Source organism: Amorphus orientalis, assembly GCF_030814015.1.
GTDB classification, from domain to species: Bacteria; Pseudomonadota; Alphaproteobacteria; order Rhizobiales; family Amorphaceae; genus Amorphus; species Amorphus orientalis.
On record NZ_JAUSUL010000003.1, the window covers coordinates 398,307 to 455,977 of the forward strand.

Genomic DNA, 57,671 nt, shown 5'->3' on the forward strand with positions numbered 1-57,671 from the left:
GTGGCATCGGCCAGCGATCCCGCCGCCGCCCTGGAGGCGTTCAATCCGCCGCACCCGGAGTTCAAGGCGCTGAAGGCCGCGCTGGCGGCCGAACGCGCCTCGTCGGCCGAGCAGCCGCTCCCGGTCCCGCGGGGCCGCAACCTGCGCCTCGGCGACACGGACGACCGGGTGGGCCTCCTGCGCCACCGGCTGGGCGTGACGCTCCACCGCGGCAGCGACGTCGCCGTCTACGATGCCGATCTGGTCGAGGCGGTGAAGGCCTACCAGAAGGAGCATGGCCTGCGTCCGGACGGCATCGTCGGCCCGAACACGCTGGCGGTCCTGAACCGCGGGCTGGAGCGCGACCTGGAGACCGACATCCTGGTCAACATGGAGCGCTGGCGCTGGATGCCGCGCGAACTCGGCGCGTCCCACGTCTTCGTCAACATTCCCGAATATCAGGTCCGCATCCGCCGCGACGGGGTCACCGCCTATCAGGGCCGGGTGATCGTCGGAAAGCCGGGCAATTCCACGCCGATCTTCTCCGACGAGATCGAGCACATCGTGGTCAACCCGTACTGGAACGTGCCCTACTCGATCGCCAAGAACGAGATGCTCTCCAGCATCCAGAAGAACCCGTCGGGCTATTTCGCCAAGCGCGGCTACGAAGCGGTCTACAAGGGTCGGGTGGTGAACCCGAGTTCGGTCTCCTGGACGCCACAGATGCTGCGTCAGGTGCGCATCCGCCAGAAGCCCGGCCGCGGCAACGCGCTCGGCACGGTCAAGTTCATGTTCCCGAACCAGCACGCCGTCTACCTGCACGACACGTCCAGCCCGCGCCTGTTCGAGCGCGGCACCCGCGCCCTCAGCCACGGATGCGTGCGCGTCGACCAGCCGTTCGCGTTCGCCGACGCGCTTCTGGCCGAGGAGCCCCACTGGAACGGCAGCCAGCTGAAGCGCCTCGTCGGCGGCGGCGAACGCTACGTCAATCTGGAGCGGCACATCCCGGTCCATCTCGCCTATTTCACCCTCCAGGCCGACGCGGACGGGACCCTGGACCGCTTCGTGGACGTCTACGGCTATGACCGGCGGGTGGCGGCGCAGCTCAAGGACTGAGCCGGCTATCCGCGCAAGATCCGGGCAAGCTTTCGCAGCTAATCCCCAACGCTGACGCGGATCCGGACGCTCCCTGCCTTCAGGCGGGACGCGCGTTCGCAGGCGCGCGTCACAAAATGGCCCCGTTCGCGACGGAAGAGCGGCATACGGGAGGCGGCACGGTCGAGGCGACGTCGTGCCCGCTCGGCCAGCGCGGGATACCGACCGTCCGATCTTTTCACCGGACGAACAATACGGTAAATCCTCTTTTAACCCGTTCCGCCCTAATGCAAGGGTTCGGGATTGTAGCTGTCGCCTTCAAGCCAAGGACTGCATCTTGCAGCAGCGATCGAACGGGATCTTTCCGGCCTTGCTCAACCGCATTCGGCGCTTGCCCAGTTGGCGCGCGGCGGTGACGGCGGCCGTCCTTGCATCGGCGGTTCTCGCCGCTCCGGGTCCGGCCGCGGCGTTCGGCGAACGCTCGCTCGACCTTTATTTCACCCACACCGGCGAGAAGCTGAAGATCACCTACAAGCGCAACGGGCGGTACATCCCGTCGGCGCTGAAGGAGCTGAACCGCTTCCTGCGCGACTGGCGCCGCAACGAGTCCATCGACATGGACCCGGAGCTGTTCGATCTCCTGTGGGAGATCCAGAACGAGGTCGGCCGCGGCAAGACGATCCACGTCGTGTCCGCCTACCGCTCTCCGGCCACCAACAACATGCTCCGCTCGCGCTCGCGGGGCGTGGCCAAGTTCAGCCAGCATATGGCCGGCAAGGCGACCGACTTCTACATTCCCGGCGTCTCGACCGCCGACATCCGCAAGGCGGCCTTCAAGAAGCAGATCGGCGGCGTCGGCTACTATCCGACGTCCCGCACGCCGTTCGTCCACCTGGATACCGGCAGCGTCCGCTCCTGGCCCCGCATGACGCGCACCCAGCTTCTGGCCCTCTTCCCGGACGGAAAGACCGTGCACCTGCCCAGCGACGGCAAGCCGCTTCAGGGCTACGAAGTCGCCAAGGCCGAACTCGAAGCCCGCGACCGCCGTGGCCGCACCCAGGTCGCGTCGAGCTCCGGCGGCGGTCTCGGCGGCCTGTTCGGCGGCGGCGATCGCCGGCGCAGCGCGCCGGAGCGGCCGGAGGCCGGGTCGGGCAAGAACATCATCACCGCGCTTCTCAGCCGCGACGACGACGATGTCGAGGACAGCGTCGAGCGCCAGCTTTCGGCCGAGGAACGGGCCCGCCCGGTGCGGCAGACCTCCTCGAACCTTCCCGGCGTGAACCTGACGGCGCCGACCAACGACAAGCCGAAGCCCGCGGCCACGGCGGCACCGGCCACGGCGAAAGCCGAACCCGAAGCCGCGCCCAGCGCGCCGCCGCCGCTGCCCGCCACCCGGCCCGAAGTCGCAGCCCCCGCCGACGCGGCGACGCCGGACGCACCCGACGCGCCGATCGCCCCGGCTGTCCCGAAGGCGGCGCCCGAACCGGCTGCCGAGCCCACACCCGAGGCGGTTCTGGTTGCAGCCCTGCCCAAACCGCGCCCGGCCGACGTGATCACGCTGGCCTCGGCCACCCAGGCCGCTCCGGTCGAGGAAACCGCGCCTGCCACACCGGATGCCCCGGTCGTGGGCGGAACCGCGGCCGATGCGGAAGCCGCCGTCGCCTCGCTGCGCGCGAGCCTCAGTGCCGGCTCCAACGGATCCGACGACGTTCCTGTGTTCGGTTATGCGGATGGCTCAGTAGATCCGGAGACGGGCGACAACGTGCTGACCGCCACCGCGGCCCTCGTCGGGGAAAGCGGCGACGCGCCGAGCCTGTCGACCGACACGACCACCGTCGCGACCGAGACGATCGGAACCGATCTCTCGCCGACGGTCGATCCGACCGCCACCTTCTTCGGTCCGCCCGACCGCTCCGACTCCCGCTTCCTGGTGGGCGGCACGAGCATGCGGACCATGGAGTTCGCGTGGCTCTCCCATCCGCATCAGGGCAAGGTCGGGATGATCACCGCGGCGCGGGCCCCGATGGGCGGAAGCGGAGCGCTCGGCGATCGGGTCGACGGATGGCGCACCGACCGGTTCGAGGGCGTGCCGCACGTCTACATCACCCAGGCCTACGCCACGCAGTAGAGCCGTTCCTGCCCGGACGGGACCATCTCATCCGGACGGTCAGAAACGGCTCCAGGTTCGGTCCCGGTGGACTGACGTGAGCAAGCCCGCTCCGGTCACGAGGGATCGGCTTCAACGGGACATGCTGCTCGCGCACGTCCCGCCGAGGTGGAAACGGGTGGGCCGTCCGGACATGCGCCAAAACAAAGAGTGAAAGCCGACCGGCGTCTTGGAGCCTTTTCCGATCAGGTGGGGAAACACCTGATCGTTACGAAATGGCGCCAGAGGCTGCTCAGGCCGCCGACGAGGTCTCGGCCTGGTCGTCCTCGATGGCGGGCCGCGCCATACCGAGGGCGTGCATGTAGAGATCGAGCAGCGCTTCCTGCTCCTGGCGCTCGGCCGAATCCTGCTTCCTGAGCCGGACCACCTGACGCATGATCTTGGTGTCGTAGCCGTTGGCCTTCGCCTCGGCGTAGACGTCCTTGATGTCGTCGGCGATCGTCTGCTTCTCTTCCTCGAGTTTCTCGATGCGCTCGACGAAGGCGCGCAACTGATCGGCGGCAACTCCACCCGGCTGGCTCATGGTCCGGAATCCTTTCTGATCGGTCGCGTCCAAAAGGGGCGCGTTCCCTGCCCCAGACATAAGGCATGGTCAAGGCGCACGAAACTGCCGCGGCGCTTGTCCACAGCCCGCGTGGGCCCGGACGCAGCTCTATCCGTGCTTCGTCGTCGCCCCGAAGGCCTTTTGCTGGTCTTCGCTGGCCGGCGTCTGATAGCGCGCCTTCCAGTCGTCGTAGGGCATGCCATAGACGCGCTCGCGCGCGGCGTCCTTCTCGACGTCCAGCCCGCGCTCCTGGGCCGCGTCCTGATACCAGTTGGACAGACAGTTCCGGCAGAACCCGGCCAGGTTCATCAGGTCGATGTTCTGCACGTCCGTGCGCGTGCGCAGATGATCCACCAGCCGCCGGAAAACCGCAGCCTCGAGTTCGGTCCGGGTGGCCGCGTCGATCTGTTTCTCGTCCATCTCGGTTCTCCTGCTTGAGGGTGTCTGGCCTTGCCCAGCATTCACTGTTCCACATAGGTGACGCATCCCGCAAAAGGAACGGCCTCTTGCTCCGCGCCATGCAGCCTCCTACCAGTCGGGATGCATGAACACGCGCCTCAGCCCAGTTCCCGTCCCATGACCATCACGCCGCCCTCCAGCCCGGCGGACACCGCGCCGCGGATCGTCCTCGCCCTCGTGTGCCTGGTCGCCGGCGCCGTTGCGATGGGCGTGTCGCCGGTTTTCGTGCGTAACGCCGATGTGGGACCGTTCACCAGCGCCTTCTGGCGCGTGGCCCTGTCGCTCCCGGTGCTATGGCTCTGGGCTCGCCTCGAAGCCCGAAACCGCCCGGCCGACGCCGCGCCTCAGGGCTGGTCCTGGCCCGTGGTGCTGACTGGCCTCTTCTTCGCGGGCGACCTCCTGTTCTGGCATCTCGCCATCGTGCATACGACGGTCGCCAACGCCACGTTCCTGGCCACGATGGCGCCGGTCTGGGTCATCCTCGCGTCCGGTCTGGTGATCCGCGAACCGGTCGGGCGCGAATCCGTCATCGGACTGGGTCTTTGCCTGGTCGGCGCAGCCCTCCTGATCGGGATGAGCTACAGCCTCGCCCCGGGGCGGGTCGACGGCGACATCTACGGCGTCGTCACGTCGATGTTCTTCGGCGCCTATTTCCTGTCCGTGCGGGTCGCGCGCCGCACGGTCTCTCCGGGCTTCCTCATGTTCCGGAGCGGCATCGTCACGGCTGCGGTTCTCCTGATCGCCGCCGTCGGTCTGGAAGGTCAGTTCCTTCCGGGTTCCGCCACCGGCATCGCAGCGCTGCTGGCGCTGGCGCTCGTCTCCCATGCGGGCGGACAGGGCCTGCTCTCGTTCTCCCTCGGCCACCTGACGGCGGCGTTCTCCTCCCTGGTGATCTTTCTGGAGGCTCTCGCTGCGGCGCTGGCCGGCTGGGTCTTTCTCGGCGAGGCATTGTCCTTGCATCAGGCCGCTGGTGGAGCCGCCATTCTGGCCGGCATCTGGCTCGCGCGGCCGCGCACGGGAAGGCCTCGCGGCAGCGTCGCCCCAAAATAGCCGCACTCGGAAGAAAGGGATTGTTAACCGTCATGGGGGCACTGTTCGATGCGTCCGCATCGATCCTTTCGGCCGTTCCAACACACCGTTTGGATCACCCCTCCAATGCTGGGGGACAACGGGAGGCTGCGTTGACATTCGCGAGCGGAGCCCTCATGAAAACGAAGCGGCCAATGACCGGTCGAAGCGATGCGACTACAAAATCGGGGTTCGTCAATCGCGACATGCGGTGCACTGCACGATATATTTCCTCCGCCCTTCTGTTCGCTCTGGCGCTTCTGGTAGCGCCGCTCGCGCTTTCGGCGCCAGCTTCCGCGGACCTTCGCCTCTGCAACAAGACCGACGCTCAGGTGGGCGTCGCTGTCGGCTACAAGAGTGACGAGAACTGGGTCAGCGAAGGCTGGTGGAACCTGCCGGCACAGAGCTGCGAAGTTCTGCTGGAGGGCCGTCTCAGCGCCCGCTACTATTACCTTTATGCGCTCGATTACGCCCAGGGCGGCGAATGGAGCGGCCAGGCGTTCATGTGCACCCGCGAGAAAGAGTTCACGATCACCGGTATTGAGGACTGCCTCGCGCGCGGCTATGAACGAACCGGTTTCGTCGAGATAGACACCGGCGAGCAGGCCTCCTGGACCGTCCATCTGACCGAGCGCACCCGGTCCGGGATCGGTGGTCGATGAGGCGGTCACGCCGCACCAAGATCCTCGCCACTCTCGGCCCTTCCTCGTCCGACCCGTCCACGATCGAAGCCCTGTTCCGCGCAGGCGCCGACGTCTTCCGAATCAACATGAGCCACACCGACCACGCGGGCATGCGGGGTCTGGTGACGGCGATCCGCACCGTCGAAGACGCGGTCGGTCGGCCGATCGGCATTCTCGCCGATCTGCAGGGGCCGAAGCTGCGCCTCGGCGTGTTTTCGAACGGCAAGATCGAGCTTGAGGAAGGCGACCTTTTTCATCTCGATTCCGATTCAGCGCCCGGCGACGGCGGACGGGTGCAACTGCCCCATCCGGAAATCCTCGAGGCGCTCCAGCCCGGCCACCGGCTTCTCATCGATGACGGCCGCGTCAAGCTGACGGTCGAGGAGATGACCAGCAACGGGGTCAGCGCCCGGGTCGACGTGGGCGGCACGATCTCCGACCGCAAGGGCGTCAGCGTCCCCGACACCACGCTTGCGCTCAGCGCCATGACGGAGAAGGACCGGCGCGACCTGGACGCGGCGCTCGAGGCCAAGGTCGACTGGGTGGCGCTGTCCTTCATCCAGCGGCCCGACGATCTGGCGGAGGTCCGCAAGATCGCCCGCGGCCGCGTGGGCGTGATGGCCAAGATCGAGAAGCCCCAGGCGATCGAGCGGCTCGAGGACATTATCGAGCTGTCTGACGCGCTGATGGTGGCGCGCGGCGATCTCGGCGTGGAGATGCCGGTCGAGAAGGTGCCCGGCCTCCAGAAGAGGATCACCCGGGCCGCCCGCAAGGCCGGCAAGCCCGTGGTCGTCGCCACCCAGATGCTGGAAAGCATGATCACCGCGCCGACACCGACGCGGGCGGAAGTTTCCGACGTCGCGACGGCGGTCTTCGAGGGCGCTGACGCGGTCATGCTGTCGGCAGAATCGGCGGCCGGAAAATACCCGATCGAGGCCGTCACGACGATGGACCGCATCGCCTACGAGGTCGAGCGGGACGATCACTACATGTCGATCATCGCCGGCCAGCGCTCCGCCCCGGAGGCGACCGGCGCCGACGCCATCGCGGCGGCGGCCCGCCAGATCGCCGAAACCCTGAACCTGTCGGCCATCGTCTGCTACACCTCGTCCGGCGCGACCGCCCTGCGGGTGGCACGCGAGCGCCCCTCCGCCCCGCTGGTCGTGGTGAGCCCGGTGCGGACCACCGCCCGCCGGCTCGCTCTTGCCTGGGGCCTTCATTGCGTCGTCAGCCCGGATGCGCGGGACGTGGACGACATGGTCGACCGCGCCTGCAGCGTTGCCTTCGCCGAGAAGTTCGCGCGCCCTGGACAACGGCTCCTGACCATCGCGGGCAGCCCCTTCGGAACACCCGGCGCCACCAACCTTCTGCGCGTCGCCTACGTGAGCGACGACGGCCGCGGCGGAACCTGACCGCCGGGTGCGAGGCACCCACCCCGACGCAACGCATAGTTGATTATTCCTCCGACCTCGCGCACCATGACGGGAAGCATGGGCGGGGGCGAGCGGGACAATGCGGGATCGGGAGACGCCAGTCTTCGCGCGTGATGCTGCGCACCGTCCGCGACGCACCACGGCGCCGCCGAGCCGGCCCGGCCCGCCTCTGCGCCAGCGGACCGCACCTCCCTCCGCACCGGCATTTCCGAAGCCGCCGCCGACCGGGCCCGATCCCGTCGCGCTCGGACGTGCGCTTGGCATAGAGGTCCGGCTCGGCCGCGACCTGACGCTCAGCGACGATGCGGCCCTGGCGCTTGCTCCGCTGCTGGCGAAGGGGCCCCTCGGGCTCGCCCGGATCGGGCACACCCGCGGCGGCCCCGTCGTCGCCCTGTGTGCCGAAACCGCCGTCACCATCGACCGGCAGCGTCTGGAAACGATGGCACGGCGGGCGGCCGGCCGCCTCATCCTCACCACCCGGCGCGATCTGCGGATGGCGGTCGCCCGCCGGCTCGAGAAGATGCCGCCGGCGCGGCTGCTCAGGCTGGTCATGGACCAACCGGGTCGGTCGGACGCGGGCCGCCCGTCGCGTGCCCTCCCCCTCGGCACAGCGGAGGCGGAGGCTTTCGCCCGCTGGCTCTCGCTGCCCTACGCCGCCGCCCTCACCCCTGTCCCGCCCACCATGTTCGCCCCGGTCGTAGAAGCCCTCGGCGAGCGCACAACGGAAATCCGGGCGGGCGGCGGGCGCGCGCTTGCGTTTGCGCCCGGGCCGGACGATCTGCCGGCGATCGCTGCGCGCGTCTGCGCGCGCGGCGCGCGCGCCTCCCGGATCGTCATCACCGATGGCGCAACCCTGCGCCGCGCCCGGCAGGAATCGAGCCGGATACTGCGCCCCGAGAATGCCCGATGGGACCTCGGCATCCCGCGCGCGCTCACTGCGCGCGACACCCTTTCGCGCAAGCAGCGCCTCCTTGCGCACGCGCTCGTCGCCGGGGCGCTCGCCGTCGCCGCGACCGCCCCGGCAGCGGTGCCGACCCTCCTCCAGGCGTTCGTCGCCTGCGTGCTCTTCATCCTGACCTGCGCCCGCGCCGCCGCCAGTCTCGCAGCCGCGCCGATGACCTTCGCTCCGCCCCGAACGAAGCTGTCGTCCGCGGAGTTGCCCACCTACTCCGTGCTGATCCCCCTCTACATGGAGGCGAAGTCCGCCCGCAGCCTGGTCGGAAGCCTCCGCCGGCTCGACTATCCCGCCGACAAGCTCGATGTGATCGTCCTTCTGGAGCAGGACGACCCGGCAACCCTCGACGCCTTCCTGGCCCTCGACCTGCCGGACTGGATGCGTCTCGTCGTGGTCCCGCCGGAAGGGCCGCGGACCAAGCCGAAGGCCCTCAATGTCGGTCTCGCCTACGCCCGCGGCGAACTGGTCACCATCCTCGACGCCGAAGACCGGCCGGACCCGTCCCAGCTTCGGATCGCGGCGGAGACCTTTGCCGCCGGCTCGCCGGCGCTCGCCTGCCTTCAGGCCCGGCTTGCGGTCGACCATGCCCGGGACACCTTCGTCACCCGCATGTTCGCCATCGAGTACGCCAGCCTGTTCGACGTGCTTCTGCCCTGGCTCGCCGCGCGCAAGGTGCTGTTTCCCCTCGGCGGCACGTCCAATCACTTCCGCCGGGACATCCTGGTCCGGATCGGCGGATGGGATGCCTTCAACGTCACCGAGGACGCGGATCTGGGCGTCCGGCTCGCCCGGTTCGACTACGAGATGAGCGTGATCGCCTCGACCACCTGGGAGGAGGCTCCCCTGCACATGGGCGCCTGGATGCGCCAGCGCACGCGCTGGCTCAAAGGATGGATGCAGACCTGGCTGGTGCACATGCGCGAGCCGGGCCGGTTCGCCCGCAAGCGGGTGCTGGCCAAGATGCTCGCCTTCCAGGCCCTGATCCTGGGCAGCCTGATGGCCATTCTCGCCTTCCCCATCTGCCTGGTCCTCCTGGGCGCCCACGCCGTCGGTCTGATCCCGCTCTTGCCGGAGCCGGCCTATGCGAGCCGGGCCGTGTTCGCGCTCAACGCCGCGGTCTTCGTGGGCGGCTTCACCGCGACCGCCGCCCTCTCGCTGCGGGCGATCCGGCTCCGCCGGCTGTGGCTCTCGCCGCTCGCGCTCCTCGGCCTGCCGATCTACTGGCTGATGCTGGCGGTCGCCCTCATCGCGGCCTTCGTCGATCTCTTGCGCCGCCCGCACCACTGGGCGAAGACCCACCACGGCATCGCCCGCCGGCCACGGACCCCGCACGCGTCACGCGGCCATCACGCGCAGCGGAGCCTCACCTCCGCCGATCTCACTTTCCCGTAGGAGGCCTTCGCCCGGCGCCGCCCGATGCGCATCTGAGATAAGGGCCAGGGCTGGAGCCGGTCCGCTTTTCATAGCTGCACTGAACGACACACCCCTTTGTTTTGGCGCATTTTCGAACGGCCAGCCGGTTTCCACCTGGCCTGGAAATGCTTTGGGAGGCTGACATGGCGACCATGACCAACCCCGCGCATTCGCGCACATCCCTGTTTCCGCCGCTCGTCGCGGCGACTTTCGTCACCGCCCTCATGGCCGGGATCGCCGCCGACATCGTCTGGGAGGTCTGGGCGCGCGGGATCACCCCGTTCCTGGTCGGCGGACCGCTGCAGCCGGCCGCCCTCGTCCAGGGCGTGTTCGGCTTCTCCAACTGGGCGCTCGCCGAACTGATCCACGCCGTCGTGGGCGTGGTGTTCTATCCGCTCGGCTATCTCTTCATCGCCCGGCCGATCCAGCGCGCGGTCATCCCGGCCCTGCCCTGGTGGGTGACGGCGCTCGCCTACGGCGTCGGGCTGTGGATCTTCGCCCTCTACATCATGGCCCACCTGTTCGCGAACCAGCCGCCGTTCCTGGGCTTCATCCCGCTGACCTGGGCCTCGCTCGCCGGCCATCTCCTGTTCGCGCTGACGCTGGGTGCGGTCGTGAAGGCGCGCAGGGTCTGATCCGGCGCCGAACGAGCCGGGCCGGATGTCCCGGACGATAAGATGCCCCACCCGTGGGCGGTGACGGCAGCGTCTCATCCGAGGCTGCCGTCACGGCTTTTCTCCCGCCGAGGCCGCTTCCGCTCTGAACGGATCCCGGTCAGGACGGCTCCACGACCAGCTGCGGCCTTCCATCTGACGTTTTCCGGTGGCTGCGGCCCTCCGCGTCGACCGTGCCGCGGATCCGGTGACGCCAGTTGGAAAAGCTGGCGAACGTCACCGTATCGACCGGCCGGTCGAGCCTGATCTCCACCGTCCGATGGCCGGAAGGCCCGGACAGGGCGATGATCTCGCCGCTGTAGGCCTGCCCCAGATAGGATCCGGCAACCCGGTCGCCCAGGGCGAGCTCGGGCGGCGCATTGCGCCGGGTGAGCCGGGCATGGAGCGTGTTCCAGTCCCGGGCGCCGTGCTGGCGGGCGATCAGCTCCAGGGCCCTGGCGTGGCTGACCGGGGTGCCGTCCGCCTCAAGGGCCTGACGCAGCGCCCTGGCCTGGGCCTTGACGGTGTCGAGGGAGGGCTGGGTCATCGGTCCACTCCGACTTCACGCACAGTGGAGATCGCCCACGACGCGCGCCGCGGTGCACGACCCGGGTCCCGGGCGGACAGATTGGGTTCAAGACTGTTGGAAGCCTGTCGGGCGGACATGGCTCACTCCTCCTGAGAGGCATTTCGCGTCGGGGAAGGGGGCCTGCATTACCCCACCTGCGAAATGCTTCGAGGGTGAGATGTCGTCGCGATCCGGGCTTCACCGTGACTTGCGTCCGCAGGCGGCAGGTGCCCGGCACCTTGCCGCTCCGATTAAGAGGAAAGCCGGCCGAGCGCAAGATGGTACCGGAGAGCAGGACGGAAAACCGGTTCCCACTTTTCCTGCGATTTGCTCTCTGCATCCGCGGCGCACTTGGGGCGTAGCTGACCTGCAAGAGCGGTCTCCGTCTGCCTTGGCGTTAGGACGATCAAGCGTTAGGGTTGCATGATTGGTCCTCGGGAGGCTGACTGATGCGATTACTAGGTGGGCTTGTGTTTACGGGGGCGTTGCTGATTGCAGGCGGCGCTTCGGCACAATGGGCAACTGACGTCAAGGACGATCTCTTTTCCGATGGCAAAACCGCTACCATGATTGGCTCGGCGGGTCCTAACTACGGAATTTATGTCTCCTGCTCTTCTGAGGAGGCAGATGTTTCTTTCGCTTACATTGAAAAAAGTTCCTGGGAGTCAGGACTGGAAGCTGTCCCTGCCAAGCTGGCAATTCAGGTTGATGGTGGTCAAAAGCATTTTTTGAATGGTTATTTTTACCAGCACAATAATGACTTTATCGGAGTGAAATCGGATCAATCTGAATTGATAAGAGGCATCCTCAGGGATATTCGGGACGCTCAGCGCCAGATTGTCGTTGGTGTGCGGGTAGAACTGTTCGATACCACGGCGACAGTTGATTTCTCGGTTGCCGGGTCCACTAAGGCGACCAGCAAGCTGTTCGATAGCTGCAACCTTTCGCCTGAAGGCCCGGAGAGTTAGTCGGCTCGCCCACGAGTGGGCGAGGATTGACTTATCGGCCTTCGTATCAAGAGCCGCCTTTGGGCGGCTTTTTTATTGACACTACATAAAATGAGGGCGGGCATGACCGAAACGGACACCAATGCGGAAGCTCTGCGCCTCCGTCGCAACGCCCAGGCAGAACACTGCTGGGGACTTTTCCTGCGTAGTTCTCTTCCTCCGCAATCGCGAACGGAAAACCGGTTCCCACTTTTCCTGCGATTGCTTTGTGGGATCAGCTGAGAACGGCGTCCATGGCTCGGCCGAGCTTATCGACGAGTTCGTCGGCCTGGGCCTCGGTCAGGATGAACGGTGGGGCGATCAGCACGTGGTCGCCGCGTTCGCCGTCGATGGTGCCGCCCATCGGATAGACCATCAGCCCGTCGGCCATCGCCGCCTTCTTGATCGACGGCGCGACCTTGTCGGACGGATCGAACGGCGCCTTGGTGTCCCGGTCGGCCACCAGTTCCAGACCGAGAAACATCCCGCGCCCGCGGACATCGCCCACGTTCGGATGCTGGCCGAACCGCTCCTGAAGCGCCGATTTCAGATAGGAGCCGACCCGGTTCACGTTGGCGAGCAGATCCCGGCTTTCGATCTGGTCGAGGACCGCGACGCCCGCCGCGCAGGCGGTCGGATGGCCGATATAGGTGTGGCCGTGCTGGAAGAAGCCGGAGCCCTGCTCCAGCGTCGCATAGATGTGGTCGGCGACGATGGTCGCGCCGATCGGCTGATAGCCGGCACCGAGCCCCTTGGCGATCAGGATCATGTCGGGCACCACGCCGTCCTGCTCGCAGGCGAACAGCGTGCCCGTGCGGCCCATGCCGCACATCACCTCGTCGAGGATCAGAAGCACGCCGTAGCGGTCGCAGATCTCGCGGATGCGCTTGAAGTAGCCGGCGACCGGCGGCACCGCGCCCATGGTCGCGCCCACCACCGGCTCGGCCATGAAGGCGGCGACCGTCTCCGGGCCGAGCTCCAGGATCTTTTCCTCGAGCTGGTCGGCGACGCGGCGGCCATAGTCCTCCTCGCTCTCGCCCGGCTCGCCCCAGCGCCAGTAATGGCACGGATCGATATGGTGCATGGCGTCGGTCAGGAGCGGCTCGAACTGGGCCCGGCGCCAGCGGTTGCCGCCGGCCGCGAGCGCGCCCAGCGTGTTGCCGTGATAACTCTGCCAGCGGGCGATCACGTTGGCGCGGGCCTTCTCGCCCTTCTCCCAGAAATACTGGCGGGCGAGCTTCAGGGCCGCCTCCGCCGCCTCCGACCCGCCGGAGACGAAATAGACCCGGTTCAGGCCTTCGGGCGCCTTGTCCGCGAGCCGGTCCGCCAGCGCCTCGGCCGGCTTGGAGGTGAAGAAGCCGGTGTGGGCGTAGGGCAGCGCGTCGAGCTGCGTCTTGATGGCCTCGACGACCGCCTTGTCGGAATGACCGAGACAGGAGACGGCCGCCCCGCCGCAGCCGTCGAGATAGCGCTTGCCGGTCTCGTCGATCAGGTAGCAGCCGTCACCGCCGACGGCGACGGGCATCTCGGCCTTGGTGTGACGGGGAAAGACGTGGGGAGAGGGCATGGGGGCTGGCCTGTTGATTGTCTTGTCGGCGATTGTGCGGAGATATGGATGAATGCGGTGCCGAGGGACACAAGGACGCCCTGCATATTCCGCTCATTCCCGCGCAAGCGGGAATCCATAGGGACTTTCGAGTTTTGCTCAGTCTTTGCGGAAGACGTCGTCAATTCTAAGACTGAAAAGCAGATCCGTGTGTCCGACTCCGTGCCTGCTCTTTCTGCCGTATGGATTCCCGCTTGCGCGGGAATGAGCGGAGTAAAACGCGACGTCAGTGCCCGAACGGCACATCCTAATCCCTGACCACCATCACCGACTGGGGCGCGTGGCGGACGACGCGGGCGGCGTTGGGGCCGAGCAGATAGTCCTTCAGCTCCGGCCGATGGGCGCCGACGACGATGAGGTCGGCCGACAGCGCCTTCGCCGCATGCAGGATCTCCTCGTAGATGGAGCCGTGGGCGACGTGGCCGGTGGCATCGAGGGACGGATCGAGCTCGGCGTCCATGAACGCCGCGAGATCGGTCTTGACCTTCTCCAGCGCCTTTTCCTCGAAATCCTGCGGAAAGAAGCCACCCACCACCGACATGCCGAAATTCGGCACCACGGCGAGTACGTGGAGTTCGGAGCCGAAGGTCTTCGCAAGGGCCGCCGCCGTCGCCAGCGCCTTCTTTCCCGTGGTTGGGTCGTTCAGATCGACCGGCAGCAGGATTGTCTTGTACATACCGCCCTCCTCCGGGCCCCCGGGTCAGGACCCCCTGTCCGTTGCCTCGCACACGCCCCTCACCCCGGCGACCGCCCGGGCCCGGGGCAAGACGCGCGGACGCCGGTCGCGGCGCCCTGGATTCCGGCTTTCGCCGGAATGAGCGGAGCAAGGAGCCACCGCTTCGTCCCTACTTTTCAACCGTCGCAATTCCGGACGGAAAACCGGTTCCCACTTTTCCTGGAATTGCTCTCTTTTCTCACCGCAATTCCGGACGGAAAACCGGTTCCCACTTTTCCTGGAATTGCTCAGAACGCCGGCACGGTCTGGCGGCGGCGCTGGGACCACAGCACCACGAGCAGCACCAGGAAGGCCGGAATGTAGAAGATCTCCTTCGGCATCCGCTCCGCCGCCACGCCGACGCTTTCGATCACCACCGGCTCGTCGGCGTAGAAGTCCAGCTCCTGGGCCAGCCGGAAATGCGGCGTTCCGGGGAACGGTTCGTCCAGCGTGACCTGATCACCGTCCTCGAAAAGGGTCAGCCCTTCCCGGTCGAGCCGCTCCGCGCCGGGGCCCGGCTCGCCGAGCGGGACCATGAACGTCTTGGTCACCCGCTCGTCGGGGTTGGTGAAGTCGGTGCCCTCGATGGTCATGCGCAGCTGCGCGCCGGCCGGCAGCGAGCCGGCGACCTCCGTCGCCTGGGTGCCGGGCGACAGGTCGTAGGGCGCCTGCACCTGATCGAGCCAGAAGCCCGGCCTGAAGAGGGTGAAGGACACCAGCAGCACCGCCACGACCTCCCACCAGCGCATGGGCGCAAGCAGATAGCGTTGCGTGGCCGCCGCAAACAGCAGCATGGCGATCACCGCGACGATGAAGACGACGATCGCCTCGAACGGCCCGACATCGATCAGAAGCAGCTGCGTGTTGAACAGGAACATGAACGGCAGGAGGGCGGTACGAATGTCGTAGGTGAAGCCCTGGATACCGGTCTTGATCGGGTCGCCGCCGGAAATGGCGGCGGCGGCGAAGGCCGCGAGGCCCACCGGCGGCGTGTCGTCGGCGAGGATGCCGAAATAGAACACGAACAGATGGACCGCCACGAGCGGGACGATCAGGCCCTGCTGGGCGCCGAGCGTCACGATCACCGGCGCCATCAGCGAGGAGACCACGATGTAGTTCGCCGTGGTCGGCAGCCCCATGCCGAGGATGAGGCTCATGATGGCGACCAGCACCAGCATGACCATGAGCTGGCCACCGGACACATATTCCACGAACTCGCCGATGACCTGATGCGCGCCGGTGAGCGAGATCGTGCCGACGATCACGCCAGCCGCACCCGTTGCGACCGCAATCGCGATCATGTTGCGGGAGCCGGCGATCATACCGGCCATCCATTCCTGGACGCCGCGGGCGGCCTCGAAGCCGAAATTGCCGGTTCCCCGGAACAGCGCCTTCAACGGGTGCTGTGTGAGGGCGATGAAGATCATCGCCACCGTGGCGTAGAAGGCGGAGGTCGCCGGCGACAGCCGCTCGATCATGATGCACCAGATCAGGATCACGATCGGCAGCAGGAAATAGAGACCGGTGACCGCGACCGCGCCCGGCCGGGGCAGTTCCTCGATCGGGGCGTTCGGATCGTCGACCTTGAGGTCCGGCCGCTGGGACGCGACCCACAGCAGAACGACGTAGGCGACCAGGAAGATCAGCGACGCGGCCCACAGCCCCATCCCGGGGAAGGCTTCGCGCACCCAGCCGAGGCCGTAATAGACGAGGCCGGCGAGCACGGCGAGGCCGAGGAAGCCGGTGAGGAAGCCGATCAGCCGGCCCATCAGCCGCATGTGGGCCGGCGGCCGTTTCATGCCGGCGAGGCCCAGCTTCAGGGCTTCCAGATGAACGATGTAGACCAGCGCGATGTAGGAAATCAGCGCCGGCAGGAGCGCGTTCTTGATCAGTTCGGTATAGGGCGTGCCGGTGAATTCGGAGATCAGGAACGCGGCCGCGCCCATCACCGGCGGCGTGAGCTGGCCGTTGGTCGACGAGGCGACCTCGACGGCGCCGGCCTTTTCCGGCGGGAAGCCGGTCTTCTTCATCAGCGGGATGGTGAAGGTGCCAGTGGTGACCGTGTTGGCGATGGAGGAGCCGGAGTAAAGGCCGCTCATGGCCGAGGCGACCACGGCGGCCTTGGCCGGTCCGCCGCGCAGATGGCCGAGCAGCGCGAAGGCGATCTTGATGAAGAAGTTGCCGGCGCCGGCCTTCTCCAGGATCGCACCGAACATGACGAACAGGAAGATCATGGTGGCGGACACGCCGAGGGCGACGCCGAACACGCCCTCGGTCTGCATCCAGTAGTGCCACATGGCCTTGCCGTAGGACGCGCCCTTCCACTGGAGCGTGCCGGGGATCCAGTCGGCGGAGCCGAAGAAGACGTAGAGCACGAAGATCGAGGCGACGATCAGGAGCGGCAGCCCGAGCGAGCGGAACACGGCCACGCCGAGCATGATCATGCCGATGGTCGACATGATCAGGTCCCAGTCGGTGGGCAGGCCGGCGCGGTCGGCGATCTGGTCCTTGAAGACGAACAGATAGAGACAGGAGGCGGCGCCGAGGGCGGCCAGGATCCAGTCGTACCAGGGGATCGAGTGGCGCGAGGCGGACTTGAACAGCGGATAGGCGAACGCGGCCAGGACCAGCGCGAACGCCAGATGCACGATCCGGATCTCGGTGTTGTTGAGAACCAGCGGGAGATCGAGCGCCTGGGCGAAGATGAAGGGCAGGGGCGAGGCGACGTAGAGCTGGAACAGGGCCCAGATGAAGGCGATCCCGGGGATCAGCCAGCGCTGCCAGCCAACCGGGGACCGGGCCCCGGTGTCCGTTGCCGCAACCAGGGACTCCGCGTCGACGCGGTGCGCCGTCTGCTCAGCCGTCATCGCCACGTGCCTCGTCGGTTCCGGTTGTCGGGAAGGTCAGGTCATCCGTTGTCAGGCGGGTCGTGCGGCATCCGGGCGCGGCTTCTGGGCCGCGCCCGGAGCCGGGGCGGACTTACATCCAGCCGCGTTCCTCGTAGTACTTCTTGGCACCGTCATGCAGCGGCGCCGACAGACCGTCCTTGATCATCTGCTCTTCCTGCAGATTGGCGAAGGCCGGATGCAGCTGCTTGAACTGGTCGAAGTTGTCGAAGACCGACTTCACCACGACGTAGACGACATCGTCCGACACGTCGGCTGAGGTGATGAAGGTGGCGCCCACGCCGAAGGTCGTGGTGTCCTGATCGTTGCCCTTGTACATGCCGCCCGGGATGGTCGCGACGCGGTAGTAGGGGTTCTCCTCGACCAGCTTGTCGATCGGCTCGCCGGCGACGTCCACGAGCTTCACGTCGCAGGAGTTGACGGCTTCCTGGATGGCGGCGGCCGGATGGCCGACGGTGTAGATCATCGCGTCGATGTTGCCGTCGCAGAGCGCCTGGGCCATTTCGGAGCCCTTGAGCTCGGTGGCGAGCGCGAAGTCGTCCATCGACATGCCGTAGGCGTCCATCACGACTTCCATCGTCGCCCGCTGGCCGGAGCCCGGGTTGCCGACGTTGACGCGCTTGCCCTTGAGGCCTTCGAAGGAGTCGATGCCGCTGTCACCGCGCACCAGCAGGGTGAACGGCTCCGGATGCACGGAGAACACCGCCCGCTCCTTCTCGAACGGCCCCTGGTCCTCGAACTGGGAGGTGCCGTTATAGGCGTGGTACTGCCAGTCGGACTGGGCGACGCCGAACTCCAGCTCGCCCGAGCGGACGTTGTTGATGTTGTAGACCGACCCGCCGGTGGACTCCGCCGAGCAGCGAATGCCGTGATCCTTGCGGTCGCGGTTCACGAGACGGCAGATCGCGCCGCCGGTCGGATAGTAGACACCGGTCACGCCGCCGGTTCCGATGGAAATGAACTGCTGATCCTGCGCAAAGACGCTTCCGGTCGTCGCCAGCAACGCCGTTGCGGCCAAGGCCGCGATGGTGCGTTTCATCGAGAGGCTCCCTATGGAAAAACGGTTTCGGGTCAAATGGGACCTGAGGAAATTCCCTCCGGCCGGAAGCCTTATTCGAGCTATCCTTGGTGCAGGTGTCAATGCGCGACGACCGTTCCGTGCATGGGAAAGGTAAACTTCTCGCCAGTAGTCTGGGCTCCGCCGAGGGCCACGGCCGGGGAATTCGCGCCCCGGCCGGACCGGCCGGCACCAGAGCCGGCGGAAGGACCGAGCAGATGACCCGACGGAAGGATTGGCCCGACCCGGCATGACGATCGGCCCCCTCCTCATCCGAACGCTGGTGCCGGCCGACGCCGAGGCGCAGCCCTGCCCGCCCGCACGCAAGCCGTGGGTGATTGCCACGGCGGCGCTCGCCGCGGCGACAGCGCTGATCGACCTGCCCGTGGTCACGATGGCGCTCGGCGGACTGCGGGCGGAATTCGGCGCCTCCTTCGCGATGGCCCAGTGGCTGCTGCTCCTGGCCGGGCTCGCCACCGCCGCGCTGATCCTGCCCAGCCGGCGGCTCGGAACCCTGCACGGGCACTGGCACGTGCTGGGCGCGGGCCTGCTCGTCTCCGCACTCGGCGGCTGCATCGCCGGCCTGTCCCCGCGGCTCGACCTCCTGTTTTTCGGGCGCCTGACCCAGGGGGTGGCCGCCGCGGTCGTTCTGCCGGCGTCGGCCGCGCTGATCGCCGTCAACTTCGCACCGGGCGAGCGGCCGGGCGCGTTCCGGACATGGACCCTGACCTCCGGCATCGGCGCCGTGCTGGCCACGCTCGCCGCCGGCGCGGCGATCCTCGCCTTCGGCTGGCGGGCGGCGTTCCTCCTGCCGGCGGCCCTGTCGCTGGCGACGTGGGCGCTGCTGCGCCTGCGCGTCCCGATCGACTTCCCCGACCTCGTTCAGAAGCCGCTCGATCTGGCCGGCGCGGCGATCCTGTTCGCCTCCGGCGGCCTGATCCTGGTCGCCATCACGCTGGCCGGCATCGGCTTCGGACTGCCCGTGGTGGCGATGCTGGCAGGATCGGGACTGGTCGGGCTGTGCCTGTTCGGCTTCTGGGAAACCGGCCCGGCCGCCGAGCCCATGCTGGCGCTGTCGCGGCTGCGGTCACCCGGATTCGGCCTCGCCACCGGTGCGGCGGCGCTGGCGGAAATCGGAGCGGCCGGCACCGTCTTCCTGCTTCCGATCGCGCTCATGGAGGGAAGCGGACGGTCGGCGCTCGCGGCCGCGCTGGGCCTCGGCTGCTATCTGGCCGGACAGGGCGCGAGCGGGGTCCTGGCCGGCCGGCTGCAGCGCCGGATGGCTCCGCCGCTTGCCGCAGCACTCGGTTCCGGCCTCGGCGCGGCAGCGCTGGTTCTGCTGGCGCTATCGGTGCTGGCCGACCTGTTCTGGCTGGGCGTCCTGCCCGCCACGCTGCTTCTCGGCCTGACGGCGGGCGCAGCGTCCACGATCCTGCTTGCCGAAGCCCGGCGCCACGGGCGAGCATCCACCACCGGCGACATGCAGACGGTGGCGATCCGTTTCGCCATCCTGATCGCGATCGCCGCCAGCGGAACCATCGCCGCGCTCGCCTACCGGGACCTGATCGGGACGCTCGCGCCGGCGCTTTCCGCCTCGCCAGCCGGCGCCGATTTTGCCGCGCCCTCCGCCGAGGCCGCCGGCTTCCTGTCCCAACGGATGACGGGGGTCCGGCTCGCCTTCGTGCGGGCCGCGACCGTGGGGGCCTTCGTCACCGGCATCGCCGGCCTCGGCGCCCTGGTCCTGTCGCGGGCCGGGCCCGCGCCACCGGCCCCGGCCGCCCCGAAACGCAACCGGCACGGACCGCGCACCCGGCGCCCAGCGCCGTGGCAGGAGCGCCCCGCGTCTCCGGCACCCGAGGCGACGCCCGCAAAGCCGAAGCGCGGCGCACGGCGGGTCGAACCGCCGTCGTCCGAACCGTCCCGCCGGGTCGGCGCGGAGAAGCCCCGGAGCGAAGAGCCCCCGCCGGTCCCGCCGCGCCGGGGCGCTCGCCGGATTGCGCCGCCGAAGCTGCATCAGCCGTCAGGACCCCGGCCGCCGCGCCGCTGAGGCGCGGCAACGGTCCATCGACGCCGCGCCTGCCGGAATCGCGGCCTGTCACACTCCGGATAAGCTCGCCGCGTTCAATGGAAGCGGGTCCCCGCAGGCCGATTGACGGCATCTGATATTTCGATTATTCCTGAATTATGGAAATGAACGATGCGCTCGATGGCCTCACCGCTCTCGCTCACGAGACCCGGCTGTCGGTCTTCCGGCTCCTGGTCGAGCACCAGCCGGACGGGCTGGCGGCCGGACAGATCGCCGACGCCGTGGCGGCGAAGGCGAATACCCTGTCGCCCCATCTCGCGGTTCTGGTGCGCAGCGGGCTGGTCACGGCGGAACGGGAGGGGCGCAGCATCCGCTACCGGGTGGATCTGGCGCACATGCGCGGCCTGATCGTCTACCTGATGGAGGACTGCTGCGGCGGACGGCCGGAAGTCTGTGCTCCGGTGATGGAACTCCTGTCCTGCCGCACGACCCCGAGCGACGCGGGAACGATCACCGAGGCCGCGGGCCATAGGGGCAACGACCATGAGCGATGACAAAGCGAAAAACGTCCTGTTTCTGTGCACCGGCAATTCGGCCCGCTCGATTCTCGCCGAAGCGATCCTAAACCGGGACGGCGGCGGCCGGTTCCGGGCGTTTTCCGCCGGCAGTCACCCGCGCGGCGAGGTGCATCCCTACGCGCTCGACCTGCTGGAGCGGCTGAACTTCCAGACCCATGACCTCAGGTCCAAGGACTGGTCGGAGTTCGCCGAGCCCGGCGCGCCCGTGATGGATTTCGTCTTCACCGTCTGCGACCGGGCGGCGGCCGAATCCTGCCCGCTGTGGCCCGGCCAGCCGATGACCGCCCACTGGGGCGTTCCCGACCCGGCCGCCGCGGACGGAACCGAAGCGGAAAAGCGCTTCGCCTTCGCCGACACGTTCCGGATGCTGAATTCGCGCCTCTCGATCTTCCTGAACCTGCCGATCGCATCACTCGACGCGCTCTCGCTGCAGCGCCAGCTCGACCGGATCGGGACCTCGGTCCCGGCCGAAGAGGCCTGATCCGGGCCGGCCGGACAGCTGCCGCGACACCGACCCGCCGCCTTTGCCGGCCGCTTTGCCGCCGCCGGCACGGACGACCGACGCACGCCCCGACCGGGAGACGCTTCATGACGACCCACGACACCACCGCGCTGGACGCACCGCCCGCCGGCGGGATCGGCTTCTTCGAGAAATGGCTGTCGGTCTGGGTCGCCCTGTGCATCCTGGCCGGCCTCGTGCTCGGCAACCTTCTGCCGGGCGTGTTCGAGGCTCTGGCCGGGCTGGAATACGCCTCGGTCAACTTTCCCGTGGCGATCCTGATCTGGGCGATGGTCTACCCGATGATGGTCGCGGTCGACTTCGCCAGCCTGCGCCACATCGGCGACCGGCCGAAGGGCCTCATCCTGACGCTGGCGGTCAACTGGCTGGTCAAGCCGTTCACCATGGCCGCCCTCGGCGTGCTGTTCTTCGAGGTCGTGTTCGCCCGCTGGATCGATCCGGCCAACGCCCAGGAGTACATCGCCGGGCTGATCCTGCTCGGCGCGGCGCCGTGCACGGCGATGGTGTTCGTCTGGTCGCAGCTCACAAGGGGCGACCCCACCTACACCCTCGTCCAGGTCTCGGTGAACGACATCATCATGGTGTTCGCGTTCGCCCCGATCGTGGCGCTGCTCCTGGGGGTCACCGACATCGCCGTGCCGTGGGAGACGCTGCTCCTGTCGGTCGGGCTCTATGTGGTGATCCCGCTGGCGGCCGGAGCGGCGACCCGGGCCTGGCTGACCGGCCACGCCCGGCGCGGCGAGAGCGCAGAGGCGGCCGTCGGCCGGTTCACCGCCGCGGTGAAGCCGGTCTCGGTGATCGGGCTCCTGGCAACCGTCGTGCTCCTGTTCGGGTTCCAGGGCCACGTCATCGTCGAGCAGCCGATCCTGATCGTGATGATCGCGATCCCGCTCCTGATCCAGTCCTACGGCATCTTCGCGATCACCTACGCCGCCGCCTGGGCCTGGCGGGTGCCGTTCAACGTGGCCGCACCCTGCGCCATGATCGGCACCTCGAACTTCTTCGAGCTGGCGGTGGCCGTCGCGATCGGCCTGTTCGGGCTCGGCTCCGGGGCAGCGCTCGCCACTGTCGTCGGCGTTCTTGTGGAAGTGCCGGTGATGTTGTCTCTGGTGGCCTTCGCCAACGCAACGAAGCGCCACTTCCCCGCCGCGTGACCGCTGAGGAGACCCACGCCGTGACCATCACGATCTACCACAATCCGAACTGCGGAACCTCGCGCAACGTGCTGGCCATGATCCGCAACACCGGCGCCGAACCGCAGGTGATCGAATATCTGAAGACGCCGCCCACGCGCGACGAACTCACCGGGCTGATCGCGAAGATGGGCATCCCCGTGCGCGATCTCCTGCGCCGCAAGGGCACGCCCTATGACGAGCTCGGTCTCGACGATGAGACATGGAGCGACGACGAGCTGATCGACTTCATGATGGCGCATCCGATCCTGATCAACCGGCCGATCGTGGCGACGCCGCTCGGCGTCCGCCTGTGCCGTCCGTCCGAGACGGTGCTCGACATCCTGCCCGATGCGCAGACCGGGGCCTTCGCCAAGGAGGACGGCGAGCAGGTCGTCGGCGCCGACGGGAAGCGGATCGCCGGCGCCTGAGCGGGCGGAGACGCGGCGGCCCGCCGGTTCCTGTCGGCAGGCTTGCGCCGTCGGACCGATTTCCCACGCCATGACTTGAAATGGGCGCCGCCAATCGGTACATCCGCACGACGCGTGCCGATCCGGCGGTCGCCGGCTGCCTTCGGGCGGACGTCACGCGCACGAAGCCGGTGCCCGACACCGCCTTCCGGTAAGCCGCATTAGCTCAGTTGGTAGAGCACGTCATTCGTAATGATGGGGTCGCTGGTTCGAGTCCGGCATGCGGCACCAACCCCTCCTTCCCGGCCCGTCCCGCGACCGATTCCAATAGTTGCTGGATCCTGACCGACGTCGTCGATCCCTTCATAGGTGACCGCCCCAGCCGTTCGTCGCGCCTACAACGGCACCCCGTACTGGGAGGAGCGCACGGCGATGAGGAAGGACTGGGCCAGACTTTTGGATAAATGGCGGAAGTGACCGCCGGAAAGTGGCCGTTGGCAGGCGGTCGGTCGAGGATGGGCGGATTATCCAAGCTGCCGTTGCGAGCCGAGGGAGCCCCCTTTCCCGCGGTCGACCTCACTCCTCGCCGAAGAAGTCTTCGTCCAGACGCTTGAACTCGACGGTGCGGTAGCTGCGCACGCCGACGCCGTGTTCGATCATCAGATCGGCCAGTTCCTGACCGTCTATGAGGATCACCCGCTGGGCCAGGTGCCTGACATACTCACTGGCCGGCTGACTGAAGGTCGAGGTCGTGACGAAGACGCCCTTGCTCGCCCCAAGACCGACGAGACTGCCGACGAAGGCGTTCACGTCGGGGCGGCCGACGGGGTTGCCGGGCGCGTAGCGCTTGGCCTGGACGTAGATGCGCTCAAGGCCGAGCCGGTCCTCGTTGACGATGCCGTCGACACCGCCGTCGCCGGAGCGCCCGAGCTGGGCGGCGGCGTCCTTGTGGCTGCCGCCATAGCCCATGGCGACCAGCAGATCGACGATCAGGTGCTCGAAGAAGGACGGGCCGTTGGCGAGGATCCGTTGCAGCAGTTCGTCCCGAAGCGCGGCGTGCAACGACGCATAGGCGGCGTCGATCCGCTCCTCCGGCGTCGTGCGGGAGGACGCCGTGTCGACCGGCTTCGCCTCGGCGCCGTCCTGTTCGGCAGCGGTGCTTTCAGGCTTGTAGAACTCCCGGAAGGCCGGCTCCTGCATCAGGAGGGTCACATCGATCCGCTCCGGCGAGGTCGCCAGCAGCGCCCTGCCCTTTTCCGTCGCGACAAAGCGACCGCGCGCCGGCGAGGCGATCAGCCCGGCCTTGCCCATATAGGTCTTGGCCCAGTGGACGCGGTTGTGCAGCAAACGCTGGCGCCCGCTCGGGAGAAGCTCTTCCCGCTCCTCCGGCGTCAGACCCAGATCATCGGCAATCCGCTCCGCGACGTCAGGCACGCGGGTCTCGCCCTCGGCGGCCAGGCGAAGGACGGGCAGCATGAGGGTCTGATAATCGGGGATGGTCATGGAGCCTGCGTCGCCGCCCATTCGAACACGCGGTTCTGCTGCTCCTTCAAAAACGCTTCCTCGTCGACAACAGGGTAGCCGAGCCAGCGGGCCGCCTCGCAGAAGCCCTTGAGTGTCGAGGGTTCCATACGCCCGTTCTCCACGTTCTTGTGGTTCACGATGATGGCGCTCAGCAGCGGCCATCCGTTGCGATGCGCATATTCGATCAGATCACCCAGGTGATGGTTGACGGCATAGCGAACCCGGGACCATTCCACGCCGCTTTCGTCCGCGAGTTGCTTGTAGGAGAGAAACCGGCGCTCTTTCGCAGCCTTCACGACGGCGCGAAAGGTCTTGTCGAAGTCCAGCCCACTCCCTTTGCGCCGCGCAAACTCGGCCATGAGATCAAGATAGTAGGGGTCGTCCTCCTTGCCGAGGCGCCTATAGTTGGAGATCAGGTTGGCGAGTTGCTGGTCATCCCACTCGTTGACAGGTTTCATGCCGCGATCCCCTCCCCGACGCCGTCTTCACCAATCAGCGCATATGGTACGTCATGACGTGCTTGCCGCGAACGACGTCTGCCGGTGTTGCTCCGGTCTTTGCGAAGAGTTCACGTACGACCCTCCGATCCGGGACAAGGTCCCGGGCGTCAGGTTCTCGTGATCCCTCATGCCATCTTGCGCCGGCCGCGCTTCGGCTTCGGGGCTGCTTCGCGCTCGGCGCGGATGCGCTCGAGCAGGCGGTCGGCGGGCTCGTCATTTTCGTCCTGGGGGACGAGTTCGCCCCGAAATGCCTTGGCGAGGATCGCCTCGTCCAGCCGCCCCACCAGCTCCAGCGCGCGCTTCGCCTCCGCCGCCAGCCGGTCGATCCGGGCGAAGGCGGATTCGATGCGGCGGACGATTTCGTGTTGTTCTTCGAGGGGTGGTAAAGGCAGCTGAATCGCCTTCACGATCGATAGATTCAGGTTCGGCTGAACTCCGCCCGCAGCCTCTTCCCTCAATGCGAGGTAGACGGACTGGAGGAACAAGTACACGTATTGAAGGGCGGAGACCTCTGAGTTTCGTATCCGAACAGCCGCCAAAGCTTGATTTGTAGCGGCACTCAACCCGAGCAGGGCGACCTTACCTCGCGTCTTCCCTTCGCCATACATAGCAACAACGAGGGTGCCCGCCGGAAACAACTTGCAGTTTGTCTCCTGTATTGCCCGATCTGTTATAAAGTCGTCTGCTTGCAAAATAAGACCTTGGTTAACGGCCCCGCTGGTTATCCACGGAATGGAGCCGTTTGAGTAGTAGTCTGCGTTTCCTCGTTTTGGTGTCGCTCCCGTTCCGACCTCTGCAATTTCTTCCAGCTTAACTGTCGGCCAAACAATCGAAGCTTCACGGTTGGTCAGCTCCCCGCTGAATGCCTTGCTGAGCACGGCCTGCTTATAGCGCGAGACGAGGGTGTCGATGCGGGCGAGTTCGGTGCGGGCGCGGGCGGATTTCGCGTTCAGCGCATCCAGCCTGGCCACGATGCGCTTCTGCTCGGCCAGGGGCGGCAGCACGATGGGCATCCGCAGTATATCTGATGACCTGAAGTTGTTGATGTTGTTGCCGATGGCTACCGCCTCGACATATTCTCGATAAGCGTGACTTTTCAGGTAGTGAAAAAAGAACCTATCCGCGTTCTTGTAGCGGGGACGAACGACGCCGCAAAAGGCTCCGAAGATGAGCCCCTCTTCAAACGACGTAATTCTAGCAGCCTTTCCAACAACAGTCCGGGATCCCGACGAAGTCGCAAGCAGAATATCACCAAAACGGACTATTTGCTCATCTTTTGCGAGGCGGATTGGCAAATAAATCAAATCATCAAGATCAATTTTGCCCCGCTGAATGTTATTTGCGCGCAAGAGTGCCACCACAGCCTCACTTGAGGCGGATGCCACATCTTCTTTCGCATAAGTGAGCCCCCTAACGAGAATGAAGACGTCATCAAGTGTCGCCTCGACCCACCCCCGCGGCAGCTCGCTCATTCCGCCGCCTCCGGCAGGTCATCCCCCAGCTCCGCCATCAGCGCCTCGATCTCCAGCGTGGCGGCCTGCAGGTGGCCGAGGATGGCGGCGGCGATGTCGTCGGGTTCGGTGAGGCCCTCTTCCGCCTCCTCCTCCGCCTCGCGCAGCCAGGCGATGTCGAGATTGTCGCCGCGCGCGGCGATCTCCTCCCGGCTGAACCTGCGCCAGCGGCCGGCCTCGCCTTCGTCCGCTCCGCGCTCGCCGCCATAGGGGTCCGTGCCGAAGGCCTGCTCGAAGCCTTCGAAATGAGCCGCCGTCAACGGTGTGGTCTTGCCGAATTTCGGCATCTGGGCGCGCAGATCGTAGATCCAGACCGCCTTCGTGTTGCCCGTCTCGGTCTTGCCGCGCGTCAGGAAGATCACGTTGGTCTTCACGCCTTGGGCATAAAAAATGCCGGTCGGCAGGCGCAGGATGGTGTGCAGGTCGCACCAGTCCATCATCATCTGGCGGAGCTGCCTGCCGCGCCCGTCCTCGAACAGCACGTTGTCCGGCACGACGATGGCGGCGCGGCCGCCGGGCTTCAGCGCGCGGATGCAGTGTTCCACGAAGGGAAGCTGGTAGGAGGAGACGTTGGCGGTGACGGAGAGGTCGTCGCGGGTCGGCGCGCCGCCGGCCGGGCCGAAGGGCGGGTTGGTGAGGATGAGATCGGCCCGGCCGAGCCCCTTGCCCTTTTCCGACAGCGTGTCGCCGAGATCGATATGGCCGCTGTCGAGGTCGTGCAGATAGAGGTTCATCAGGAGCAGGCGCAGCGTGCCGGGCACGTTCTCCATACCGTGGAAGGCCTGGCTCTTCTGCCAGGCGCCGCTGTCGGGCAGGTCGAAGTAGCCGTCGGTGCGGTCCTTCATGTAGCGATCCGCGGCGATGAGAAAGCCGCCGGTGCCGGCGGCCGGGTCCTGGATCACCTCGCCCGGCTTCGGCTGCATCAGGCGGACCAGCGCCTCGATCAGCACGCGGGGGGTGAAATACTGCCCGGCGCCGCGCTTGGTCTCCTCCGCGTTCTTCTGCAGCAGGCCCTCGTAAAGGTCGCCGAACTGGTCGCGGTCCTCGGAGAACCAGTCGAGCTCGTCAATCGCGGTGACCAGGGTCGTCAGATTCTGGGGCTCGCGGATGAAGGTCGAGGCGTTGTCGAAGATCTTCTGCACCATCTCCGGCAATGGGCGGGCATCCTGATAGCGCTTGCGCTCTTCAGACGATGCGTCATCGGTCGGCGGCGTAACCAGCGCGTCGTCCTTGCCGAGACGGGTGGTGGTGGCGCCGAGATCGACCAGAACCTTTCGATAGAGTTCGAGCTTGGAAAGCCCGTTGGCGGCCACGAGATCGGCCCAGCGCCGCGACTTCGGGATGCTGCCCGTCTCGCGGTTGCGCTCGGCCATCATCTTGAGAAACAGGAGATAGGTCAGCTCGGTGACGTACTGCTGATAGGTGATGCCATCCTTCCTCAGGACGGTGCAGAGGCGCCAGAGCTTCTGGACGATGGTGTTGGCATTCATGGGGGCTGTGTGGCCTGTCTCGTGTCGGGTCGGTTGGTCTTAGAGCACTGGTGACGCGTCGGGTCGTCGAAAAACCGGTTTCCACTTTTTCGCCCGACGCTTCCGGAAGTGGGGCGGCGCGGTCAACTCATGCCGCGGAGGGCGCCCAGATCGCCTCGTTCAACTGGTGCAGCACGTCGTCGAGCTCTCCGTCGAACTCTTCCGAGATGCGCCGAAAGCCGCCCTTATCGGCGAAAACGCCCTGGTCGAGCAGTGTCGGATCGGCCACCGGCTTGTCCTTCAGCGCCCGGCCGATGCGGCGCAGCCACTCCTTCTGCTTGGGCGTCCAGGCGCGGGACGATTCGAGCCGGGCGATGGCGTTGTCGACACGGGTGGCATACGGGATCAGCGGATCGCCGAGGGCGGCCTGCCGGACGAAGCCGATGATGTGGGCGGCGATGTCGGCGTTGCGGGCCTTGCCGTAGGCGGCGCGGAGCATGGCTTCGGAATAGTTCTTCTCGTCCAGCAGCGCCGCCAGCTCCGACAGCTCCTTGCGGGTGAGATCGCGCGGGCGCTGGGTGACGGCGATCAGCGCCGGCACCTGGTTCATGTTCTCGCGCACGAAGCGTTCGAAGCCGGTGATGTAGTCCTCCGGCGTCGTGTTCTTGCCGAAGATCTCCTCGATGCGCAGCAGCTCGTCCTCGTGGCTGGAGAGGACGACGCCGTTCTGGCCAGGCCCGGTACGGACGGGTCGCCGCTCCATCAACTCGATCGCCCGCGGATGCGTCTCGAGCCAGCCCAGCAGCTCGGCACCGGATTGCGTGGCAAGGCGCTGGACAGCGGCTTCCGGCGCTTCGCCCGTGTGGCGCTCGAAGCTCTCGCGGGTCTCGGAGTCCATGCGTTTCGCCATCGTGCGCATGCGCACGATCACCTGGCCGGCGACCCAGCTCCGGTCCTCCTCCGCCTCCGCGTTCTGCAAGTCGGTGACGAGCTGACCCAGCGCGATATCCGGCTTGACCACGACCGGACGCATGTCGGTCATGTCCTGCAGCTCCGCATAGAGATCGACGGCGTCGAAGATGCGGAAATGCTGCTTGCCGATCTCCGGGCAAAGCCGGGTGGCCCGCCCCAGCATCTGGTCATAGAGGATGCGGCTCTTCACCCGGCGCACGAACACGAGATTGCAGATGGACGGCACGTCGACGCCCGTCGTCAGCAGGTCGACCGTGACGACATATTTCGGATACGGGTCGTTCTTGAACTTCAGGATCAGATCGTCGGCCTTTTCGACATTGCCGGTGATCTTCATCACCATTCCGTGCGGCACGGCGTCTGTGCCGTATTCCTCCTGCAGCTCCGCGATGAGCAACCGCACGATGTCATCGGCATGGGTGTCGCGGGCGGCGAAGAGCAGCGTCTTGCCGGGCATCGACGGCGGGATCTCGGCTGCGATCGCGCGGCAGACGATGCGGTTGAAGGCCTCCGAATAGACGCGCCGATTGAAGTCGGCGACGTCGTAGTCCAGCGAAACGTCGTCCGGCAGCTCGAAGAGATCGATCTGACCGCTCTTGCGGTCGATGATCTCGACCTCGTCACCACCGGCAAAGTGAATGCCGGCTTCCGACAGCGCCGTGGTGATGCGCTTGGGCGGCAGGTGATCGTTGAGATAGCCTTCGACCACCGCCTGGCGATAGCCGTAATGAAACACCGGGTGGCCGAAGATCTCGCGGGTGTGCAGCGCGGGTGTGGCCGTCAGCGCCACCTTCACCGCATCGAAGTAATCCAGGACCTGACGATAGGCCGACTGGTAATCGTCGATGTTGCGGAAGCCGATGTCGCTCTCGCGCAGCTCGGCGTCCAGCGTGTAGCCGCGATGGGCTTCGTCGACGATGATGCAGTCGAAGGTGCCGGGCGTCGGCCGCTTGGCCGGATCCGGCTCGTTGAGCACCCGCGCGATCAGGGACTGGACGGTTGCGACCTGCACCTGATCGTCGTCCTCCGGCACCTTCGTGTCGAGGCCCGCGACCTTGTAGATCTGGGCAAAGTTCAGCAGGCCCTCGATCTCGGTGGTTTCCAGAGCGTCGCTCGTCTGCTTGCCGAGCGCCTTGCGATCAACCAGGAAGAGAATGCGCCGGAAGCGCTTGTGCTTGAGCAGGCGGTACATCAGCGCAATGGCCGTGCGCGTCTTGCCCGTACCGGTCGCCATCGACACGAGGATCTCGCGCTGGCCTGCGACAACCGCATCCTCGATCGCTGCGATCGCCTCCTCCTGGTAGGGGCGCATCCTGCCCTTGCCGAAGCCGTCCTCGGCGAGGCCCTGCGCCGCAGCGTCCACATCGGTGGCGAGCTTGTCCACCAGATCCTTCGGGGCGAGCCAGCTCGGCAAGGCGACGGCCTGGTTCGTCGAGCGCCTGACATCGCGATACCAGATGCCGGATTTGGTCTCCCACTGCCGCACATAGGGCCGGCCATTGGTGGCGAAGACGAAGGGCACGCGGAAGGGCTCGTCGAGCCCGTGCTTCCAGGGTCCGTCAGGGTGAGCCTGTTCGGGATCCAAGATAAGCGTGCGGGCGTAGCGCTCGGCCTGTTGAAGGGTGGAGGGCACATCCTGGCTCTCGCGCTTCGCCTCGATCACGCCGACGCAGGTGAGGTCGACAAAGAGCGCATAATCCGCTCGACCGCCTTCGGACGGCCACTCGGCAATTGCCAGGCTGCGGCCCTCTTCCGGTCGAATGCCGTTTTGATAGGTGAGGTGATCGCTGTCGCATTCCCATCCTGCATCGACCAGTTGCACGTCGATGAGGCGTCGGGTCTGCCGTTCATCGAGATCGAGATGCTCGGCCGCACGCCGACCGGCGTGCTTGAACTCCATCTGCGCTTGCTGCGGACCCGCCTCGGCAGCCTTCTGCAGTTCCTCCAGCTTCCGGGAGAGTTCGGCCTGGTTGGCCTCCATCTCAACCGCCGTCTCCTCCCAGACCGCGCGGTCGGCCGTCGCCTGCCGCGCCAGCTCTTCAGCCGCCTCCCGTGCCTTGGCGAGTTCCTCGGACGAGGCATGGGCGGCGGCAAGCTTCGCTTCCGCCTCGCGGACCTGGGTCCGCAGCGCCTCGAGTTCCGCTTCGGTCTCCTCGTCCGGAAGGGATGCGTCCCTGGGCGGCACGAACGGCCCCGGCCTGAAATCCGGATCGCGGCCGTAGGTGCGGCGATACCAGACGCCGAGCGCCCTGCAGAATTTGAGCGCGGACAGCGCCTCCGCGGGAGACCCCGCCAGATCGTGTGTCGCCGCGTTGCCGCTCCTGCGTACGGCGTGGAACACGTCGACCACTTCCCGCGGCAGCACCTGCTGGGCCTTCAACCGATGCAGCAGATCGTTCGTCGTCTCGCGCGCCGCCGGATCATAGACACCGGCGAGCGCCGCGATCTCCTTGACCATGTACTCGCCGAACTGACGGCTTTTGATCAAAGACGTGTTGGCGTCCTCGGCGAAGAACCGTTCGGAAAGGATACCAAGACGGTGCAGTTCAGGGCTGAGCCCCTTCAGATGGTCGAAATTGGCAGACAATGCCCCCACTCACATGCCTTTTGACGCCACATGTGAACGATTGCATAGCTCGAAGATACAGACAAACGACCACCCCGGGTTTACCGGTGGCTCCAACTCCTAAGGGGCGAAGCTCGCCATTCATCGATCTAAACTGTCAGAGATGGATCGCCAGACGGCGAGCGGGGTGGCCGGAGGACCGACTGGTCGCGCGCCGGCTGAGGTCAGAGCATCGTTGACAGCGTTGAGGATGGCTGCGGACGCGGCGATCGCTCCGGCCTGGCCGACGCCCTTGGTGCCCAGCGGCGTTGTCTGACAGGGATGTGCCTCTGTGAGAAGCACTGTGGGCGCACCCATATCCGCCGCCCGCGGCAAGCGGTAGTCCATTAGACTTCCGGTCAAAAGCTGCGCATCGGCCGGATCGAAATCGACCCTCTCGTGGAGCGCCTGGCCGAGCCCCTGCTCGATCCCGCCGACAAGCTGGTCGACGATGCCGGTGCGATCGATGATCCGGCCATAGTCGTCCGCGGCGACATAGCCAAGGATGTCGACCACCCCGGTTTCCGGGTCGATTTCAACATCACAGAGATGGCAGCCGTTCGGATATGTGGTCGACCCGCCGCCTCTCGCCTCCACCACGAGTTCGCCCTGCTCGCGCACGAGGGCGACAAGCGAAATCCGGTTGTTGGTGCCCGGCACGAAAAGATCGCCCGCGTCGAAGACCACGCTGTCGGGATCGACGCCGAAGTGCCCGGCGGCCCGTTCCCGCGCCGCCTGCAGAAGCGCGTCGGCGGCGTTGGCGACCGCACTCCCGGCCACCGCCATGGTCTTGGCGCCATAGGTTCCGCCACCTTGAGGACTGTCGATCGAATTTCCCTGCAGGAGCGTGTCGAGGGCGAGCGTGGTTTTCTCGGAGAGGATCGCGGAAAAGGCCGCCTGATGGCGCTGTCCGGTGTCCTGGCTTCCGACGGTTGCCGTCAGATGGCCATCCGGTCCGAGGACCAGCCGGGCGAGATCGACCGGTCCGGCGCTGGTGGTGTCGAGCCAGAGTGCAACGCCACGGCCGAACAGACGCCCCTTCGCCTGCGCGGCGCGGCGGCGGGTCTCCTTGGTTGCCGCCGCATCGGCAGCCTCAAGTGCAGCATTCAGCCGGGCCGGAAAGTCACCGCTGTCATAGACTTCGCCGGCCACCGTACGGAACGGCAGTGCTGAAGCCTCGATCAGGTTCCGACGGCGCAGCTCGATCGGATCGATCCCGGTCAGCCGTGCGGCCTCGTCGACGAGCGCCTCCAGCACAAGGATCGCCTCAGGCTTTCCGGCACCTCGGTAGGCGTCGGTCCAGGGTGTGTTCGTGAGGCGGCCGACAACCTGAACTTCGGCCGCATCGATCCGGTAGAGGCCGGTCGCGACGCTGGACAGCCCGTACGTCGCAACGTGGGGCTCGAAGAAGGAAATATAGCCGCCGAGATCCACCTCATGGCGGACCCGAAGCGCAAGAAACCGGCCATCGGCATCGAGCGCAAGCTCGCCATGAGCCCGTAGCTCCCGTCCCTGGGTGTCGGTCTGCAGCGATTCCGCCCGGGTTGCGATCCAGGTGACCGGTCGACGGAGCCGCTCGGCAGCAACCGCCAGGGCGATATATTCCGGATACGGGTAGGCCTTCATGCCGAACGAGCCGCCGACATCGCGGGTTATGACCTGAACGGAGTCCCTGTCACGCTTCAGACAGCTTGCAAGCAGCCCGGCGAGCAGACCTGCGCCCTGGGCCGGTATCTCCAGCACAAGCCGACCGGTGGCGTCATCGTTTCGCGCGATGGTCCCGCGCGGCTCGATCGGCGTCGGGGCCAGCCGGGAGAGATCAATATCGAGCGAAGCCACGGCTGCAGCCCGCTCGAAGGCGGCGGCCACCCCTTCACCTCCATGCAGGGCCCAACGCAAGCCGACATTGTCCGGCGCAAGCGGGTCGATCTGTCCCGGTTCGGCAAGTTCGGCCGTACTGGTCAGGCTGGCCACAGCCGGAAGCGGATCGTAATCGACATCCACAAGCTCCGCCGCGTCGACTGCTGCGGCTTCCGAACCGGCAATGACCATCGCGATCGGATCGCCGACGTGGCGCACGGTCTCACCGCACAGGATCGGCCGCTCGATCGATGCAAGGAAGCTGCCTTCCCCCGTCAGGTCGATCGGAGAGACGATCGGCGCCACATCGCCCAGGTCGGCGGCGGTCAGAACCGCCACGACGCCTTCTGCCTCGCGCGCCGCTTTACAGTCGACGCCGGCAAGACGGGCATGAGCGAGGGGGGACCGAACGAAGACCGCATAGAGCGTGTCGTCCGGGCTCACGTCAGCGACGTAGGTTCCGCGCCCAACCAGCAGGCGATCCACATCCATCCCGACACCTACCATCAAGAACACCGGCGCCGACCGGCGCTTTCAGATCGTCAAACGCGTTCCATGAGGCCCGGAGCCAAACAACCGCAAGGCGGCCGGGCTCCGGACTGTTGTCGTGGAGGTCTCCGCGCGCAAAGCGGGATCCGCTTTGCCGGGGATCCGCCTAGTTCGCGTCCAGCTTGGAGCGGAGCGCTTCGACTTCCTCGACCGACATCTCGTCGACGACGGCGAGTTTCCCCTCATCGTCGAGCTGCCATGTTACGAACGACCCGGCGATGTCGCCGCTTGCATCGAACCGCAGCGGCCCGACGGCGCCGACATAGTCCACGCTCTTGCCGTCCGCCAGCGCTTCGACCGCCGCCTTGAAGCCGTCGACCCCCGCATAGATCGTCTCACCCTCGGGATCGGTCACCTTCCGAATCCCCTCGGCAATCGCCTTGCCGTCAGTCGCGGTGCCGGCGGCATCGATCGCGAGTGCGGCGATCGCGACAGCGTCATAGGTATTGGCCCGACCCGGACCTTCCGCATCCTCGTCGTTTGCTGCGGTGTAGGCCGCGCGGAAGCTCTCAAGCGACGGCGTCTCCGTGGCGCCCGGCGTCAGCCAGGCCGCTTCGCCCAGGAACTTGGCACCAACGGCCTTGACGAATTCTGCGTCGTTGAGGTTGTGGGCGAACAGAAGCTTCGGCGAACCACCCTGGCTCAACCAGTCGCGCACGATGCGCGAGCCCTCGGTCACATAGCCGATAAGGTACAGCGTGTCCGGGTCGTCCTCGATCAGGCTGGTCACCTCGGACCGGTAAGAGGACTGGTCGGGCGTGTAGAGCACGGTTTCGCCGACTTCGCCTCCAAGCGCCTCGTAGCTCTGCTTGAACACCTTCGACAGATTCTGTCCCCAGTCATTGTTGACCGCCAGAATATCGACCTTCCCTGCATTCTGCTCGATCGCGTACTGCGCAGCCGCGAGCCCCTGCAGCGCGTCGGAGATGTTGGCGCGGAAGAAAAGGCCGGTCTCCTCGCCGATCGCCGAGAAGCTCGGCGACGAGGCTGTGGGGGAGATCAGCGGAATCCCGGCCGGGGCCGTCACAGAATTCAGCACGGCAAGCGTCGTGCCGGAGAGCGCCTCCCCCACGATGATACGTGCACCTTCGAGATCGACGATCTGACGCGCGGCATCGACGGCCAGCGAGGGCTGGCCCTGACTGTCGCGCACGACGAGCTCGATGGGACACCCGGCAGCGCCCCCGGCCTCGTTCACCTGCTCGACGGCGAGATTGGCGGATTTCAGCATGCCCTGCGCGATGGGCGCGATCGGGCCGGTCATCGGCAGAACAAGACCGACCTTCGAGGGGCACTCGGCTGCCTGCGCGGAGCTGGTCACGGCCAGCGCGCCCGCTACGGCGAGTAGATGGAAAGCGGATTTAAGACCCATTTTTGGTTCCCCAGTTTTATCGACACCCAATTTGTAAGGCGTTTGCATACTGTATGCAATGATGCTACCAACCCTTGGCTCCACCCATCCAGCGGACCTTTCCCTCATGGCCACCTCCGCCCTGATCGACGTGCGAAGCGCCAGCAAACATTTCGGCGGTCTGGCCGCAGTCGATCGGGTGTCGTTCGAGATCGCCCCAGGCGAAGTGGCGGGCTTGATCGGCCCGAATGGCGCGGGCAAGAGCACCATGTTCTCCATGGTGGCCGGCGAGCTGAAGCCCACACAGGGTGAGATTCTGTTTGCCGGGGAGCGGATCGACCCCCTTCCCGCCAACGAGATCTTTGCGCGCGGCCTGGTACGCTCCTTCCAGATCCCCAGACCGTTCCGAAGACTGACGGTGCTGGAGAACATGCTCGTCGCTCGCCCGCAGCAGCGCGGCGACCGTCTGTCCAATGCGCTGTTCCGTCCGGGTTCGGTGCGCAGGGAGGAGACCGCGGCGACCTCCGCCGCCCGAGAAATCCTTCAGGAACTGGGGCTGCTCGATCACCAGAACCGCATGGCCGGCGGCCTTTCCGGCGGTCAGCACAAGCTTCTCGAGCTCGCACGCGCGCTTATGTCGGATCCGAAGGCGATCCTGCTCGACGAGCCGTGCGCGGGTGTCGCGCCGGCGATGATCGAGCACCTGTCCGAGGCTGTCGAGCGCCTGCGCGCCCGCGGCATCACGGTGGTCCTGGTCGAACACAACGTGGATTTCGTCATGCGCCATTGCGACCACATCGTTGTTATGGCCCAGGGGCGCGTCATGATCGACGGGGCCCCAGAAGTGGTCCGCAACGACGAGCGGGTTCTGGACGCCTTCCTGGGGGCTGGTCATGCGTGACGCTTCGCTCGCCGTCGACCGTCTGGTCGCCGGCTACGTCAAGGGTCAGCCGATCGTGCGCGAGGTCTCGTTCTCGCTGGCGCCGGCGGAGATCCTTGCCGTGTTCGGACCCAACGGCGCGGGCAAGTCGACGTTGGTCAAGGCGATCGCGGGTGTGGCACCGGTATTCGCAGGCGCGGTCCATTGCGGCGGCAGCGATCTGGCGGGAAGGCCCGCTCACCGCATCGCGCGCGCCGGAATCGGCTACGTGCCGCAAGTGCGGAACGTCTTCACCGAAATGAGCGTGCGGGAGAATCTGGATCTCGCCATCGCCATGCGGCAGAGCCGAGGGCCGACCCTGGCGGAAATCTACGAACTGTTCCCGGACCTGGAAGAGATGGGACGCCGCCGGGCGGGTGCGCTGTCGGGCGGCCAGCGTCAGATGGTTGCGATCTCGCGCGCCCTCCTGCTCGGCCCAAGCGTGCTGATCCTCGACGAGCCGTCCGCCGGCTTATCGCCGCGCAATGTGGACCTGGTCTTCCAGAGCCTGCGCCAGCTCCGTCTGCATGTCCCTATCCTGCTGGTGGAGCAGAACGTCAAAGCCGCCCTCAGGATCGCAGACCGTGCAATGCTGCTATCGGAAGGCACCGTCCGGCTATCCGCTTCCGCGGAAGAACTTCTCGACGATCCGGCGGTGATGGAGACCTTTCTCGGCGGAGGGTCGCAATGATCTCCCTTCTCGTCGACGCTGTCCTGGCCGGCGCGATACTCTGCCTGGCCTCCCTTGGTCTGTCCCTCGCCTATGCAATCTTCCGCTTCCCGAACTTCGCCCATGCGGAGTTCCTGACGGTCGGCGCCTATGGCGCGTTCGTCGGCTTCACAATGGCGGCACCCGCCATGAACGAGCCGATCCAGATGCTTGCCGGTGCGATCGTCGCGATCCTGGCCGCCGCTCTGGTGGCTGCCCTTGCCGGTCGGATCGTGTTCCAGCCGCTGGTGGCGCGAGGAGGCGGACCTGCGCTGATCATCGCGGCGTTCGCAACCGGCCTTCTGATCCGCAATCTGATCGTCTTCCTGTTCGGCCCCACCGAGCTTTACCTTCAGCGCGAGCTCGAGATCGCGGAGAATATCGGCTACGGCGTGCGGCTCACCCCCACGGAAATCGGGATCCTGATCGCAACCGCTGTGGTGATCTACGCCCTGCATCTTGTCATGAGCCGGACGACCTTCGGCCGCTGTCTGCGCGCAACGGCCGAGAACCCTGACCTGGCCTCCGTGACCGCGATTCCCGTCGATCGCATCCGGCTGGGCGCCTGGCTGCTGGCCGGATTCTACTGCGCCCTGTCGGGGCTTGCACTCACGCTGCTCGCGCCGATCCGGCCGGAGACCGGCTACGAGTATCTTCTGCCCGCACTCGCCGCCGTAATCCTCGGAGGGCTCGGCTCGATCTACGGCACCCTGGTCGGCGCCATGCTGATCGGCCTCGCCGAAGCGGCGGCCGTTCACTACGGCTTTGCCGAATGGCGCCAAGTGATCTCGTTCGGACTGATCATTCTCATACTGATGGTCCGCCCGAACGGACTGATGGGGAGGGCTGCGTCGTGATCGACCTTCTTGCCTATGCGGCTTTCTCGCTCACCTTCGCCGTGATCTTCGCCGTCGCTGCCCTCGGCCTGAACCTGCAGTTCGGCTATGCGGGATTGTTTAACGTCGGCATCGCCGGCTTCTTCGCCATCGGCGCCTATACCAGCGCGATCCTGACCGGACCGGAATGGGCCAGCTCGCTTGGGGGCTTCGGACTACCGGTCCCGGTCGGCATTGCCGCCGCTGCGCTCACCTCCGCCGTCGCCGCCTATCTGGTCGGCTCCGCGGTACTCCGCCTCGGAGGCGACCATCTCGCCATCGCAACGTTCGGCATCGGCGTTTCCATCCAGATCGCCGTCACCAATCTCGGCGCCATCACGAACGGCCCGAACGGCCTGTTCGGCATTCCCCGGCCCTTCCGCGACGGCTCCGCTCTTCTGACCGGCAATCTCGCCTGGCTCGCGACATGCGTCGTCGTTCTGGCCGTCATCTGGTGGGTGCTGGCGCATCTGAGCGCGATGCCATGGGGGCGAACCCTGCGCGCCCTCAGCGAGGACGAAACGGCGTCCGCCGGCCTCGGCAAGGACGTGCGCCGCTTCAAGCTCGAAGCCTTCACGATCGGTTCGGCGCTCTGCGGCGTCTCCGGCGCGCTCTACGCACACTTCGCCGGCTTCATCAGCCCGCACGACTTCCTGCCGATCCTCACCTTCCAGATCTACGCGATGGTGATCATCGGCGGCACCGGCAACAATCTCGGCACGGTGGTCGGGTCCGTAATCGTCTGGGTGCTGTGGAGCGCCAGCGGCGCCGTCCTGGGCTCCACGCTGCCGGCAGACTGGCAGAGCAAGGCCGGCGCCCTGCGCATCATCCTGATCGCGGTTGTTCTCCTGGCCGTGCTGCACGCCCGCCCCGGCGGCCTGTTCGGCGAGCGTCCGCCCGGACTGCGCCGCCGCGAGGAGGCCGCCGACGACCCCTCCTCCAAACCCGAGGTGACGCCATGAAAGAGCTGATTGCCGATCTGAAGGAGACCGGCGAGCTCGCCGTGGTCAAGCGCGAAGTCGATCCGACCTTCGAACTCGCCGCCGTCACCAAGGCAGTCCAGCGCGCCGGCGAGCAGGCGGTCCTGTTCGAATCCGTTCGGGGCACCGAATTCCCGGTGATCTCCAACGTCTTCGGCTCCAACGCCCGTCTGAAGCGATTCATCGGTGCCGGCGAGCGCACCTTCTGCGAACGCTGGATCGAGCTCACCGACTCCTGCCTGGCTAGCCGCGCGGAAGACGTGCTCGTCGACGTTGAGACAGATGACGAATTCGTCTCGGGGACGCTGTCGGACCTGCCGGCAATCACTTGGCACGGCCGCGACGGCGGGGCCTACTTCACGTCGGCGATCTTTCTCGCCAACGATCCAGACACCGGTGTGCCGAACCTCTCCTTTCACCGCGCCATGCAGGTGAGTGACGAGGAATTGCGCATTCGTCTTGGGGGGACCCATGACCTCGCCAAGTATCAGCTTGCCGCCGAAGCCAAGGGTGAAGCCCTGGAGGCGGCCCTGATCCTGTCCGCACCGCCGGAGATCTTCATGGCCGCCTGCGCCTCGCTGCCGACAGAGGCGAGCGAGCTCGCCATGGCGTCCCGAATCATTGGCAAGCCGTTGGAAATGCGCCGCTGCCGGACCATCGACCTGTCGGTCCCTGCTTCGGCCGATATCGTGGTGGAAGGCCGGATCCTGCCCAACGAGCGTCGTCCGGAAGGCCCGTTCGGCGAGTTCATGGGTAACTATGTCGAGGTCGGCGACAACCACGTTTTCGAAGTGACCCATGTGAGCTGGCGCCCCGGCGCGGTGTTCCACGGCCTGCTGTGCGGATCGCCGGAGGACCTGCGTCCGCTTGAGGCGGTGACGGCGGCGCGCATCTACCGCCACGTGGCCGGCCAGGTGCCGGGCGTGCTGGACGTCTCCTGCAAGCCGAACGTGATGATCACCATCATCAAGCTGAAGACCCAGTATGAGGGCCATGCCAAGCACGCGCTGCTCGCCGCGATGGGCTCCTATCTCGACTACAACAAGGTGGTGATCGCGGTCGACGAGGACGTCGACATCTACGATCTCGACGACGTCATTTGGGCCTACCTTACCCGCGGACGTGCCGACACCCGCGCGATGATCCTGAACGACATTCCCGGCTTTTACCGTGACCCCCATAAGGACCACTGGGGACGGCTCGCCATCGACGCGACCATGCCCTGGGGCCGGGAAACCGAGTTTGCGCGCAAGCGCGTCCCCTGCGAGGACGAGATCGACCTCTCCAAATATCTCGCCAGCAAGTAACCGCCGGCGGTCCCCCGATCGCCCTTTCCTCCCGGCACGGCCGCGACCCGGCCGCCGACCTCAGACGAAGTGGCATGCAGAAACAGGTTCGTATCGGCGTCGACATCGGTGGCACCTTCACCGACTTCGTCCTTGAGGACGGCGCCCGCCAGGTCTCCCTGAAGCTCCTGACCACCACCGACGCGCCCGAACGCGCGGTGATCGAGGGTGTCGAGCAGATCCTTGCGACCGCAGACGTCCCTGCGGCTGCCGTGACGGCGATCATCCACGGTACCACTCTTGCGACCAATGCGGTAATCGAGCGCAAGGGCGCCAGGGTCGGTTTCGTCACCACCGAGGGATTCCGCGACACGCTGGAGATGGCCTACGAGCACCGCTACGACCAGTATGATCTCCTGGTCGACAAGCCGCTCCCGCTGGTGCCGCGCCGCCTGCGCCTTCCTGTGACGGAGCGCATCGCCGCGGACGGGCGTGTCCTGAAGCCCCTCGACGAGGACGCTGTGCGGGCCGTCGGCGAAGCGCTGCGGGAGGAAGGCGTGGAGGCCGTTGCGATCGGTTTCCTGCAGTCCTTCGCCAACGATGCCCACGAGGAGCGCGCCGCGGAGATCCTGCGGGAGATCTTGCCGGACGTGCCGGTCAGCCTATCCAGCGACGTCTCGCCGGAGATCCGGGAATATGAGCGCTTCACCACGGTGACGGCAAACGCCTACGTGCAGCCGCTGATGAGCCGCTATCTCGGACGGCTGGAAACCGGGCTCCGGGGCCTCGGCGTCGCCGCGCCGATCTACCTGATCCAGTCAAACGGCGGCTTGTGCGACATCGCCACCGCTTCCCGGTTCCCCGTGCGCCTGCTCGAGAGCGGACCGGCGGGCGGGGCCATCTTCGCCGCGTCGCTCGCAAGCGAGCTCTCGATCGACAGAGCCCTGTTGCTCGACATCGGCGGCACCACCGCCAAGCTCTGCTTCATCGACGACGGCCGACCGCAGACCGCCCGCGGCATGGAGGTCGCCAGGATTGATCGCTTCAAGCCGGGCAGCGGCCTGCCGCTGCGCTTCCCCGTCGTGGAGCTGTGCGAAATGGGTGCCGGCGGCGGGTCCATCGCACGGATAGACAGGCTGGGCCGGCTCGCCGTCGGCCCCCAAAGCGCCGGCTCCAACCCGGGCCCGGCCTGCTACGGACGCGGCGGCAGCGAAGCCACCGTGACGGATTCCCATCTGGCCCTCGGGCGGCTCGATCCCGACCGGTTCGCTGCCGGCACCGTAAAGCTCGCCAGAGACAAGGCGGAAGCGGCGCTCTCGGCCAGCGTCGGAGACGAGATGGGTCTTGCCATTAACCAGGCCGCCGTCGGCGTGATCGAAATCGCCAACGAGAACATGGCCAACGCCGCCCGTGAGCACGCCATCGAGGTGGGGCGCGGCACCGCCGGGCGCACCCTGATTGCGATCGGCGGTGCGGCCGCCCTGCATGCCGCCGACCTGGCAGCGAAGCTCGACATGGCGGCCGTGGTCGTGCCGCAGTCGGCCGGCGTCGGCTCGGCGGTGGGCTTCCTGCGCGCGCCCGTGGCCTTCGAGAAGGCGCGCTCGCAGCATCAGACGCTTGCCCTCTTCGACGCCGACACCGCCCTAGCCGCCATCGACGCGCTCGCAGCCGACACAGCTGCCGAGGTGGCGGGGGCTTCGGAGGCCGAAACACCGCGCGTCGGCGTGACCGCCCAGATGCGCTATCGCGGCCAGGGTCACGAAATCACCGTGCCGGTGGATCGCGCACGGCTGGCAAGTGATGGCGCTACCTATCTGCGTACCGCCTTCGCTGCCGCCTACGACGAGCTGTACGGGCGCACCATCGCCGGAAAGGACATTGAAATCCTGGCGTGGACGGTCCGCTCGGAGCTTCCGGTTACCGCAGCGTCCCCGGTGACGTCGGGCGAGGTCGACACCGCCCTCGCCGATCAGAGCTGGGAACTTACGGAACAGAGCGGGCGGCAGGTGACTGCGCGCGTCGTTGACCGGACCGCCCTCGGCACTGCCGAAAGCACCGCAGGACCTCTCCTGGTGGTCGACACCGGCACCACCATCCTGGTGCCGACCGGCTTTACAGCGCGGGTTATCGGCTCCGGTCACCTCATTCTTGAGCGCTCCGCCCCGAAAGGAGCATCCGCATGACCGCTACGCTGGATCCCCTCACCCGCCAGATCGTCTGGAGCCGGATGATCGCCGTCGTCGAGGAACAGGCGAAGACGCTGATGAAGGTCGCTTTCTCGCCGACCGTGCGGGAAGCCGGCGACCTATCCGCCGGCCTGTTCGACGCCCAGGGACGGATGGTCGCCCAGGCCGTCACGGGCACGCCCGGCCACGTCAACGCCATGGCGATCGCCGCTGCTCATTTCCTGGCGGAGTACCCGGCCGAGGTGATGCAGGACGGCGACCACTACATCACCAACGATCCCTGGCTGGTCTCCGGCCATCTGCACGACGTCACGGTGTTCTCGCCTGTGTTCCGCGGCGGCCGCGTCGTCGCCTTCTTCGGCTGCACCTGCCACCAGGTCGACATCGGCGGGCTCGGCATGGGTCCCGACGGTCGCTCCATCTTCGAAGAAGGCCTGCAGCTTCCGATCCTGCCGCTCGCCAAGCGCGGCGAGATCGATCGCAATCTGATCAAGCTCATCCGGGCCAACGTTCGTACCCCCGACGAGGTGGAAGGCGACATCCTGGGCTACGTCACGGCCAACGAGGTCAGCGCGCGCCGGCTCAACGCCACCCTCGACGAGTTCGGGCTCGCCGACATCGACGCGCTTTCCGACGAGATCCTGGCGGTTTCCGAAGCCGGCATGCGGGCCGCGATCGCAGCGCTCCCCGACGGCACCTACCGCAACGCCATGCGCATCGACGGCTACGACAAGGCCGTCGACATCGTCGCGGCGCTGACGATCGAGGGCGATACCCTGTCCATCGACTTCGAAGGCACCTCGGCGGCGAGCGACCGCGGCATCAACCTGGTGCTCAACTACACCCGCGCCTATGCGAGCTACGGCGCCCGCGCCGCGATCGCCACGGACGTGCCCAACAATGCCGGCTCGCTCGCGCCGATCGAGGTGACCGCTCCGATCGGCTCGATCCTCAACGTGGAGCCGCCGGCGCCGGTCTGCGCGCGGCACATTATCGGCCAGTTCCTGCCCGAGGTGGTGCTCGGCTGCCTCGCCGAGGTGCTGCCGGGGCTGGTTCCTGCGGAAGGCGCAGCCTGCAACTGGGGCCTGCAACTGCGCGGCAAGGCGGAAAACCGGCCGTTCGAGATCCTGTTCTTCAATGCCGGCGGGGTTGGGGCGCGTCCAACCCGCGATGGGCTGTCCGCCACCAGCTTTCCGAGCGGAATCCGGTCCATCCCGGTGGAGATCTGCGAAACCGCCGCACCGATCGTGATCCACCGCAAGGAGCTACTGCCCGACACCGGCGGCGCCGGCAAATGGCGCGGCGGACTGGGCCAGCGCATCGAGGTCGGCACCATCGACGGCAGTGCCTTCCAGCTGTTCGCCGTATTCGATCGCGTCGACAATCCCGCGCGCGGCCGGGCGGGTGGAGAGCCCGGCGCACCGGGCAAGGTGGAAACGCTCTCCGGCAAGCCGCTGAAGGCCAAGGGCCTGCAGCCGATTCCAGCCGGAGACGGCGTTCGTATCGACGTGCCCGGCGGCGGTGGCTACGGTCCTGCCTGTGAGCGTGACCCGGACCGGATCGCCGACGATCTCGGCGCCGGCTATGTCACGAACAAGCCAACCAGATCCTGAGACCGCTCCGTGGCACCCACCAATACATCCCTCTCCGCGACGGGCTCGAACCGCCTGATTGTTGGGATCTCTGGCGCATCCGGCGTGGTCTACGGGGTGCGGCTTTTGGAGCTTCTGCGCGAGACGGAGATCGAGACCCACCTTGTTCTGTCCCGCTCCGCCGAGATCACCCTCGCCCATGAGACCCGCTACAAGATCGCCGACGTGAAAGCGCTCGCCGATGTCTGCCACGGCATCGACGATGTAGCCGCTTCGATCTCAAGCGGGTCGTTCAGGACCCGCGGTATGATCGTTGCGCCGTGTTCGATGCGTACCTTGTCGGAGATCACCACGGGGGTCACCTCAACCCTGCTCACCCGAGCCGCCGACGTGGTGCTGAAGGAGCGCCGACGCCTGGTATTGATGGTGCGCGAGACGCCGCTTCATTCGGGCCATTTGCGCACCATGGCCTCGGTCTCGGAGATGGGCGCCATCGTGGCCCCGCCGGTTCCGGCCTTCTACGCCAAACCGGAGAGCATCGACCATATGATCGATCACACCGTCGGCCGCGTGCTCGACCTGTTCGACATCGATCTCGGCACCGTGCGCCGCTGGCGGGAAAAGGGCTGATCCTGGCTGGGTTCAGCAGGCGCCGTCGCTGTCGTCAGGCGAGCGCCGTCTGGAGGATCCGGTCAAGCGCCGCGTCGTCATCGCTGTCTGGGCGCGCGCCGATGGCATCGTAGTAGACGGCGACATTGGCCCGCGCGACCGTCTCGGCGGGCTGGTCCGCCGGCGCCGGCGTCCCCTCGCCCGCCACCGCCGCAATCAGAAGCTGTTCCAGATGCTCCGTCTCGATCTCGGTCGCCGCCAGCCGTTTGCGCACATCCAGCACAAGATCGAGCGCGACCCCGTTCGCCCCCCGCTTCATGCGCCGGCGCGCCTTGCGCAACGGCTTGACCACGTTTTCGTGCCAGTCTTCGGTCTCGGCGATGAGATCCGCCATCTCGATCGCATCGAACGCGCTGCGGCCGACCTTCGCGGACCAAAGACAAAACAGAAGCAGGTTTACGTCGATCACCAACCGGTCCTGCAGCTCCAGGCACGCCTCCGGTACGCCTGGCCTGCCATATGTTTCGAGCGAGAAGGTCCAGAAGGGATGATCGGGAAAGGATGTCATGCGCGCGCTCTCGGTCTGTGATCTTATGGGCTATCTGCTTCGTGGGACAGGGACATTCGGGGTCTGGACGGGCCGATTCAACCGACGCCTAAATCGTTGATCGAATCTCTTTTTTTGCATACAGTATACATATGAGCGCGTCCCTTTCCCTTCCCGTTCGGCAGCCTCGTCTGCGCGATCAGGTCTATGCGAGCCTGCGCGAGATGGTTCGTTTCGGGACCTTTCCAGACGGTGGGGCCGTCGAGCAGGATCTCTCGAAACAGCTGGGCGTCTCGCGTACGCCGGTGCGCGAGGCCCTGTTCCAGCTTTGCCGCGAGGGCGTCCTGGAGGACACCGGACGCGGCTATCGGGTTCCGGAGGTCACCAGGGAAGCGATGCAGGAAATCGTCGAACTTCGTCTTCTGATCGAACCTCAAGCGGCAGCCATGGCGGTCAACCGCGCCGACGCGCCCCAGATCGCCGCAATCGCCGAGCAAGTTCGTGGTGAGGAGGCCGCCTATGAAGCCGGCGACACCCAGGCCTTCATCCTTCACAATTCGAACTTCCGCACACGTCTGCTGAAAGCGTGCGGCAACACGCGGCTTGCCCAGGTGCTGGAAACCCTGGACGACCAGATCCAGCGCATCCGCGTCGCAACACTTTCGGTTCGGGAAAACCAGGCGACGACACTCGATCATCATCGCGCCATGTGCGCCGCCTTCGAGCAACGCGACGAAGCCGCCGCCTCGGACAGCATGCGCAGGCTGCTTGCCACGGCCAAGAGCTACTACGAAAGCAAGTGCTAGCCCGTTCTCCGAGCTTCTTTCGCCAGTATCTCGCCAACGTGCCGAAGCGCCATTCGGCCTGGCCGAGACAGTGGCGCCGAGCAGAGCCCAAGCGCAGCTACGAGGTCGTGATCGTGGGCGGCGGCGTACACGGGCTTGCCACTGCCTATCATCTAGCCCACGACCATGGCATCCGCGACGTCGCAGTTGTTGAGCGCGGATGGCTCGGCGGCGGCAACACCGCGCGCAACACCGCACTGCTTCGCTCCACTTACCGCCATCCAGCCAGTGCCGCATTTTTCCAGGACGCGCTTGAGCGTTACAGGACGCTCGGCACCGAACTCGACTACAACCTGATGGTGACCCGGCGCGGCTACCTTCAGCTCGCCCACGACGAGGCCGATCGCGCCGAGTTCCAGGCGATGATCGAAACCATGGCGTCGGTCGGCGCGGCCGCTGAGGTCCTGTCGCCCGAAGCCGTTCGAAAGCGGCTTCTGCTTCTGAAGGCCGACATGGTCGGCGGGCTCTGGCAAGGGGAAGCCGCAACTGTTCGCCACGATGCCGTCGCCTGGGCCTATGCCCGGGCCGCGTCTCACCTCGGGGTCGACATCGTCGAGGGCGTGGATGTTTCATCGCTCTGGAAGTTCGGTGACCGGGCCTGTGGCATCGAAACCACCGCCGGATCAATCGAGACCCGTCGGGTCGTGCTCACGGCCGGATGGCGATCGAAGGCGCTGGCAGCGACGGTCGGCCTGACGCTGCCGATTGCGCCCTATCCGCTGATGGCGGCCGTCACCGAGCCGATTGCGCCGATCCTGGACCCGGTCGTGGTTTCCATGCGCCACCGGGCCCTGGTCCAGCAGACGGCGCGCGGCGAACTCGTGCTCGGTATCGCCCAGAGCGATGCGGAGGGCGAAACCGAGCACGACCCGTTCGGCATCGCCGCCCAATCCGTCCAAGGGCTGGTCACGCTCTTCCCTTCCCTCGCAGGGGTGCGGCTGATGCGGATGTGGGACGGTGTGATAGACGTCACCCCCGATGCGAGCCCGCTCCTTGGCGAGACGGCCCTTGAGGGTGTCTACGCCAACTGCGGCTGGTCGGCGGGCGGCATGAAGGCGGCGCCGACCGCCGGACACGCCCTGGCAACCGAGATCGCAACCGGCACGCCGACCGCGCTCGCCGCCCCCTTTTCGCCGCGGCGCTACGAGACCGGCGCGCTGATCGAAGAAAAGATCGAGGCACGCGGACGATGACGACACCACCGCCTGCCGGAGACGTCCCGTTCGTCTTCAACCGCCGACGGCTCGTCGGCCGGACCGGTGATACGCTTGCGGCCGCGCTCCTGCGCAACGGTATTCTCGCCACAGGCTTCAGCCCGCGCCGACGCCGGCCGCGCGGCATCATCACCGCCGGATTCGACGAACCCGCCGCGCTGGTGCATCGACTTCAGCCGTCGCCAATCCACGCCAACGCCCGTGCGACCACCCTGCCCCTGGCTCCCGGGCTGGAGGCGCGCGGCGCCCATGCCGACCGGTTGACCGCGTTCGCGATCGCCGGACTCGCGCGGTTCACGGTGGCGGGCTTTTATCACAAGCTCTGGACCGGCGCCCGAGCCTGGCACGCTGTGGAACCGATGTTGCGTCGGCTCGCCAGCGACGGTCCAATCGGGAGCCAGCCGGACGCGTTCTCCGTCCGTCGCGCCACCTGCGATGTCCTCGTCGTCGGCGACGGGCCGGCCGGCCGTGCCGCTACCGTCCGGCTTCGGCAGGAGGGCAAGTCGGTACTGACCGCCGATGCGATGCCTGCCCCGGGTTCCGACGATCGACGGGCCCGCCCGGACCTTTCCGCCACTATCGTCGTGGCGCTCCGACAAGACGGAGCACTTGCACTGGAAGAACGTGTCGACGGCCCAATCCTCTGGGACATCAAGGCGGGGCGTGTGGGTCTCGCTACAGGACGCACGCATCTTCTGCCGATCTTCGAAAACAACGATCTTCCAGGAGTGATGCTGGCCTCCGCCGTCGCTGACTACGTCGAGCGCTACGAGGTACTGCCGGGCCGTCAGGTCGTGATATCGAGCCATGAGACGACTGCCGCCCGGGCTACAAGATACCTGGAGCAGGTCGGCGCCAACGTAACCGTGCTCGATTCCGACGATCGGATCGTGGGCGTCGTCGGACGGACCCGCGTGGAAGCGGTGCGGATTGCAACCCAAGCGGGAGAGCGGACGGTCTCCGCCGACCTCATCGCCGTCGATGCCGGGAGCGTGCCACGACTGGATCTTCTGGAGGCGGCACCCGCCCATCGACCGGAAATCGACCTATACGGAAGTGTCGATATGCCCGAGACGTCCACACTTACCGTTCCCGCCGGCAATCCATGGCGTCAATTCGTCGATGTCTGCAACGACGTGACGGTTGGCGACTTGGCGCTGGCCGTGCGAGAGGGCTTTGCCCATCCCGAGCACGTTAAGCGCTATACGACCGCGGCGATGGGGCCCGACCAAGGCGTGCTCGCCCGCCACTCGGTTGCCGCGGCCCTGTCCCATCTCACAGGTCATCCGGTCTCGAAATCCCGACGCCGGATGCCGATCGCCCCGATCCCGCTCGGTGCGCTCAGCAAGCTCGCGGATTCCGCGATCGCATGTGAATATCAAACACAAGAGTATCGATAGCAGAGCTTCCAACACCCGAAATCACCGCGACCTGCGACGGAGGTTTTCCTCCCGGCGCAGGGAAGCCCCCCTGTGAGCTCCAGCGGCGATCCGGTACGGAACTCACCCCTCGAAGGCGCTCAGCGGGCTCCTGTGTGGCCCGCCATGTCGGCGCGACCGGCCCAGCGACCCAACTGCTTACGCAAGTGAGTCCGAAGGACAGCGGAGAGGCCCTTCATCCCCTTTCCGATTTCGATCGGACCGAAGCGCGGCAGGGTTCGCGTTCGCGGAAGCTCAGGCCGAAAGGAGCGGCCCGATTTCCTCCGACACCGTTTCCGCAAGGATGTCGGCGATCTCGTCGCGTGTCGCCTGCGTCATCGGCAACGACAGGAAGATGTCGCCGCGCGGCGTGGTGGCAAGCCCCATATCAAGGCATCGCAGATGAACGATCTGCCGCAACGGGCCCGTCGCGGGATGGAACTCGGCCACCCGGCGCGGCACCATCCGCCCTACGTGCAGGCTGATCATCGACCCGAGCCCGCTCGCGCGGACCGGAACATCGGTGTCGGCAAATCGCCGGGAGAGCGCGTCACGGAACCGTTCGCCCTCCGCGAGAAAGCTTTCCGCCCGCTCCGCAGTGAAGACCTCCCGAAGTCCGATCAACCCACCGGCCATCGACAGCACGTTGTTGTTGAAGGTCCCGGCATGTTTGAGCGCTGTCGGGCGGGCCGGATCGAACAGCTCCATGACGCCATCGACCCCACCGAAAGCGCCGAAGGAGAGCCCGGCCCCCAGATACTTGCCGAAGGTGGTGAGGTCGGGCAGCACACCGACCAGCCCCTGCACGCCGCTACGGCCGAGTCTGGAGGTCTTGACCTCATCGAAGATCAGCAGCGCGCCGATCTCCGTCGCAAGATCGCGAAGGCCTTGCAGGAAGCCCGGCTCCCCGGGAATGTTGCCTGCCGCGCCCAGGACGGGTTCCACCAGGATGGCGGCAATATCGGCGGCGTGAGCCCGGGCGGTTTTGGCCGTCGCCTCGAGATCGTTGTAGGGCGCCAGTACGAAATCGAAGGGCACGTTCATCGGGTTGTATGGTGCCGAGAAGGTCATGACGCCGCCGTGATAGGCCGCCCCGAAGACCATGACCTTGCCGCGCCCGGTCGCATGGCGCGCGGCCAGCACGGCGAACAGGTTCGCTTCGGTACCGGAGTTGCAGAAGCGGACTTTGTCCACCGACGGGAAGCGCCGGCAGAGCTCGGCGGCAAAGTCCGCCTCGTAGAGGTTGGGTCCGACGAGCGCTAGGCCGTCCTCCAGCGCCTTGTGCTGCGCGGCTCGGATCACCGGATCGCCGTGGCCGTAGAGACCGGCGGAGAACTCGCCAGCGCAGTCGATGTAGCTGTGGCCGTCGACGTCGGTGATGCGGCAGCCTTCGCCGCCTGCAATAACCATCGGAAACGGCTCGAAATGGAGCACCGAACGCGTGTTCCCGCCCGGCATCACCTGCGTCGCTGCGGCCATCCGCCGCCGGCTTTCCGGTCGCGCCGCGGCATAGGTCTCTCTCAGTTCCGCCAGACGCCGGGAGGGGGCGGTCATGGCCGAACCGCTTCGGCCAAGGTGCGATTCAGACTGCGGGAAAGCCGCACCACGATCTCGTCGATCTCCTCGTCGGAAACGGTGTAGGCGGGCGCCAGCAGGACGTGATCCCCGTTGGTCCCGTCGACGGTGCCGCCTGACGGGTAGACCATCAGCCCCTCGTCCATCGCCACCGCCTTCAGCCGGGCGGCAATGCCGAGCCGCGGATCGAAAGGCGCCTTGGTGGAGCGGTCCTCCACCAGCTCCATGCCGAGAAACAGGCCGCGCCCGCGGATGTCGCCCACATGGGGATGCTGACCGAAGGTCGCCTCTAGGCGTCGGCGCAGGAGCTCGCCCTTGTCGCGCACGCGCTCGAGAAGGCCGTCCTCCACCATGATCTGCTGGACCCGCAGCGCGGCCGCACAGGCGACCGGATGCGCCATGTAGGTGAACCCCTGCAGCAGCGCCCCGGACCCGGACACGATCGTGTCGACCAGCCGGTCGTGCACCAGCAGCGCCCCAATCGGCTGGTAGCCGCCGCCGAGCCCCTTGGCCATCGCAAGGATGTCGGGGGTCGCCGCGTCCTCCTCGCAAGCGAACGTGTAGCCGGTGCGCCCGGCCCCGCACATCACCTCGTCGAAAATCAGAAGGATGTCGTGGTGGTCGCAGATTTCTCGGATACGCTTGAGATAGCCGGCCGCTGCGGGCGCACAGCCGAGCGTCGCGCCGACGACGGGTTCGCAGACGAAGGCTGCGACGGTATCCGCCTCCTCCTTCTGGATCATCCGCTCCAGGGCGGCGGCTGCCCGGGCGCCGTAGTCGGCCTCGCTTTCGCCGTCGTGTCGGTAGCGATAGGCATAGCAGGGCTCGATGAAGCGGGTGTCGAACAGCATCGGCCGGAACGGCATGCTGCGCGGCTTGTTGCCACCGATCGACAGCGCTCCGAGGGTGCCGCCGTGATAGCTCTGCTCGCGGGCTATGATGGTCCGCTTTTCCGGTCGTCCGCGCTCGATCCAGATCTGGCGGGCGAGCTTCAGCGCCGCCTCCATCGCCTCCGAGCCGCCCGAGCAGTACAACACCCGCGACAGCCCGCCCGGCGCGCGCTCGGCCAGATGATCGGCCAAAGCCTCGGCCGGCTCGTTCGTGAAGAACGAATTGTGGGCGAAGTCGACCCTGGCAAGCTGCGCGTCGATCGCGGCCTGCACACGGGGGTCGCCGTGGCCGATCGCCGAAACCGCCGCCCCGCCGGAGACAGCGTCAAGATAGGTCCGGCCCTCGGAATCCCGGAGCCAGAGACCCTCGGCGTGGACGACGGTGGGCGGCGTCTTGCCGAGCTTGCGGTGCAGGACGTGGGTCATCGGTCGCTTTCCGAGCAGCCGTATCCGCGCTCCCGGTCGCGCTCGACGGCCTCGGGCGCCCGGTCGGTTGCCGGGCCGTAGCCGCCGCCGCCCGGCGTATGGACTTCGATCCAGTCGCCCTCCCTGAGCACGAACCCTTCCCCCTTGGAGAAGTGTGCCGGGCTGATGACCTCGCCGCCGTGGCCGACCTCGATCCGGTTGGGGGCGCCGGCCTCGCCGCCGAGGATGCCAGGCGGACCGGTCCGCCCGTGCTCCATCAGGAACGAGGCCTTGCCCTGACCACGCAGGAGCCGCAGCCGGTAGTCGACCCCGAACCCGCCACGATAGGTTCCAGCGCCGCCTGAGCCTTCCCGCAGCGCATAGTGCTCGAACAGGATCGGATAGCGCTGCTCCAGGATCTCCACGGGCTGGCTTTTGGAAATGCCGATGGTCGAGCAGCCGTTGGTGAGCCCGTCTCCGGCCCACCAGCCGCCGTAACCCCCGCCGGAGAAGTAGTACATGATGTAGTTCTCGCCGCGCTCGGGATCGTAGCCGCCCAGGCTGAGATTGCCGCTGGTTCCGGCTGGCGCGGCGAACAGCTTGTCGGGGATCGCGTTGGCAAGCGCGAGGAACACCGCCTCCATGATCCGCTGCGAGACCTCCGCGGCACAGCCGGCGACCGGTCGCGGATACTCCGCATAGATGAAGGTGCCCTTCGGCTGCGCCACCTCGATCGGACGGAAGCAGCCGGCATTCATCGGCACGTCAGGGAAGATGTGCTTCAGCCCCACATAGACCGAGGACAGCGTGGTGGCCCACACCGAGTTCATCGGGCCGGCACAGGGGGGACTCGACCGGGAAAAGTCGAAACCGATGTCGGAGCCGGAGACGGTGATGGCCACGTTCACTTCCAGCGGCTCGTTCACGACGCCGTCGGAATCCATGAACGCGCTCGCGGTGTAAATGCCGTCCGGGATCGTCTCCAGGTGTGCGCGCATCATCGTTTCGGAGCGGGTTTCCAGCTCCGCGATCGCAGCCTCGACGACATCCTGGCCGTAGCGGTCGAGCAGCGCGGTCAGACGCCTGGCGCCAGTGGCAAGGGCCGCGATCTGGGCCTTGATATCGCCGATCCGCTCCTCCGACACGCGGATATTCGCAAGCACGAGCTTGACCAGTTCCGGGTCCATCTGCCCGTTGCGCACCAGCTTGACGGGAGGAATGCGCAACCCCTCCTGGTGGATTTCTGTGGCGGTGGAGTTGAAGCCGCCGGGGACCATGCCGCCGGTGTCGGGCCAGTGGCCGGTGTTGGCGAGATAGCACCACAGTCGGCCGCGATAGTAGAACGGCCGCACCATCTTAACGTCCATCAGATGGGTGCCGCCGAGATAGGGGTCGTTGATCAGGACAACGTCCCCGTCCTCCAGATCGTCGCGTTCGGCGATGACGGAGCGGGTGGTCTCCTGCATCACGCCGAGGAAGATCGGCAGGCCGAGCGCACCCTGGGCGATGATGCGGCCGTCCTCGCGGCCGTAGATGCCGTTCGAGCGGTCGAAGGCTTCCGAGATCACCGGCGAGAACGAGGTCTTCTCATGGACCAGATCCATCTCGCTGCAGACCTGCTGCAGGCCCTTTTCGATGACCGTCAGCGTGACGGGATCGACGGCGGTGCGGTTGGTGTCGGTGTCCAGCATGATCAGCCCTGAAGCTCCACGACGATGTTGCCGATGGCGTCGATCCGGGCGGTCGATCTCGGATCGAGGACGAGGGTAGAATCCGGCTGCTCCACGATGGCCGGGCCGTCGATGACCGCATCGGCCGGCAGCGCTTCCCGCACGAAGATCGGCGTCTCGAGCCAGGACCCGTCGTAATAGACGCTGCGCGTCCCGCTCCGGGCCGCTTCCAGCGATCCTTCGCCCGGTCGGAAGGCCCGGAGATCGATCGCCTCGCGCCGCCCGATCAAGGTGGTGCGCACGTTCATCAGCATCGGGATCATTTCCGGCAGAGAGAGGTCGAAACGGTCCTCGTAGGCAGCGACGAAGGCTGCCAGCACGCGACCGGCATCGAAACCGCTCCCCTCGATGGGAATCTTCAGGACATGGGACTGGCCTCGGAACAGAAGATCGGCTTCGTGCCGGATCTCGACGGACCCGACGGTCACCTTCTCCCGCTCAAGAAGCTCCCGCCCGGATTGCTCCTGCGCCGACATGATCGCTTCGACCGCAGTGGGGTCGAGCGACGCCAGCGGCTGGTTGACGGTCTGCACGAAGTCATGGCGCACGTCGGCCAGGATGCAGCCGAGCGCGGACGTCAGGCCGGGGAAGCGCGGCACCACCACGCGCGGGATGCCGAGCTCGCGTGCGATCGCCACGGCGTGAAGCGGACCGGCGCCGCCATAGGGCATCAGGGCGAAGTCGCGCGGGTCGTTGCCCTTCTCGATCGAGATCAACCGGATTGCTCCGGCAAGCTCCGATATCGCCACCTCGAGCACGGCGGCCGCCGTCGCGATTTCGTCGAGGCCTAGCCGGTTTCCGATCGTCTCCTTCATCGCGGCTGCGATCCCGTCCAGCGGTGCCCGGGTGTCGCTGCCGGTGACGGAGTCGGGATTGAGCCTGCCCAGCAAAAAGTTCGCGTCCGTGATCGTCGGCTCGGTGCCGCCCCGGCCGTATCCGATGGGACCGGGAAACGATCCGGCGCTCTCGGGGCCGACACGGAGCATCCCCGCCTTGTCGAGGTGCGCTATCGACCCGCCGCCGGCGCCGACCGTGTGGATGTCGATCATCGGAACCCGAATCGGGACGGCGTAGGCGAGATCCTTCTCCGCCGTGATCACCGGCTCGCCGCCGACCACGAGAGCCACATCGAAAGAGGTTCCGCCCATGTCGCCGGTGATGATGTTGTCGATCTCGGCGGCCTTTGCGATCTCGGCAGCAGCGAGAACGCCGGCAGCCGGGCCCGACATCACCGTCTGGACCGCCTGCTCGGCGACCAGGGAAGACGCCATCATGCCGCCGTTGGCCTGCATGATCAGCAGTTCGTGGGCAAAGCCCTTGTCCTTCAGCTGGTCCGCGACGCTGTTGATGTAGCGCGACACCACAGGGCCGATGCCGGCATGGATCGCGGCGGTGGAGGCACGCTCGAACTCGCGGACCTCGCGGATGATCTCGTGCCCGGCCACCACGTGCTCGTTCGGCCAGATTTCGCGGACAAGCTCGGCCGCGCGGGCCTCGTGCGCATCGTTCACGTACGAATGCAGGAAGTGCACGACGACGGATTCGACGCCGGCGGCCAGCAGCGCCCTGGCCGCGGCGCGCACGCCGTCCTCGTCGAGCGGCGTCAGGACGCGCCCCTCGGCGTCTATCCGTTCTCCGACCTCCAGCCGGTGCTCACGCGCGATCAGGGGCTCGAAACTGCCCGCGAGCCCATAGGGCGTCGGCCGCGTCCGCCGGCCAAGCTCCAGCGTATCGCGGAAGCCACGCGTCGTGATCAGGCCGCAGAGGGCTCCCTTACGCTCCAGCACCGCGTTCGTGCCGGCTGTCGTGCCGTGCACCAGCCAGTCGATTGCCGACGCCGGTCCGCCGAGCTCCCCGATTCCCTGAAGGAAGCCGCGCGAGCGGTCGTCCACCGTCGTCGGCACCTTCGCGGTTCGGTAGCTGGATGTGGCGGAATCCAGGAGAAGGAAGTCGGTAAATGTTCCGCCGACATCGACCCCGACGCTAATCGTCATATGCCCTCTGCCCAAAGTTCCGTTTTTCGGAAAAATATCTCGATAAATGATATTAAATAGAACACCATTGTTGGTGTCAACGCGTGCAATCGCGTATTCGAGTCAGACACAAGAAGGTCTCGTCGAGGCAGGAAGGACTGGTGATGGCAGGTGACAGCCCGGGACCTATCGAGCGCTATCTTCAGATCCTGGAGATCGTTGCCGCGTCCACGCGTGGCCTCACCCTGACCGACATCTCGGGCCTCACCGGCCTGCCGAAGGCCACGGCGCACCGGCTGACGCGATCCTTGGTGGAGGCCGGCGCGCTGGCAACCGACGACACCTGGCACAAGACGTTTCGTGTGGGAGACCGGATGTGGCGGATGCTCCAGCTTGGGGCGAATCCGGCCGCAACCGCCGGCTTCGCACAGATCATTCTCGATGAACTCGCCGAACGTTTTCACGAGACCTGCTACGTGGTGCGACTCGGCCGCGACAACGTCCGCTCGATCGCGCGCAGCGCGCCGGACCAGGGCCATCGGCTCCACGTCCTGCCGGGCGAGGTTCTTCCGCCTCATGCCGCCGCATCGGCAAAGGCAATTCTCGCCTACCAGCCGGACGATGTGGTGGATCGCTTCCTGAAGGAGCCCTTCGAGAAGATGACAAGCCGCACGGTGACGTCGCCAAGCGAGGTGCGCGCAGAGCTCAGGAAGATCCGCGAGCAGGGGTTCGCGGTCTGCGACCGGGAAATCGACGACAATGTCATGGCCTATGCCTGCCCGATTCATATGAAATCCGCCGGCGTCATCTATTCGCTCGGCCTGACCGGACCGTGCACGCGGCTGCGTCAGCACCCCCAGGACATGTGGATCGCAGCGCTGAAGGACGCCGCCGATCGGCTGGCGCATATGTTCGATACGCAGTCGGAGACTGTCGGCACCTCCTGATCTTCAGCCTTGCCGCGGGTGCCCTAGAAGAGCGCGTTCGGCAGGGTCAGGACGATCTCGGGAAACACCATGCAGATCGCGACGGCGAGGATCATCAGCGCGATGAACGGCAGCACCGACTTGTAGATGTCGACCATCGTGACGGATGCCGGCGACACCCCGCGCAGATAGAAGAGGTTGTAGCCGAAGGGCGGCGTCAGGAAGCCGATTTCCATGTTGACGATATAGAGGATCCCGAACCAGACGGGATCGAAGCCGAGCTTGGTGATGATCGGCACGAAGATCGGAGCCGTGATCATGATGATGCCGACGGTGTCGAGGAGCATGCCCAGCAGGAGCAGGATGATCTGCATCCCGATGAGGATGACCCATCGGTTCACCTCCAGATCGAGCACGAGGCCTTCGATCAGCCGCGCCGCGCCCATCGCCGTGTAGAAGGTCGACAGCGCCGTCGCACCGATGATGATCCAGAAGATCATGCACGACAGAAGCAGTGTCTCCCGCGATGCGTCCTGGACGGATGCCCAGTCCAGACGGCGCAGGATGACCGCGGCCAGAATGGCACCGCCCGCGCCCACAGCCCCCGCTTCCGAAACGCTCGCCGTCCCGGTCAAAATCGAGCCCATCACCGCGGCGATCAGAAGGAACGGGAGCACCAGCCCCTTGAGGCTGCGCAGCTTCTCGCCCCACGAATAACGCTGCACGACGGACCCGCCGCTGCCGGCCGGATCGAACACGCCCCGCACCAGGAGATAGATGCAGAACAGGACCGCGATCAGCAGACCCGGCAGAACTCCGCCGGCGTAGAGCTTGCCGATCGAGGTGTTCGCCACGATGCCGTAGACGATCATGGTGACCGAGGGCGGAATCAGGATGCCCAGGGAGCCGCCGGCGGCGACGGATCCCAGCGCCACGCCCTTGCCGTAGCCGCGCTCCAGCATCGCGGGAACGGCCAGCATGCCCATGGAGATCGTCGCCGCGCCGCTGATCCCCGCCATCGCCGCGAACAGCGTGCAGATGATGATGGTCCCGATCCCGAGACCGCCGCGAAGGCCGCCGAAGAAACACTGCATCGTGTTGTAGAGGTCTTCCGCGATCTTCGCCCGCTGCAGCATTGCCGCCATGAAGATGAACAGCGGGATGGCCACATACTCGAAGCTTGACGCCGTGGCGAAGGCCTTGATCGGAAGCATGTTCAGGGCCATCGGGCTCCAGAACACGTAGATCATGCCGATCGACAGACCGCCGAGCGCGAGCGCGATCGGGACGCCGATGCCGAGCGCAAGAAGCATACCGCCAAACAGCAGCGCCGTGGTCAGGACGGGATCGGCCATCTCAGAGCCCCTCTTCGGGATCGGCCGCCGGCGTGTCGTCCTGCCAGGCGTGATAGAGATGGGAGATCCAGGCCAGAACCAGCAGGATCGCACCGACAGGGACCAAGCCCTTGGCCGCCCAGACGGGACCACCCCAGCCGCCGGTCGCCGAGCGCTCGCCCATGGCGAAGGACTTCAACGCGAATTCGCCGCCGAACTTGATCAACACCCCGCAGAAAAGCGCGAAGAGGATCGACGAGACCAGGGTGTCGACCAGGGCCCGGGTGCGGGCGCCGAAGCGATCGAACACCGCGTCCACCCGGA

Annotated in this window: 46 protein-coding genes and 1 tRNA gene (2 of these 47 cut by a window edge); 26 read left to right on the top strand and 21 right to left on the bottom strand. The window is 66.6% G+C overall.

The window, feature by feature from the left end; all coding sequences use genetic code 11:
• Both J2S73_RS16305 and mepK read left to right on the top strand, forming a co-directional pair.
• Positions 1–1,095: the 3' portion of a L,D-transpeptidase family protein gene (locus J2S73_RS16305; protein ID WP_306886680.1), read on the top strand. 540 nt of this gene lie to the left of the window's left edge; only the last 1,095 of its 1,635 coding nucleotides appear in the window; its start codon lies off the left edge, out of view; its stop codon occupies positions 1,093–1,095.
• 391 nt (positions 1,096–1,486) lie between these two features.
• Positions 1,487–3,202 carry a peptidoglycan L,D-endopeptidase MepK gene (gene mepK, locus J2S73_RS16310; protein WP_306886681.1) on the top strand — a complete coding sequence of 572 codons (1,716 nt, stop codon included), beginning with the start codon at positions 1,487–1,489 and terminating at the stop codon, positions 3,200–3,202.
• 271 nt (positions 3,203–3,473) lie between these two features.
• Here the strand turns inward: mepK and J2S73_RS16315 are convergent, their stop codons facing one another.
• Both J2S73_RS16315 and J2S73_RS16320 read right to left on the bottom strand, forming a co-directional pair.
• Complete coding sequence (locus J2S73_RS16315) at positions 3,474–3,764, bottom strand: DUF2312 domain-containing protein (protein ID WP_306886682.1); 291 nt, start codon at positions 3,762–3,764, stop codon at positions 3,474–3,476.
• 129 nt (positions 3,765–3,893) lie between these two features.
• The gene (locus J2S73_RS16320; RefSeq protein ID WP_306886683.1) at positions 3,894–4,205 is read right to left on the bottom strand and encodes a DUF1244 domain-containing protein; all 312 of its coding nucleotides are present in this window, start codon (positions 4,203–4,205) and stop codon (positions 3,894–3,896) included.
• Positions 4,206–4,361: 156 nt separating this feature from the next.
• On the opposite strand from J2S73_RS16320, the gene J2S73_RS16325 reads away from it, so the two are divergent.
• The 5 genes from J2S73_RS16325 to J2S73_RS16345 all read left to right on the top strand — a co-directional run bounded on the left by J2S73_RS16325 (position 4,362) and on the right by J2S73_RS16345 (position 10,431).
• A complete protein-coding gene (locus tag J2S73_RS16325; RefSeq protein WP_306886684.1) occupies positions 4,362–5,294 on the top strand; it encodes a DMT family transporter in 933 nt (310 codons plus the stop codon).
• A 173-nt stretch (positions 5,295–5,467) separates the two neighbouring features.
• A complete protein-coding gene (locus J2S73_RS16330; protein ID WP_306886685.1) occupies positions 5,468–5,974 on the top strand; it encodes a DUF1036 domain-containing protein in 507 nt (168 codons plus the stop codon).
• Complete coding sequence (pyk, locus tag J2S73_RS16335; RefSeq protein ID WP_306886686.1) at positions 5,971–7,407, top strand: pyruvate kinase; 1,437 nt, start codon at positions 5,971–5,973, stop codon at positions 7,405–7,407. Before J2S73_RS16330 ends, pyk begins: the two co-directional genes overlap by 4 nt.
• 100 nt (positions 7,408–7,507) lie before the next feature.
• Positions 7,508–9,775 carry a glycosyltransferase gene (locus J2S73_RS16340; RefSeq protein ID WP_306886687.1) on the top strand — a complete coding sequence of 756 codons (2,268 nt, stop codon included), beginning with the start codon at positions 7,508–7,510 and terminating at the stop codon, positions 9,773–9,775.
• A 173-nt stretch (positions 9,776–9,948) separates the two neighbouring features.
• Positions 9,949–10,431, top strand: a complete 483-nt coding sequence (locus J2S73_RS16345; protein WP_306886823.1) for a hypothetical protein — start codon at positions 9,949–9,951, stop codon at positions 10,429–10,431.
• A 139-nt stretch (positions 10,432–10,570) separates the two neighbouring features.
• Here J2S73_RS16345 and J2S73_RS16350 read toward each other — a convergent pair whose 3' ends face one another.
• On the bottom strand, positions 10,571–10,996 hold the full coding sequence (locus tag J2S73_RS16350) for a glyoxalase superfamily protein (protein WP_306886688.1): 426 nt from the start codon (positions 10,994–10,996) through the stop codon (positions 10,571–10,573).
• Positions 10,997–11,466: 470 nt separating this feature from the next.
• Here J2S73_RS16350 and J2S73_RS16355 point away from each other — a divergent pair, with 470 nt between their 5' ends.
• The gene (locus tag J2S73_RS16355; protein WP_306886689.1) at positions 11,467–11,985 is read left to right on the top strand and encodes a hypothetical protein; all 519 of its coding nucleotides are present in this window, start codon (positions 11,467–11,469) and stop codon (positions 11,983–11,985) included.
• 253 nt (positions 11,986–12,238) lie between these two features.
• Here the strand turns inward: J2S73_RS16355 and J2S73_RS16360 are convergent, their stop codons facing one another.
• From J2S73_RS16360 to J2S73_RS16375, 4 genes are all read right to left on the bottom strand, one after another.
• Positions 12,239–13,570 carry an aspartate aminotransferase family protein gene (locus J2S73_RS16360; protein WP_306886690.1) on the bottom strand — a complete coding sequence of 444 codons (1,332 nt, stop codon included), beginning with the start codon at positions 13,568–13,570 and terminating at the stop codon, positions 12,239–12,241.
• 286 nt (positions 13,571–13,856) lie between these two features.
• Positions 13,857–14,285 carry a universal stress protein gene (locus tag J2S73_RS16365; RefSeq protein ID WP_306886691.1) on the bottom strand — a complete coding sequence of 143 codons (429 nt, stop codon included), beginning with the start codon at positions 14,283–14,285 and terminating at the stop codon, positions 13,857–13,859.
• A gap of 287 nt (positions 14,286–14,572) precedes the next feature.
• On the bottom strand, positions 14,573–17,191 hold the full coding sequence (locus J2S73_RS16370; protein WP_306886692.1) for a TRAP transporter permease: 2,619 nt from the start codon (positions 17,189–17,191) through the stop codon (positions 14,573–14,575).
• A 112-nt stretch (positions 17,192–17,303) separates the two neighbouring features.
• On the bottom strand, positions 17,304–18,269 hold the full coding sequence (locus tag J2S73_RS16375; protein WP_306886693.1) for a TAXI family TRAP transporter solute-binding subunit: 966 nt from the start codon (positions 18,267–18,269) through the stop codon (positions 17,304–17,306).
• Between the two features lie 268 nt (positions 18,270–18,537).
• Here J2S73_RS16375 and J2S73_RS16380 point away from each other — a divergent pair, with 268 nt between their 5' ends.
• From J2S73_RS16380 to J2S73_RS16405, 6 genes are all read left to right on the top strand, one after another.
• Entirely contained in the window at positions 18,538–20,334 is a 1,797-nt protein-coding gene (locus tag J2S73_RS16380; protein WP_306886694.1) for an MFS transporter, read from the top strand.
• Between the two features lie 137 nt (positions 20,335–20,471).
• Positions 20,472–20,867 (top strand): ArsR/SmtB family transcription factor, encoded by a 396-nt coding sequence (locus J2S73_RS16385; RefSeq protein WP_306886695.1) that lies wholly within the window; start codon positions 20,472–20,474, stop codon positions 20,865–20,867.
• Positions 20,857–21,372 (top strand): arsenate reductase ArsC, encoded by a 516-nt coding sequence (locus J2S73_RS16390; RefSeq protein WP_306886696.1) that lies wholly within the window; start codon positions 20,857–20,859, stop codon positions 21,370–21,372. The genes J2S73_RS16385 and J2S73_RS16390 overlap by 11 nt, the downstream gene beginning before the upstream one ends.
• 107 nt (positions 21,373–21,479) lie before the next feature.
• Positions 21,480–22,565 (top strand): ACR3 family arsenite efflux transporter, encoded by a 1,086-nt coding sequence (gene arsB, locus J2S73_RS16395; RefSeq protein WP_306886697.1) that lies wholly within the window; start codon positions 21,480–21,482, stop codon positions 22,563–22,565.
• Positions 22,566–22,585: 20 nt separating this feature from the next.
• The gene (gene arsC / locus J2S73_RS16400) at positions 22,586–23,014 is read left to right on the top strand and encodes an arsenate reductase (glutaredoxin) (protein ID WP_306886698.1); all 429 of its coding nucleotides are present in this window, start codon (positions 22,586–22,588) and stop codon (positions 23,012–23,014) included.
• Positions 23,015–23,208: 194 nt separating this feature from the next.
• Positions 23,209–23,284: transfer RNA gene (locus J2S73_RS16405), tRNA-Thr, on the top strand.
• Positions 23,285–23,569: 285 nt separating this feature from the next.
• On the opposite strand, the gene J2S73_RS16410 is transcribed toward J2S73_RS16405, so the two are convergent.
• The 7 genes from J2S73_RS16410 to J2S73_RS16440 all read right to left on the bottom strand — a co-directional run bounded on the left by J2S73_RS16410 (position 23,570) and on the right by J2S73_RS16440 (position 35,355).
• The gene (locus J2S73_RS16410) at positions 23,570–24,496 is read right to left on the bottom strand and encodes a restriction endonuclease (RefSeq protein ID WP_306886699.1); all 927 of its coding nucleotides are present in this window, start codon (positions 24,494–24,496) and stop codon (positions 23,570–23,572) included.
• Positions 24,493–24,975: a hypothetical protein gene (locus J2S73_RS16415; RefSeq protein WP_306886700.1), complete on the bottom strand. Its 483-nt coding sequence runs from the start codon at positions 24,973–24,975 to the stop codon at positions 24,493–24,495. The genes J2S73_RS16410 and J2S73_RS16415 overlap by 4 nt, the downstream gene beginning before the upstream one ends.
• Before the next feature lie 167 nt (positions 24,976–25,142).
• Positions 25,143–26,489 carry a restriction endonuclease subunit S gene (locus tag J2S73_RS16420; protein WP_306886701.1) on the bottom strand — a complete coding sequence of 449 codons (1,347 nt, stop codon included), beginning with the start codon at positions 26,487–26,489 and terminating at the stop codon, positions 25,143–25,145.
• On the bottom strand, positions 26,486–28,018 hold the full coding sequence (locus J2S73_RS16425) for a class I SAM-dependent DNA methyltransferase (protein WP_306886702.1): 1,533 nt from the start codon (positions 28,016–28,018) through the stop codon (positions 26,486–26,488). Before J2S73_RS16425 ends, J2S73_RS16420 begins: the two co-directional genes overlap by 4 nt.
• A gap of 127 nt (positions 28,019–28,145) precedes the next feature.
• The gene (hsdR, locus tag J2S73_RS16430; protein WP_306886703.1) at positions 28,146–31,565 is read right to left on the bottom strand and encodes a type I restriction-modification system endonuclease; all 3,420 of its coding nucleotides are present in this window, start codon (positions 31,563–31,565) and stop codon (positions 28,146–28,148) included.
• 111 nt (positions 31,566–31,676) lie between these two features.
• Positions 31,677–33,926, bottom strand: a complete 2,250-nt coding sequence (locus J2S73_RS16435) for a xanthine dehydrogenase family protein molybdopterin-binding subunit (RefSeq protein ID WP_306886704.1) — start codon at positions 33,924–33,926, stop codon at positions 31,677–31,679.
• Between the two features lie 163 nt (positions 33,927–34,089).
• Positions 34,090–35,355 (bottom strand): ABC transporter substrate-binding protein, encoded by a 1,266-nt coding sequence (locus J2S73_RS16440; RefSeq protein ID WP_306886705.1) that lies wholly within the window; start codon positions 35,353–35,355, stop codon positions 34,090–34,092.
• Between the two features lie 178 nt (positions 35,356–35,533).
• On the opposite strand from J2S73_RS16440, the gene J2S73_RS16445 reads away from it, so the two are divergent.
• The 8 genes from J2S73_RS16445 (at position 35,534) to J2S73_RS16480 (ending at position 44,511) form a co-directional block, all read left to right on the top strand.
• On the top strand, positions 35,534–36,235 hold the full coding sequence (locus J2S73_RS16445) for an ABC transporter ATP-binding protein (RefSeq protein WP_306886706.1): 702 nt from the start codon (positions 35,534–35,536) through the stop codon (positions 36,233–36,235).
• A complete protein-coding gene (locus tag J2S73_RS16450; RefSeq protein ID WP_306886707.1) occupies positions 36,228–36,944 on the top strand; it encodes an ABC transporter ATP-binding protein in 717 nt (238 codons plus the stop codon). Before J2S73_RS16445 ends, J2S73_RS16450 begins: the two co-directional genes overlap by 8 nt.
• Positions 36,941–37,819 (top strand): branched-chain amino acid ABC transporter permease, encoded by an 879-nt coding sequence (locus J2S73_RS16455; RefSeq protein WP_306886708.1) that lies wholly within the window; start codon positions 36,941–36,943, stop codon positions 37,817–37,819. The genes J2S73_RS16450 and J2S73_RS16455 overlap by 4 nt, the downstream gene beginning before the upstream one ends.
• Positions 37,816–38,799 carry a branched-chain amino acid ABC transporter permease gene (locus tag J2S73_RS16460; protein ID WP_306886709.1) on the top strand — a complete coding sequence of 328 codons (984 nt, stop codon included), beginning with the start codon at positions 37,816–37,818 and terminating at the stop codon, positions 38,797–38,799. The genes J2S73_RS16455 and J2S73_RS16460 overlap by 4 nt, the downstream gene beginning before the upstream one ends.
• Positions 38,796–40,124, top strand: coding sequence for a UbiD family decarboxylase (locus J2S73_RS16465; RefSeq protein ID WP_306886710.1), 1,329 nt, complete (start codon positions 38,796–38,798; stop codon positions 40,122–40,124). The genes J2S73_RS16460 and J2S73_RS16465 overlap by 4 nt, the downstream gene beginning before the upstream one ends.
• 74 nt (positions 40,125–40,198) lie before the next feature.
• The gene (locus J2S73_RS16470; RefSeq protein ID WP_306886711.1) at positions 40,199–42,286 is read left to right on the top strand and encodes a hydantoinase/oxoprolinase family protein; all 2,088 of its coding nucleotides are present in this window, start codon (positions 40,199–40,201) and stop codon (positions 42,284–42,286) included.
• Positions 42,283–43,902 (top strand): hydantoinase B/oxoprolinase family protein, encoded by a 1,620-nt coding sequence (locus tag J2S73_RS16475; RefSeq protein ID WP_306886712.1) that lies wholly within the window; start codon positions 42,283–42,285, stop codon positions 43,900–43,902. Before J2S73_RS16470 ends, J2S73_RS16475 begins: the two co-directional genes overlap by 4 nt.
• A gap of 9 nt (positions 43,903–43,911) precedes the next feature.
• Positions 43,912–44,511, top strand: coding sequence for a UbiX family flavin prenyltransferase (locus J2S73_RS16480; RefSeq protein WP_306886713.1), 600 nt, complete (start codon positions 43,912–43,914; stop codon positions 44,509–44,511).
• Between the two features lie 34 nt (positions 44,512–44,545).
• Here J2S73_RS16480 and J2S73_RS16485 read toward each other — a convergent pair whose 3' ends face one another.
• Complete coding sequence (locus tag J2S73_RS16485) at positions 44,546–45,058, bottom strand: TIGR02444 family protein (RefSeq protein WP_306886714.1); 513 nt, start codon at positions 45,056–45,058, stop codon at positions 44,546–44,548.
• Positions 45,059–45,189: 131 nt separating this feature from the next.
• Between J2S73_RS16485 and J2S73_RS16490 the strand changes: the two genes are divergently transcribed.
• From J2S73_RS16490 to J2S73_RS16500, 3 genes are read left to right on the top strand one after another with little or no spacing between them, the layout of a single operon-like run.
• Positions 45,190–45,843 (top strand): GntR family transcriptional regulator, encoded by a 654-nt coding sequence (locus J2S73_RS16490; RefSeq protein WP_306886715.1) that lies wholly within the window; start codon positions 45,190–45,192, stop codon positions 45,841–45,843.
• A complete protein-coding gene (locus tag J2S73_RS16495; RefSeq protein ID WP_306886716.1) occupies positions 45,837–47,075 on the top strand; it encodes an FAD-dependent oxidoreductase in 1,239 nt (412 codons plus the stop codon). Before J2S73_RS16490 ends, J2S73_RS16495 begins: the two co-directional genes overlap by 7 nt.
• Entirely contained in the window at positions 47,072–48,496 is a 1,425-nt protein-coding gene (locus tag J2S73_RS16500) for a 2Fe-2S iron-sulfur cluster-binding protein (RefSeq protein WP_306886717.1), read from the top strand. Before J2S73_RS16495 ends, J2S73_RS16500 begins: the two co-directional genes overlap by 4 nt.
• A 273-nt stretch (positions 48,497–48,769) precedes the next feature.
• Here J2S73_RS16500 and J2S73_RS16505 read toward each other — a convergent pair whose 3' ends face one another.
• Genes J2S73_RS16505 through J2S73_RS16520 form a run of 4 tightly spaced genes read right to left on the bottom strand, consistent with a single transcriptional unit; the run spans position 48,770 to position 55,108 of the window.
• Positions 48,770–50,068: an aspartate aminotransferase family protein gene (locus J2S73_RS16505; RefSeq protein ID WP_306886718.1), complete on the bottom strand. Its 1,299-nt coding sequence runs from the start codon at positions 50,066–50,068 to the stop codon at positions 48,770–48,772.
• Positions 50,065–51,405, bottom strand: coding sequence for an aspartate aminotransferase family protein (locus J2S73_RS16510; RefSeq protein ID WP_306886719.1), 1,341 nt, complete (start codon positions 51,403–51,405; stop codon positions 50,065–50,067). The genes J2S73_RS16505 and J2S73_RS16510 overlap by 4 nt, the downstream gene beginning before the upstream one ends.
• Positions 51,402–53,075, bottom strand: coding sequence for a hydantoinase B/oxoprolinase family protein (locus tag J2S73_RS16515; RefSeq protein ID WP_306886720.1), 1,674 nt, complete (start codon positions 53,073–53,075; stop codon positions 51,402–51,404). The genes J2S73_RS16510 and J2S73_RS16515 overlap by 4 nt, the downstream gene beginning before the upstream one ends.
• 2 nt (positions 53,076–53,077) lie before the next feature.
• On the bottom strand, positions 53,078–55,108 hold the full coding sequence (locus J2S73_RS16520) for a hydantoinase/oxoprolinase family protein (RefSeq protein ID WP_306886721.1): 2,031 nt from the start codon (positions 55,106–55,108) through the stop codon (positions 53,078–53,080).
• A 143-nt stretch (positions 55,109–55,251) separates the two neighbouring features.
• Between J2S73_RS16520 and J2S73_RS16525 the strand changes: the two genes are divergently transcribed.
• The gene (locus J2S73_RS16525; protein WP_306886722.1) at positions 55,252–56,034 is read left to right on the top strand and encodes an IclR family transcriptional regulator; all 783 of its coding nucleotides are present in this window, start codon (positions 55,252–55,254) and stop codon (positions 56,032–56,034) included.
• A 23-nt stretch (positions 56,035–56,057) separates the two neighbouring features.
• On the opposite strand, the gene J2S73_RS16530 is transcribed toward J2S73_RS16525, so the two are convergent.
• Together J2S73_RS16530 and J2S73_RS16535 are read right to left on the bottom strand one after the other, a co-directional pair.
• Positions 56,058–57,368 (bottom strand): TRAP transporter large permease, encoded by a 1,311-nt coding sequence (locus tag J2S73_RS16530; protein WP_306886723.1) that lies wholly within the window; start codon positions 57,366–57,368, stop codon positions 56,058–56,060.
• A gap of 1 nt (position 57,369) precedes the next feature.
• Positions 57,370–57,671, bottom strand: partial view of a TRAP transporter small permease subunit gene (locus tag J2S73_RS16535; protein WP_306886724.1) — the 3' portion only. Its footprint extends 220 nt past the window's final position; the window shows 302 of its 522 coding nt (coding positions 221–522); the start codon falls outside the window, past its right edge; its stop codon occupies positions 57,370–57,372.

Coding starts and splice junctions, on each gene's coding strand:
- J2S73_RS16435 (WP_306886704.1), bottom strand. CDS start 33,926: ATGGATGTGGATCGCCTGCTGGTTGGGCGCGGAACCTACGTCGCTGAC.
- J2S73_RS16520 (WP_306886721.1), bottom strand. CDS start 55,108: ATGACGATTAGCGTCGGGGTCGATGTCGGCGGAACATTTACCGACTTC.
- J2S73_RS16510 (WP_306886719.1), bottom strand. CDS start 51,405: ATGACCCACGTCCTGCACCGCAAGCTCGGCAAGACGCCGCCCACCGTC.
- J2S73_RS16375 (WP_306886693.1), bottom strand. CDS start 18,269: ATGAAACGCACCATCGCGGCCTTGGCCGCAACGGCGTTGCTGGCGACG.
- J2S73_RS16450 (WP_306886707.1), top strand. CDS start 36,228: ATGCGTGACGCTTCGCTCGCCGTCGACCGTCTGGTCGCCGGCTACGTC.
- J2S73_RS16350 (WP_306886688.1), bottom strand. CDS start 10,996: ATGACCCAGCCCTCCCTCGACACCGTCAAGGCCCAGGCCAGGGCGCTG.
- J2S73_RS16370 (WP_306886692.1), bottom strand. CDS start 17,191: ATGACGGCTGAGCAGACGGCGCACCGCGTCGACGCGGAGTCCCTGGTT.
- J2S73_RS16425 (WP_306886702.1), bottom strand. CDS start 28,018: ATGAATGCCAACACCATCGTCCAGAAGCTCTGGCGCCTCTGCACCGTC.
- J2S73_RS16525 (WP_306886722.1), top strand. CDS start 55,252: ATGGCAGGTGACAGCCCGGGACCTATCGAGCGCTATCTTCAGATCCTG.
- J2S73_RS16530 (WP_306886723.1), bottom strand. CDS start 57,368: ATGGCCGATCCCGTCCTGACCACGGCGCTGCTGTTTGGCGGTATGCTT.
- J2S73_RS16385 (WP_306886695.1), top strand. CDS start 20,472: ATGGAAATGAACGATGCGCTCGATGGCCTCACCGCTCTCGCTCACGAG.
- J2S73_RS16455 (WP_306886708.1), top strand. CDS start 36,941: ATGATCTCCCTTCTCGTCGACGCTGTCCTGGCCGGCGCGATACTCTGC.
- J2S73_RS16325 (WP_306886684.1), top strand. CDS start 4,362: ATGACCATCACGCCGCCCTCCAGCCCGGCGGACACCGCGCCGCGGATC.
- J2S73_RS16340 (WP_306886687.1), top strand. CDS start 7,508: ATGCGGGATCGGGAGACGCCAGTCTTCGCGCGTGATGCTGCGCACCGT.
- J2S73_RS16320 (WP_306886683.1), bottom strand. CDS start 4,205: ATGGACGAGAAACAGATCGACGCGGCCACCCGGACCGAACTCGAGGCT.
- J2S73_RS16345 (WP_306886823.1), top strand. CDS start 9,949: ATGACCAACCCCGCGCATTCGCGCACATCCCTGTTTCCGCCGCTCGTC.
- J2S73_RS16515 (WP_306886720.1), bottom strand. CDS start 53,075: ATGCTGGACACCGACACCAACCGCACCGCCGTCGATCCCGTCACGCTG.
- J2S73_RS16440 (WP_306886705.1), bottom strand. CDS start 35,355: ATGGGTCTTAAATCCGCTTTCCATCTACTCGCCGTAGCGGGCGCGCTG.
- J2S73_RS16475 (WP_306886712.1), top strand. CDS start 42,283: ATGACCGCTACGCTGGATCCCCTCACCCGCCAGATCGTCTGGAGCCGG.
- J2S73_RS16420 (WP_306886701.1), bottom strand. CDS start 26,489: ATGAGCGAGCTGCCGCGGGGGTGGGTCGAGGCGACACTTGATGACGTC.
- J2S73_RS16490 (WP_306886715.1), top strand. CDS start 45,190: ATGAGCGCGTCCCTTTCCCTTCCCGTTCGGCAGCCTCGTCTGCGCGAT.
- J2S73_RS16380 (WP_306886694.1), top strand. CDS start 18,538: ATGACGATCGGCCCCCTCCTCATCCGAACGCTGGTGCCGGCCGACGCC.
- J2S73_RS16360 (WP_306886690.1), bottom strand. CDS start 13,570: ATGCCCTCTCCCCACGTCTTTCCCCGTCACACCAAGGCCGAGATGCCC.
- J2S73_RS16410 (WP_306886699.1), bottom strand. CDS start 24,496: ATGACCATCCCCGATTATCAGACCCTCATGCTGCCCGTCCTTCGCCTG.
- J2S73_RS16315 (WP_306886682.1), bottom strand. CDS start 3,764: ATGAGCCAGCCGGGTGGAGTTGCCGCCGATCAGTTGCGCGCCTTCGTC.
- J2S73_RS16355 (WP_306886689.1), top strand. CDS start 11,467: ATGCGATTACTAGGTGGGCTTGTGTTTACGGGGGCGTTGCTGATTGCA.
- J2S73_RS16465 (WP_306886710.1), top strand. CDS start 38,796: ATGAAAGAGCTGATTGCCGATCTGAAGGAGACCGGCGAGCTCGCCGTG.
- pyk (WP_306886686.1), top strand. CDS start 5,971: ATGAGGCGGTCACGCCGCACCAAGATCCTCGCCACTCTCGGCCCTTCC.
- J2S73_RS16365 (WP_306886691.1), bottom strand. CDS start 14,285: ATGTACAAGACAATCCTGCTGCCGGTCGATCTGAACGACCCAACCACG.
- J2S73_RS16485 (WP_306886714.1), bottom strand. CDS start 45,058: ATGACATCCTTTCCCGATCATCCCTTCTGGACCTTCTCGCTCGAAACA.
- J2S73_RS16415 (WP_306886700.1), bottom strand. CDS start 24,975: ATGAAACCTGTCAACGAGTGGGATGACCAGCAACTCGCCAACCTGATC.
- J2S73_RS16330 (WP_306886685.1), top strand. CDS start 5,468: ATGACCGGTCGAAGCGATGCGACTACAAAATCGGGGTTCGTCAATCGC.
- J2S73_RS16505 (WP_306886718.1), bottom strand. CDS start 50,068: ATGACCGCCCCCTCCCGGCGTCTGGCGGAACTGAGAGAGACCTATGCC.
- J2S73_RS16500 (WP_306886717.1), top strand. CDS start 47,072: ATGACGACACCACCGCCTGCCGGAGACGTCCCGTTCGTCTTCAACCGC.
- arsB (WP_306886697.1), top strand. CDS start 21,480: ATGACGACCCACGACACCACCGCGCTGGACGCACCGCCCGCCGGCGGG.
- J2S73_RS16390 (WP_306886696.1), top strand. CDS start 20,857: ATGAGCGATGACAAAGCGAAAAACGTCCTGTTTCTGTGCACCGGCAAT.
- J2S73_RS16470 (WP_306886711.1), top strand. CDS start 40,199: ATGCAGAAACAGGTTCGTATCGGCGTCGACATCGGTGGCACCTTCACC.